The 56,202-nt window shown below is 64.7% G+C and carries 57 protein-coding genes and 1 tRNA gene (2 of these 58 running past the window's edge); 26 read left to right on the top strand and 32 right to left on the bottom strand.

Annotation, left to right across the window (positions count from 1 at the left end; translation table 11 throughout):
- The 5 genes in view from ACSBQT_RS05840 to ACSBQT_RS05820 are tightly spaced (at most 12 nt apart) and all read right to left on the bottom strand, a layout consistent with a single transcriptional unit that may run on beyond the window.
- Nucleotides 1-353, bottom strand: the start of a protein-coding gene (locus tag ACSBQT_RS05840) for a vWA domain-containing protein (protein WP_410711065.1). Its footprint begins 814 nt before the window's first position; the window shows 353 of its 1,167 coding nt (coding positions 1-353); its start codon is at nt 351-353; its stop codon lies off the left edge, out of view.
- Complete coding sequence (locus tag ACSBQT_RS05835; RefSeq protein ID WP_410711066.1) at nt 350-1,324, bottom strand: vWA domain-containing protein; 975 nt, start codon at nt 1,322-1,324, stop codon at nt 350-352. Before ACSBQT_RS05835 ends, ACSBQT_RS05840 begins: the two co-directional genes overlap by 4 nt.
- On the bottom strand, nt 1,315-1,767 hold the full coding sequence (locus tag ACSBQT_RS05830; RefSeq protein ID WP_410711067.1) for a hypothetical protein: 453 nt from the start codon (nt 1,765-1,767) through the stop codon (nt 1,315-1,317). Before ACSBQT_RS05830 ends, ACSBQT_RS05835 begins: the two co-directional genes overlap by 10 nt.
- A complete protein-coding gene (locus tag ACSBQT_RS05825; protein WP_410711068.1) occupies nt 1,754-2,638 on the bottom strand; it encodes a DUF58 domain-containing protein in 885 nt (294 codons plus the stop codon). Before ACSBQT_RS05825 ends, ACSBQT_RS05830 begins: the two co-directional genes overlap by 14 nt.
- A gap of 12 nt (nt 2,639-2,650) precedes the next feature.
- A complete protein-coding gene (locus tag ACSBQT_RS05820; protein WP_139908556.1) occupies nt 2,651-3,646 on the bottom strand; it encodes an AAA family ATPase in 996 nt (331 codons plus the stop codon).
- 685 nt (nt 3,647-4,331) lie between these two features.
- Here ACSBQT_RS05820 and nrdH point away from each other — a divergent pair.
- The 4 genes from nrdH to nrdF all read left to right on the top strand — a co-directional run bounded on the left by nrdH (nt 4,332) and on the right by nrdF (nt 8,242).
- Nucleotides 4,332-4,577, top strand: coding sequence for a glutaredoxin-like protein NrdH (gene nrdH, locus ACSBQT_RS05815; RefSeq protein WP_025778731.1), 246 nt, complete (start codon nt 4,332-4,334; stop codon nt 4,575-4,577).
- 2 nt (nt 4,578-4,579) lie between these two features.
- The gene (gene nrdI, locus ACSBQT_RS05810; RefSeq protein ID WP_410711069.1) at nt 4,580-4,993 is read left to right on the top strand and encodes a class Ib ribonucleoside-diphosphate reductase assembly flavoprotein NrdI; all 414 of its coding nucleotides are present in this window, start codon (nt 4,580-4,582) and stop codon (nt 4,991-4,993) included.
- Between the two features lie 5 nt (nt 4,994-4,998).
- Nucleotides 4,999-7,125, top strand: a complete 2,127-nt coding sequence (nrdE, locus tag ACSBQT_RS05805; protein WP_410711347.1) for a class 1b ribonucleoside-diphosphate reductase subunit alpha — start codon at nt 4,999-5,001, stop codon at nt 7,123-7,125.
- A 145-nt stretch (nt 7,126-7,270) separates the two neighbouring features.
- Nucleotides 7,271-8,242, top strand: coding sequence for a class 1b ribonucleoside-diphosphate reductase subunit beta (gene nrdF, locus ACSBQT_RS05800; protein WP_098731519.1), 972 nt, complete (start codon nt 7,271-7,273; stop codon nt 8,240-8,242).
- A gap of 229 nt (nt 8,243-8,471) precedes the next feature.
- Here the strand turns inward: nrdF and ACSBQT_RS05795 are convergent, their stop codons facing one another.
- From ACSBQT_RS05795 to sdhC, 6 genes are all read right to left on the bottom strand, one after another.
- Nucleotides 8,472-8,642, bottom strand: a complete 171-nt coding sequence (locus ACSBQT_RS05795; RefSeq protein WP_155807412.1) for a hypothetical protein — start codon at nt 8,640-8,642, stop codon at nt 8,472-8,474.
- 415 nt (nt 8,643-9,057) lie between these two features.
- A complete protein-coding gene (locus ACSBQT_RS05790) occupies nt 9,058-10,284 on the bottom strand; it encodes a D-alanyl-D-alanine carboxypeptidase family protein (protein WP_410711070.1) in 1,227 nt (408 codons plus the stop codon).
- A 320-nt stretch (nt 10,285-10,604) separates the two neighbouring features.
- Complete coding sequence (locus ACSBQT_RS05785) at nt 10,605-11,393, bottom strand: succinate dehydrogenase iron-sulfur subunit (RefSeq protein WP_101546859.1); 789 nt, start codon at nt 11,391-11,393, stop codon at nt 10,605-10,607.
- Entirely contained in the window at nt 11,393-13,153 is a 1,761-nt protein-coding gene (gene sdhA, locus ACSBQT_RS05780; protein ID WP_410711071.1) for a succinate dehydrogenase flavoprotein subunit, read from the bottom strand. Before sdhA ends, ACSBQT_RS05785 begins: the two co-directional genes overlap by 1 nt.
- Nucleotides 13,154-13,162: 9 nt before the next feature.
- The gene (locus ACSBQT_RS05775; RefSeq protein ID WP_025778711.1) at nt 13,163-13,612 is read right to left on the bottom strand and encodes a succinate dehydrogenase hydrophobic membrane anchor subunit; all 450 of its coding nucleotides are present in this window, start codon (nt 13,610-13,612) and stop codon (nt 13,163-13,165) included.
- 1 nt (nt 13,613) lies between these two features.
- Nucleotides 13,614-13,991, bottom strand: a complete 378-nt coding sequence (sdhC, locus tag ACSBQT_RS05770) for a succinate dehydrogenase, cytochrome b556 subunit (protein WP_081770431.1) — start codon at nt 13,989-13,991, stop codon at nt 13,614-13,616.
- A gap of 345 nt (nt 13,992-14,336) precedes the next feature.
- Here sdhC and ACSBQT_RS05765 point away from each other — a divergent pair, with 345 nt between their 5' ends.
- From ACSBQT_RS05765 to ACSBQT_RS05745, 5 genes are all read left to right on the top strand, one after another.
- Complete coding sequence (locus ACSBQT_RS05765) at nt 14,337-15,446, top strand: mannose-1-phosphate guanylyltransferase (protein ID WP_410711072.1); 1,110 nt, start codon at nt 14,337-14,339, stop codon at nt 15,444-15,446.
- Nucleotides 15,447-15,598: 152 nt separating this feature from the next.
- Nucleotides 15,599-16,771, top strand: coding sequence for an amidohydrolase (locus ACSBQT_RS05760; protein ID WP_410711073.1), 1,173 nt, complete (start codon nt 15,599-15,601; stop codon nt 16,769-16,771).
- 116 nt (nt 16,772-16,887) lie between these two features.
- Nucleotides 16,888-18,048, top strand: a complete 1,161-nt coding sequence (locus tag ACSBQT_RS05755; RefSeq protein ID WP_410711074.1) for a BMP family lipoprotein — start codon at nt 16,888-16,890, stop codon at nt 18,046-18,048.
- A gap of 37 nt (nt 18,049-18,085) precedes the next feature.
- Nucleotides 18,086-19,189: an adenosine deaminase gene (locus ACSBQT_RS05750; protein WP_139470381.1), complete on the top strand. Its 1,104-nt coding sequence runs from the start codon at nt 18,086-18,088 to the stop codon at nt 19,187-19,189.
- Complete coding sequence (locus ACSBQT_RS05745) at nt 19,186-19,626, top strand: hypothetical protein (RefSeq protein WP_410711075.1); 441 nt, start codon at nt 19,186-19,188, stop codon at nt 19,624-19,626. Before ACSBQT_RS05750 ends, ACSBQT_RS05745 begins: the two co-directional genes overlap by 4 nt.
- A gap of 307 nt (nt 19,627-19,933) precedes the next feature.
- On the opposite strand, the gene ACSBQT_RS05740 is transcribed toward ACSBQT_RS05745, so the two are convergent.
- The 4 genes from ACSBQT_RS05740 to ACSBQT_RS05725 all read right to left on the bottom strand — a co-directional run bounded on the left by ACSBQT_RS05740 (nt 19,934) and on the right by ACSBQT_RS05725 (nt 23,298).
- Nucleotides 19,934-21,142, bottom strand: coding sequence for an FAD-dependent monooxygenase (locus tag ACSBQT_RS05740; protein ID WP_410711076.1), 1,209 nt, complete (start codon nt 21,140-21,142; stop codon nt 19,934-19,936).
- 66 nt (nt 21,143-21,208) lie between these two features.
- Nucleotides 21,209-21,919 (bottom strand): hypothetical protein, encoded by a 711-nt coding sequence (locus tag ACSBQT_RS05735; protein ID WP_410711077.1) that lies wholly within the window; start codon nt 21,917-21,919, stop codon nt 21,209-21,211.
- 139 nt (nt 21,920-22,058) lie between these two features.
- Nucleotides 22,059-22,748 (bottom strand): GNAT family N-acetyltransferase, encoded by a 690-nt coding sequence (locus ACSBQT_RS05730; protein WP_410711078.1) that lies wholly within the window; start codon nt 22,746-22,748, stop codon nt 22,059-22,061.
- A gap of 55 nt (nt 22,749-22,803) precedes the next feature.
- The gene (locus ACSBQT_RS05725; RefSeq protein WP_101594132.1) at nt 22,804-23,298 is read right to left on the bottom strand and encodes a MarR family winged helix-turn-helix transcriptional regulator; all 495 of its coding nucleotides are present in this window, start codon (nt 23,296-23,298) and stop codon (nt 22,804-22,806) included.
- Between the two features lie 197 nt (nt 23,299-23,495).
- On the opposite strand from ACSBQT_RS05725, the gene sucC reads away from it, so the two are divergent.
- The 4 genes from sucC to ACSBQT_RS05705 all read left to right on the top strand — a co-directional run bounded on the left by sucC (nt 23,496) and on the right by ACSBQT_RS05705 (nt 27,773).
- Entirely contained in the window at nt 23,496-24,665 is a 1,170-nt protein-coding gene (gene sucC / locus ACSBQT_RS05720; protein ID WP_410711079.1) for an ADP-forming succinate--CoA ligase subunit beta, read from the top strand.
- Nucleotides 24,666-24,683: 18 nt separating this feature from the next.
- Nucleotides 24,684-25,580, top strand: coding sequence for a succinate--CoA ligase subunit alpha (sucD, locus tag ACSBQT_RS05715; protein ID WP_435001088.1), 897 nt, complete (start codon nt 24,684-24,686; stop codon nt 25,578-25,580).
- 150 nt (nt 25,581-25,730) lie between these two features.
- Complete coding sequence (locus ACSBQT_RS05710; RefSeq protein WP_435001087.1) at nt 25,731-26,873, top strand: threonine aldolase family protein; 1,143 nt, start codon at nt 25,731-25,733, stop codon at nt 26,871-26,873.
- A 111-nt stretch (nt 26,874-26,984) separates the two neighbouring features.
- Complete coding sequence (locus ACSBQT_RS05705; protein WP_410711084.1) at nt 26,985-27,773, top strand: 5'-nucleotidase, lipoprotein e(P4) family; 789 nt, start codon at nt 26,985-26,987, stop codon at nt 27,771-27,773.
- Between the two features lie 120 nt (nt 27,774-27,893).
- On the opposite strand, the gene ACSBQT_RS05700 is transcribed toward ACSBQT_RS05705, so the two are convergent.
- Nucleotides 27,894-28,301: a universal stress protein gene (locus ACSBQT_RS05700; RefSeq protein WP_410711085.1), complete on the bottom strand. Its 408-nt coding sequence runs from the start codon at nt 28,299-28,301 to the stop codon at nt 27,894-27,896.
- A 315-nt stretch (nt 28,302-28,616) separates the two neighbouring features.
- Here ACSBQT_RS05700 and ACSBQT_RS05695 point away from each other — a divergent pair, with 315 nt between their 5' ends.
- From ACSBQT_RS05695 to ACSBQT_RS05665, 7 genes are all read left to right on the top strand, one after another.
- Nucleotides 28,617-29,993 carry an MFS transporter gene (locus ACSBQT_RS05695; RefSeq protein WP_410711086.1) on the top strand — a complete coding sequence of 459 codons (1,377 nt, stop codon included), beginning with the start codon at nt 28,617-28,619 and terminating at the stop codon, nt 29,991-29,993.
- A gap of 281 nt (nt 29,994-30,274) precedes the next feature.
- Entirely contained in the window at nt 30,275-31,069 is a 795-nt protein-coding gene (locus ACSBQT_RS05690) for a DeoR/GlpR family DNA-binding transcription regulator (protein WP_410711087.1), read from the top strand.
- Entirely contained in the window at nt 31,066-32,253 is a 1,188-nt protein-coding gene (locus tag ACSBQT_RS05685; protein WP_435001085.1) for a 1-phosphofructokinase family hexose kinase, read from the top strand. Before ACSBQT_RS05690 ends, ACSBQT_RS05685 begins: the two co-directional genes overlap by 4 nt.
- Entirely contained in the window at nt 32,250-34,496 is a 2,247-nt protein-coding gene (locus tag ACSBQT_RS05680; RefSeq protein ID WP_435001083.1) for a PTS fructose transporter subunit IIABC, read from the top strand. Before ACSBQT_RS05685 ends, ACSBQT_RS05680 begins: the two co-directional genes overlap by 4 nt.
- Before the next feature lie 38 nt (nt 34,497-34,534).
- Nucleotides 34,535-36,205 (top strand): phosphoenolpyruvate--protein phosphotransferase, encoded by a 1,671-nt coding sequence (gene ptsP / locus ACSBQT_RS05675; protein ID WP_435001081.1) that lies wholly within the window; start codon nt 34,535-34,537, stop codon nt 36,203-36,205.
- 121 nt (nt 36,206-36,326) lie between these two features.
- Nucleotides 36,327-36,608, top strand: a complete 282-nt coding sequence (locus ACSBQT_RS05670) for an HPr family phosphocarrier protein (RefSeq protein WP_135808719.1) — start codon at nt 36,327-36,329, stop codon at nt 36,606-36,608.
- Nucleotides 36,609-36,661: 53 nt separating this feature from the next.
- Nucleotides 36,662-37,930 (top strand): class I SAM-dependent methyltransferase, encoded by a 1,269-nt coding sequence (locus ACSBQT_RS05665; RefSeq protein ID WP_435001079.1) that lies wholly within the window; start codon nt 36,662-36,664, stop codon nt 37,928-37,930.
- A 56-nt stretch (nt 37,931-37,986) separates the two neighbouring features.
- On the opposite strand, the gene ACSBQT_RS05660 is transcribed toward ACSBQT_RS05665, so the two are convergent.
- The 5 genes from ACSBQT_RS05660 to ACSBQT_RS05640 all read right to left on the bottom strand — a co-directional run bounded on the left by ACSBQT_RS05660 (nt 37,987) and on the right by ACSBQT_RS05640 (nt 42,864).
- Nucleotides 37,987-38,958, bottom strand: coding sequence for an HAAS signaling domain-containing protein (locus ACSBQT_RS05660; protein ID WP_435001077.1), 972 nt, complete (start codon nt 38,956-38,958; stop codon nt 37,987-37,989).
- Nucleotides 38,955-39,302, bottom strand: a complete 348-nt coding sequence (locus ACSBQT_RS05655) for a PadR family transcriptional regulator (RefSeq protein ID WP_410711093.1) — start codon at nt 39,300-39,302, stop codon at nt 38,955-38,957. Before ACSBQT_RS05655 ends, ACSBQT_RS05660 begins: the two co-directional genes overlap by 4 nt.
- Before the next feature lie 370 nt (nt 39,303-39,672).
- Entirely contained in the window at nt 39,673-39,819 is a 147-nt protein-coding gene (locus ACSBQT_RS05650) for a hypothetical protein (RefSeq protein ID WP_435001076.1), read from the bottom strand.
- Between the two features lie 21 nt (nt 39,820-39,840).
- Complete coding sequence (locus tag ACSBQT_RS05645; protein ID WP_410711094.1) at nt 39,841-41,205, bottom strand: APC family permease; 1,365 nt, start codon at nt 41,203-41,205, stop codon at nt 39,841-39,843.
- 12 nt (nt 41,206-41,217) lie between these two features.
- Nucleotides 41,218-42,864: an amidohydrolase gene (locus ACSBQT_RS05640; protein ID WP_410711095.1), complete on the bottom strand. Its 1,647-nt coding sequence runs from the start codon at nt 42,862-42,864 to the stop codon at nt 41,218-41,220.
- 134 nt (nt 42,865-42,998) lie between these two features.
- Here ACSBQT_RS05640 and ACSBQT_RS05635 point away from each other — a divergent pair, with 134 nt between their 5' ends.
- The 3 genes from ACSBQT_RS05635 (at nt 42,999) to ACSBQT_RS05625 (ending at nt 44,772) form a co-directional block, all read left to right on the top strand.
- The gene (locus ACSBQT_RS05635) at nt 42,999-43,628 is read left to right on the top strand and encodes a TetR/AcrR family transcriptional regulator C-terminal domain-containing protein (RefSeq protein WP_135808726.1); all 630 of its coding nucleotides are present in this window, start codon (nt 42,999-43,001) and stop codon (nt 43,626-43,628) included.
- An 80-nt stretch (nt 43,629-43,708) separates the two neighbouring features.
- Nucleotides 43,709-44,146 carry an ASCH domain-containing protein gene (locus ACSBQT_RS05630; protein WP_435001075.1) on the top strand — a complete coding sequence of 146 codons (438 nt, stop codon included), beginning with the start codon at nt 43,709-43,711 and terminating at the stop codon, nt 44,144-44,146.
- Nucleotides 44,143-44,772 (top strand): maleylpyruvate isomerase family mycothiol-dependent enzyme, encoded by a 630-nt coding sequence (locus ACSBQT_RS05625; protein WP_435001074.1) that lies wholly within the window; start codon nt 44,143-44,145, stop codon nt 44,770-44,772. The genes ACSBQT_RS05630 and ACSBQT_RS05625 overlap by 4 nt, the downstream gene beginning before the upstream one ends.
- A gap of 73 nt (nt 44,773-44,845) precedes the next feature.
- Here the strand turns inward: ACSBQT_RS05625 and ACSBQT_RS05620 are convergent, their stop codons facing one another.
- On the bottom strand, nt 44,846-45,286 hold the full coding sequence (locus tag ACSBQT_RS05620; protein WP_435001073.1) for an anthrone oxygenase family protein: 441 nt from the start codon (nt 45,284-45,286) through the stop codon (nt 44,846-44,848).
- Nucleotides 45,287-45,412: 126 nt separating this feature from the next.
- On the opposite strand from ACSBQT_RS05620, the gene ACSBQT_RS05615 reads away from it, so the two are divergent.
- Nucleotides 45,413-46,060 carry a MerR family transcriptional regulator gene (locus tag ACSBQT_RS05615; protein WP_435001070.1) on the top strand — a complete coding sequence of 216 codons (648 nt, stop codon included), beginning with the start codon at nt 45,413-45,415 and terminating at the stop codon, nt 46,058-46,060.
- Here ACSBQT_RS05615 and ACSBQT_RS05610 read toward each other — a convergent pair.
- The 3 genes from ACSBQT_RS05610 to ACSBQT_RS05600 all read right to left on the bottom strand — a co-directional run bounded on the left by ACSBQT_RS05610 (nt 46,038) and on the right by ACSBQT_RS05600 (nt 47,342).
- Complete coding sequence (locus ACSBQT_RS05610) at nt 46,038-46,379, bottom strand: hypothetical protein (protein ID WP_435001069.1); 342 nt, start codon at nt 46,377-46,379, stop codon at nt 46,038-46,040. The two genes, ACSBQT_RS05615 and ACSBQT_RS05610, sit on opposite strands and share 23 nt — an antisense overlap.
- Nucleotides 46,380-46,414: 35 nt before the next feature.
- On the bottom strand, nt 46,415-46,879 hold the full coding sequence (locus ACSBQT_RS05605) for a GNAT family N-acetyltransferase (protein WP_435001068.1): 465 nt from the start codon (nt 46,877-46,879) through the stop codon (nt 46,415-46,417).
- Nucleotides 46,880-46,994: 115 nt separating this feature from the next.
- The gene (locus tag ACSBQT_RS05600; protein WP_135808732.1) at nt 46,995-47,342 is read right to left on the bottom strand and encodes a MerR family transcriptional regulator; all 348 of its coding nucleotides are present in this window, start codon (nt 47,340-47,342) and stop codon (nt 46,995-46,997) included.
- Between the two features lie 63 nt (nt 47,343-47,405).
- On the opposite strand from ACSBQT_RS05600, the gene ACSBQT_RS05595 reads away from it, so the two are divergent.
- On the top strand, nt 47,406-48,611 hold the full coding sequence (locus tag ACSBQT_RS05595; protein ID WP_435001067.1) for an MFS transporter: 1,206 nt from the start codon (nt 47,406-47,408) through the stop codon (nt 48,609-48,611).
- Nucleotides 48,612-48,664: 53 nt separating this feature from the next.
- Here the strand turns inward: ACSBQT_RS05595 and ACSBQT_RS05590 are convergent.
- From ACSBQT_RS05590 to ACSBQT_RS05560, 7 genes are all read right to left on the bottom strand, one after another.
- A tRNA-Leu gene (locus ACSBQT_RS05590) sits at nt 48,665-48,746 on the bottom strand.
- A gap of 136 nt (nt 48,747-48,882) precedes the next feature.
- A complete protein-coding gene (gene bcp / locus ACSBQT_RS05585; protein ID WP_135808734.1) occupies nt 48,883-49,356 on the bottom strand; it encodes a thioredoxin-dependent thiol peroxidase in 474 nt (157 codons plus the stop codon).
- Between the two features lie 139 nt (nt 49,357-49,495).
- Complete coding sequence (locus tag ACSBQT_RS05580) at nt 49,496-51,265, bottom strand: biotin carboxylase N-terminal domain-containing protein (RefSeq protein WP_410711103.1); 1,770 nt, start codon at nt 51,263-51,265, stop codon at nt 49,496-49,498.
- 3 nt (nt 51,266-51,268) lie between these two features.
- Nucleotides 51,269-53,005: a carboxyltransferase domain-containing protein gene (locus ACSBQT_RS05575; protein WP_410711104.1), complete on the bottom strand. Its 1,737-nt coding sequence runs from the start codon at nt 53,003-53,005 to the stop codon at nt 51,269-51,271.
- A complete protein-coding gene (locus ACSBQT_RS05570; RefSeq protein WP_410711348.1) occupies nt 53,002-53,787 on the bottom strand; it encodes a putative hydro-lyase in 786 nt (261 codons plus the stop codon). The genes ACSBQT_RS05575 and ACSBQT_RS05570 overlap by 4 nt, the downstream gene beginning before the upstream one ends.
- Nucleotides 53,788-53,831: 44 nt before the next feature.
- Nucleotides 53,832-54,623, bottom strand: a complete 792-nt coding sequence (locus ACSBQT_RS05565; protein WP_435001065.1) for a LamB/YcsF family protein — start codon at nt 54,621-54,623, stop codon at nt 53,832-53,834.
- A complete protein-coding gene (locus ACSBQT_RS05560) occupies nt 54,620-55,924 on the bottom strand; it encodes an NRAMP family divalent metal transporter (protein WP_410711106.1) in 1,305 nt (434 codons plus the stop codon). Before ACSBQT_RS05560 ends, ACSBQT_RS05565 begins: the two co-directional genes overlap by 4 nt.
- 206 nt (nt 55,925-56,130) lie before the next feature.
- Between ACSBQT_RS05560 and ACSBQT_RS05555 the strand changes: the two genes are divergently transcribed.
- Nucleotides 56,131-56,202 carry the beginning of a GntR family transcriptional regulator gene (locus tag ACSBQT_RS05555; RefSeq protein WP_167197760.1) on the top strand. It continues 567 nt past the right edge of the window, so the window shows 72 of its 639 coding nt (coding positions 1-72); the start codon lies at nt 56,131-56,133; its stop codon lies off the right edge, out of view.

Below are 56,202 nucleotides of genomic sequence, written 5' to 3'. Positions count from 1 at the left end.
GCGAAGGTGATGATGCTCAGCCGGGTGCCGGGGAAGGCGTCGGCGAGTTCGAGCATGTCCTTCTTGACCCCCTCGAGGCGGGTGTCGTCCCCGTCGAAGTCCTCGGCGGCCATCGACGTCGTGACGTCGACGACGAAGTACACATCGGCACGTGCCTCGTACTCCTCGGTCGAGGATTTGATGGGGATCCCGGGGCGCGCCAGTGCGACGGCGAGCACGGCGACGACGCCCATGCGGGCAAACCATTTCCAGCGTGCTCCGTCGCCGCGGATGGCGGGGATGATGCACACGGTGAGCAGGGCGAGGACGATGAAGCCCCAACCGAACCAGGTGAAGACGGGATCGAAGATCATGATTTCGTCCTCCACGCCAGCACGAACACTCCGGCGAGGCCGAAGACGGCGAGTGCGAGCGGAACCACCGGCATGTCGTGGACGATGGTGTACGAACGGCCGGGGGTGTTCGCCGCTTCCTGGCTCTGGATCTCCTCGACGATGCGGTCGATCGTCGAGGCCGAACCCATGTCGAACTGTTCGCCGCCGGTACGGTCGGACACGGACCGCAGCTCCTTCGTCTGAGTGGTCGTCAGCACCGAGGGAGGGGAGAGGCTGTACACGCGGACTTTTGCGTCGACGGCGATATCGGCGGCTTCGTTGAGCTCGAAGAGCGGCTCACCGGCGAGCATATTGTCCGTGGCGAAGATGATCGACCGGGACCGGTCCTCGTCCTGCCGGTCGAAGTTGTCGACGCAGCTGACGAGCCCGTCGCCGATGAGTGAGGAGCCGCCGATGTTCGGCGGAGAGGTCGACCACGAGTAGTCGGTGCCCTCTGCACCCCAGGTGCGGAATCCCTCCTCGGCTTCAGCGAGGTAGTTCTGGACCATGTCGTAGTCGTCTGTGAGCGGGAATGCGGAGACCGCGGTGGCATTGAAGACGGTCAGGCCGATGCGTTCGCCGTCGAAGCGGTCGACGAGCTCCTGGTAGGACTCGAGCAGATCGGCGTCGTAGCCGAGCATCGACCCGGACACGTCGAGGCAGAGCATGACATCGCGCATCTTCCGCTCCGGGTTGACCGTCTCCACCCAGGCCGGACGCGCGATTCCCGCCAATGCGGACAGCCCGGTGAGGACGATGACTCCGAGGAGGGCGACCGTCGTCACCAGCCGTCTGCGCATGGCCCTGCGGAAACTCGGCAGGCTCGTCATCCGCCCGCTGTGGGCGACGGCCAAAGAGGACTCCGTCGTCTTCGGACGGCGGAACCAGAAGACTGCGGCTGCGGCGAGGGCCAGCAGGATGAGCGCCAGCCACCAGAACATCAGGACCATCGCGCCACCAACTTCCGGGCCTCGGCGATCTGCGGCTGCAGACCGGGCGGTTCGGCTTCGGCGAACTCCGCCTCGTAGAGGCCGAGCAGGCACTGCGCGAGGTCGTCGAGACCGGCGACTGCCGCATCGCGGTAGGTCAGGTGCTCGGCTTTGACGCCCCACGCGTCATGCGCGAATTCGCGCACGATCGTCGCCAGCTGCTGTGCCGATTCGCGCACGTCCGCCGATTCTGCGGTCAGACCCGTCTCCACGGCGCTGATGCGGGAGAGATAGGTGCTGCGCACGGGAATCGGGATGCGCGGTCCGTCCGCCGCGGTGACTCCGGCGGCGGCACGGAAGAGCGGGGCGAAGAGGTTTCCGCATGCCAGCAGCAGCACGAAGCAGGCCGCCACGTACCACGCCGGGGAGACCTCCAGGGGCCCGATGAGCTCAGCGGGGCCCACGGCGGTGCCTCAGCAGAAGAGTGTGCAGTCGGCCGAGGGCCGACTTCGGATGGTCGATTTCGATGTGGGCGATGCCCAGCTTGGCGAGAAGGTCGATGCGCTGCTGACGGCGGGCCGCCTCGGCGAGGGCGAATTCCTGTCGGACCTCGGGTTTCGTCATCACCGAGGTCGGCAGTCCATGGTCGGGTCGGGCGACGTCGAACGGCGCCGAGGCGGACGGCAGTCCTGCGAGGTCCGCGTCGGTGATCGTGATCCACAGGACCTCATGTTGGGCGCGCAGCCGACGGATCGTCGCTTCGGCCTCAGGTCCGAGCGGGGCCTGATCGGAGATGACGACCAGCAGCATCCGATGGTTGATATGGCTGGTGATCCACTGCAGCTGGGTGTTGATCGACCCGGGGGAGTCGGTGCCGGTCTCGGCGAGGATCTGCTGCAGGAGGTGCTCGAGGTGGGCCTCGCTGCCCTTCCGCGGGGAAGCGGTGGTGTGTCCGGCGTTTCCGTGGATGAGCATGACGTCGTCGGCGTGGCGGACGGCGAGGTAGCCGACCATCCCGGCCATGAGGATGGCCAGGTGGCGTTTGTCGGCTCCGGCGGAGGTGACGGCGTCGAAGTTCCGGGAGGTGTCGACGACGAGGCCGAGGATGTGCCGCCGGTGGGCGACGTAGCGTTTGACCAGGGGTTCTGTGTGCCTGGCGGTGGCTTTCCAGTCGATGTCGCGGATCTCGTCACCGGGGATGTAGTCGCGCAGATCGTCGAAGTCGAGGCTGTGGCCGTGGAAGACCGAGGAGTAGTCGCCGTCGAGGAGGCGCCGGGTCCGCCGATGGGCGTGGATGGTCATCCGCGCCTTGATTCGGTTGAGCAGGACAGTCATCGCGGCAGCCGATCAGGGAGTGGGCACTGCCATGAGGAGGGCATCGACGATCTGGGCGCTCGTGATGTTCTCGGCGGCGGCTTCGAAGTTGAGTTGGATGCGGTGGGCCAGCACTCGGTGAGCGAGGTCTTTGATGTCTTCGGGGATGACGTAGTTGCGGCCGCGGATCATCGCCAGCGCCCGGCCGGCGTTCGTGAACGCGATGGAGGCACGTGGGCTGGCTCCGTATTCGATGAACGGGGCGAATCGGCCGAGGTACTTCGTCGTATTGCGGGTGGCGTGGACGAGTTCGACGAGATAGCGGGTGATGGCCGGGTCGATGTAGACGGTGCGGGCGTAGCTCTGCATGGTCACGACATCGTCGAGCGAGCAGGCCGGATCGGGCACCGAGTCCTTGTCGAAGACCCCGGAGTCGAGGCGGGAGAGGATCTCGACCTCTTCGCCGGGGTTCGGGTGGGTGAGCAGGTCCTTGATCATGAACCGGTCGAGCTGGGCTTCGGGCAGCTGGTAGGTGCCCTCCTGCTCGATCGGGTTCTGCGTGGCCATGACGAGGAAGGGGCGGGGGAGTTCGAAGCGTTTGCCGCCGATCGTCGTCTGCTTCTCCTGCATGGCCTCGAGCATCGCCGACTGGGTCTTCGCCGACGACCGGTTGATCTCATCGAGGAGGACGATGTTCGCATGCACGGGACCGAGCACGGTGTTGAACGACCCCTCGTGTGCGTTGTAGATCTGCGAGCCGATGATGTCGGCCGGCAGCAGATCGGGGGTGCACTGGATGCGGGAGAACTTTCCGTCCACGGCATTGGCCAGAGCCGCGGCCGCCGTGGTCTTCGCCAGCCCCGGCACGCTCTCCAACAGCAGGTGGCCACTGGAGAGAAGTCCGATGAGCAGGGATTCGCGCAGCCGCTGCTGCCCGACGACGAAATGGTCGAGGTAGGACTCCAGAGCCTTGAGGATCGTCTGTGCGTGCGCGATCTCCTGCGTGTTCGCCGGTGCCGTTGCCGTCATGGTCCCTCAGTCTCTCGGTGTCACTGGTGTCTCGATGCCGCTGTGGTCGTTCAGCCACGCCGTCTGATGCGTTTCTGTGGTCTCCAGCATATTGGCTGGCACTGACACGCAACAGCCGAGAACGTTGCAGTGCTGACACACAATTCGCAGCGATATCCGAGCGGCGTCCGTCCGCCACCTGCCATTCACGGCGCGGCCACCTCGTGTCAGGACCGGGCTGTAGCGTCGATGGAACCGACGGACGGATGTGAGGAGGTGCTGTGATGGTCGCCTCCGCGCCGACGTGATCGGTGCCGCACGAAGGAGTTCGGAATCGTCGGTCGCGGACTCTGCGACATGCCCACAGGCAAAATTTTTTCCTGTGGAAAGCGGTGGAAAACGGAGGTGGAAAAAGGGTCGGAAATCGGTCCCGAAGCCGCCGATCCCAGCGTCCGCGCAGGTGATCGAACTACACGAGTGTCGTTCACAGCCTGTGGACGATTGTGGACGGTGACGACACAGGGTGTGGAACCTGCAAATGACACTGGTGTAACACTGGATATAGGGGTAAGGTCTAACCCGAACACAACATCTAGTGGTCACCCCTGAGCCTGCGCCTCGTGATATTCATCATGATCGAGCAGTTGACGGGACACGGTCACAGCCATCAGAATGCCGAACTGCACAGCAGAATGAAGGAGTCGTCATGATCACCGTGTACACCAAGCCAGCTTGCGTCCAGTGCAACGCCACCTACCGTGCTCTCGACGCTAAGGGCCTGAAGTACAAGTCGGTGGATCTCAGCGTCGACGAGAACGCCCTCGACGTCGTCAAGGCCATGGGCTACATGCAGGCTCCCGTCGTCGTCACCGACAACGATCACTGGTCAGGCTTCCGTCCGGACAAGATCGCGACCCTGACCGGCGAACAGTCTGCGTCCGTCGTGGCCTGACAATGCTGCTGGTCTACTTCTCCGCCAACTCCGAGTACACGCACCGCTTCGTCGCGAAGCTGCAGCACCCGGCAGTGCGGTTGCCGACGTTGACCAAGGAGCCGACGCTGCGAGTGGATGAGCCATTCGTTCTCGTCACCCCCACCTATGGGGCCGGTCGCAATCGCGGGGCTGTTCCCAAACAAGTCATCAAGTTCCTCAATGTCGAAGAGAACCGGCGCCATCTCGTCGGTGTCATCGGCGCCGGAAACACGAACTTCGGCAAGGACTACTGCCGCGCGGCCCTCAAGGTCGCGGCAAAGTGTCAAGTACCCCTCATGTATCGAGTCGAACTCCTGGGCACTCAGGAAGATGTCGACGCTGTCAACCTAGGATTGGACAAACTGTGCGCGAGCTCGCTGAAGACCGCAATGTAGAGGACATCATCCGCGAAGAGACGGATCTGGATTACCACGCGCTCAACGCGATGCTGAACCTGTACGACGAGGACGGCAGGATCCAGTTCGAGCGTGACAAGCAGGCTGCCCGGCAGTACTTCCTGCAGCACGTGAACAACAACACCGTCTTCTTCCACAACCTCAAGGAGAAGCTCGACTACCTCGTCGAGAAGGACTACTACGAGCCCGAGGTCCTGGAGCAGTACTCGTTCGACTTCATCGAGCAGCTCTCGGCGCGCGCCTACGATCAGAAGTTCCGCTTCCAGACCTTCCTCGGCGCGTTCAAGTTCTACACCTCCTACACGCTGAAGACCTTCGACGGAAAGCGCTACCTCGAACGCTTCGAGGACCGCGTCGTCATGGTCGCTCTCTTCCTGGCCCGCGGAGACGAGACCCTGGCCACCCGGCTCGTCGACGAGATCATCGCCGGTCGTTTCCAGCCGGCCACCCCGACGTTCCTCAACGCCGGCAAGAAGCAGCGCGGCGAGCTCGTCTCCTGCTTCCTGCTGCGCATCGAAGACAATATGGAGTCGATCGGCCGGTCCATCAACTCCGCTCTGCAGCTGTCCAAGCGCGGCGGCGGTGTGGCCTTCGCTCTGACGAACGTCCGCGAGTCCGGTGCACCGATCAAGAAGATCGAGAACCAGTCTTCGGGTGTCATCCCCGTCATGAAGCTGCTCGAGGACTCGTTCTCCTACGCCAACCAGCTCGGAGCCCGCCAGGGTGCCGGTGCCGTGTACCTGCACGCCCACCACCCCGACATCTACAAGTTCCTCGACACCAAGCGCGAGAACGCCGACGAGAAGATCCGGATCAAGACCCTGTCTCTGGGCGTCGTGATTCCGGACATCACCTTCGAACTGGCCAAGCGCAACGAGGACATGTACCTCTTCAGCCCCTATGACGTCGAGCGCGTCTACGGTGTGCCCTTCTCCGACATCAACGTCACCGAGAAGTACACCGAGCTCGTCGACAACGCGGCGATCAAGAAGAAGAAGATCAACGCCCGCGAGTTCTTCCAGACTCTGGCCGAGATCCAGTTCGAGTCCGGCTACCCGTACGTGATGTTCGAAGACACCGTCAACAAGGCGAACCCGATCGACGGCAAGATCATCATGTCCAACCTGTGCTCGGAGATCCTCCAGGTCTCCGAACCCAGCAAGTACGACGACGATCTCGGCTATGACGTCGTCGGCAAGGACATCTCCTGCAACCTCGGTTCGCTCAACATCGCTCTGACGATGGACTCGAGCAACTTCGGGCAGACCATCGAGACCGCGATCCGCGGACTCACCGCGGTCGCCGAGACCTCGAACATCCAGTCCGTGCCTTCAATCGCCCGCGGCAACGACATGTCGCATGCCATCGGCCTGGGGCAGATGAACCTCCACGGCTACCTCGCTCGTGAGCACATCTACTACGGTTCCGACGAGGGCCTGGACTTCACGAACATGTACTTCTACACCGTCGCCTACCACTGTGTGCGGGCGTCGATGGAGATCGCCAAGGAGCGCGGAGAGACCTTCGCCGGCTTCGAGCGGTCGAAGTACGCCACCGGCGAATACTTCGACAAGTACACCGATGAGGTCTGGCAACCGCGCACCGCTCGTGTGACCGAGCTGTTCTCCGAAGCAGGCGTACACATCCCGACCCAGGACGACTGGCGCGAGCTGAAGGCTCAAGTGGCCGAGCACGGCATCTACAACCAGAACCTCCAGGCCGTGCCGCCGACCGGTTCGATCTCGTACATCAACAACTCGACCTCGTCGATCCACCCGGTGGCCTCGAAGATCGAAATCCGCAAGGAGGGCAAGGTCGGCCGCGTGTACTACCCGGCTCCCTTCATGGACAACGACAACCTCGAGTACTACCAGGATGCCTACGAGATCGGCTACGAGAAGATCATCGACACGTATGCCGAGGCCACGAAGCACGTGGACCAGGGGCTGTCGCTGACACTGTTCTTCATGGACACCGCCACCACTCGTGACATCAACAAGGCGCAGATCTACGCCTGGCGCAAGGGCATCAAGACCATCTACTACATCCGGCTCCGGCAGCTCGCTCTGCAGGGCACGGAAGTCGATGGCTGCGTCTCCTGCATGCTCTGATGATGGAATCGGCGGACCGATGTGAATCGGTCCGCCGGCTTCGTGCGGGCCTCAAGCCGCCGGCTGGGCCCGCACACATGACTTTCGTCTGCCGCGCAGACAGCACGTACTTACGACGAACAGCACTTTGGGAAGAGAGAAAGCGTTGGAGAATCTGACTCTGGCATCGCATGTCGATGCCATCAACTGGAACCGCGTCGTCGATCCGATCGATGACGAGGTCTGGGACCGGCTGACCGGCAACTTCTGGCTGCCGGAGAAGGTCCCGCTGAGCAACGACATCCAGTCCTGGGCGACTCTGACCGACGATGAGAAGACGCTGACGATGCGCGTCTTCACCGGTCTGACCCTGCTCGACACGATCCAGGGCACCGTCGGTGCGATCTCGCTCATCCCGGATGCGGTCACCCCGCACGAAGAAGCGGTGCTGACGAACATCGCGTTCATGGAGAGCGTGCACGCGAAGTCGTACTCTTCGATCTTCTCGACCCTGTGCTCGACGAAGGAGATCGACGAGGCCTTCCGCTGGTCGCGTGAGAACAAGTACCTGCAGTCCAAGGCGGATATCATCCTCAGCTACTACCGGGGTGACGATCCGCTCAAGCGCAAGGTCGCCTCGACGCTGCTCGAGTCTTTCCTCTTCTACTCCGGCTTCTACCTGCCCATGTACTGGTCGGCACACGCCAAACTGACGAACACCGCTGACCTCATCCGTCTGATCATCCGCGATGAGGCCGTGCACGGCTACTACATCGGCTACAAGTACCAGAAGGGTCTGGAGTCGCAGTCCGAGGAGCGCAAGCAGGAGCTCAAGGACTACACGATGAACCTCATGTTCGAGCTCTACGAGAACGAGGTCGCCTACACCCACGACCTCTACGATTCGGTGGGACTGTCCGAGGACTGCAAGATGTTCCTCCACTACAACGCGAACAAGGCGCTGATGAACCTCGGTTACGAAGCGATGTTCCCCAAGGAGGTCACGCAGGTCAACCCGGCCATCCTCGCGGCTCTCTCGCCCGGCAGCGATGAGAACCACGACTTCTTCTCCGGTTCGGGATCGTCCTACGTTATCGGCAAGGCCGAGAACACCGAAGACGACGACTGGGACTTCTGAGTCCTCGCGCCACAGATGCGGAATCGGCCCATCCGAGCACACTCGCTCGGGTGGGTCGTTGGTTTCGGCCTTTGTGAGTTGAAGCCGGGTTCGATATGGCGGTGAACGACAGACGCCCACCTGCTGCGTAAAACCCGGCAGCAAGTGGGCGTCTACTCAATCAGTGAGGACCAGGCCGACCCGGTTGGGCCGTGCTGATCCCTGCAGATCAGGGTGACCGAGGTTCGTATCAGGCGGCGGCCATCGGCGTGATCTCACGCAGCGAGGTGCCGGTGAACAGCACAACACGGCCGGTCGCATCTTCGATCGTGATCTCACCGGGAGCCTGACGGCTGATCCGGGGATCGATCATTCCTGCGTGTGCGAGCCCGCGTTGGACCCACTGTGGGAACTCAGACATGGTTCCCTCCTTTCTTCAGTTGTGAATAGCAGGCAACGACGCGCGCTATTCTTCAGGTTCTCAATACGGCGATTGGGTGGTCGCCATGGGGATCTGCGATTCGAAGAGACACAGTGTCCGGAACATTCATCTGCAAAGTCGAACCATGATCGGGGCCTACGACTTCAAAAGCTTGTCGTCAGGAGCAACGCAACGATCAGTTCGATGAATGCGGACAACTTCGAACGCAAGTTGTAAGCGTAACGCGTCTATGTCGACGTTGTCCAATTGAGGTCAGAACCCTAGGCTCAGGTCGACCGACCTTACCTCCGGCCATCTCGCCGAGGCGGCACCGAACCTTACCGTTGATCCTCTCGCCGTGGTGGACCTGCAAATCGTTTTTGCCGGCCTCTGGCCGAGGAGGCTCTGAATGCCCCTATCGTCGGCCCTGCATCCGCGCCCGGAGCCGCAGCCACAGGATCACCGTGGCGATGAAGAGCACGACCCCACCGGCCAGGACGACGAGCGCCAGGGGATTGTCCAGTGCTGCACCGACGGTCTGGGACGCCATGGATGACTCCGACTCATCGGACTTCCGGGATTCCGTCGCTCCGCTCGAATCCGATTCGGCACCCCCTGCATCACTCGAGCTGCCAGTGGCGGTAGGGGCCGCCTCGGCGGTGGCCTGAACCCCGACGGGCACGGTCTGCAGCGATTTCGGGTCCTTCTGGGCGAAATCCCAATCGAGCAGGTCCACGGCCACCTGGCGAGAGTTGTTGTCGATGCCGAGCATCGTCGCGACCACACGGTGCCCGTCACGCTCAGCCACGGCCACGTACGAGCCCTTCGCAGCCCGAGTGAACCCATTCTTCAGGCCCAGCCCGCCGTCGACCTGGCCGACGATCTTCGTATGGTTCTGGATCTCGTAGCCCTTGAACTTCTCTTTCGTCTGCGGGTTCTTTCCGCCCGGGAATTTGAACGTCTCCGTGCCGATGACCTTCATCAGGTAGTCGTCTTCGCACACCGCCCACGCGAGCTTCATGAGATCCTCAGCGGTCGTGTACTGGCCCTTTGCATCGAGTCCCGAGGTGTTCTTCGCCTGCGTATTCGACATGCCCAGCTCAGCGGCCTTCTCGTTCATCAGCTTCACGGCCTTGTCCTGCCCGCCTGCTGCCCGGCCCAGAGCATTCGCAGCGTCATTGGCGCTCGACATGAGCATGGCGTGGAAGAGCAGATCGATGGAGTACTTGTTCGTCTGCATGAGACCGACCTTCGTCCCATCGACTTCCATGTCCTCGAACTCGGCGGTCACTTTCTTCTTCTTGTCGTCGAACTCGTCGACGAGCGCCAGTGCCGTGAGCAGTTTGATCGTCGACGCCGGAGCGTGCCGCTTCTCCACATTCTTCGCCACATGCAGCTCCCCGGAGTCGAGGTCGCCGACAAGCCAGGACGTGCCCGTCGGCTTCGGCGGCTTCGCACCGTCACCGAGGTCCTCTGGACTGACATACGCCGGTGCTGTCGACTCCGCCGGCTGCGGCACCGCGTGTGCGGGGGCGGGGGAGTGGACGAGCTGCGCGGCGACCATCAGCAGTGCGGCGGCGAAGCCGAGGATGCTCAGGGGCAGGGCGCGTAGTGAGGAAGCAGTCGAGCCGGTGAAACGCATGCGCACCATTCTACTTTCGCCGCAAGCAGCTCGTCCTCAGGATTCCCTCACTGGGACGAGCAATCACCGAGGCGGCACCCCCCCCTCGCCGAGGCGTCCCCACCGGCAGGGGTGCCCTCCCATCGGCTCGAGTGAGCTTTTGGTACAGATTCTTTTGGACTGCTCAGGTTCCTCACTGTGCATTAGAGAGAATTGTGTACCGAAATCCGGCTGGAGCACGGTCGAAGCGACGACCCCCACACCCACCGAGGCGGGACACACGAAAGCGGCCCCGCACCGTGTGGTGCGGGGCCGCTGCAGTCGGGATCGGACTGGCGCGATCAGAACGCGCGCTGCAGGATCGCCTGCTTCACCTCGGCGATGGCCTTGGTGATCTCGATGCCACGAGGGCAGGCCTCGGTGCAGTTGAAGGTGGTGCGGCAGCGCCACACGCCTTCCTTGTCGTTGAGGACCTCGAGGCGCATGTCTCCGCCTTCGTCACGCGAATCGAAGATGAAACGGTGCGCGTTGACGATCGCGGCAGGACCGAAGTACTGGCCGTCGGTCCAGAACACGGGGCACGACGAGGTGCACGCAGCGCAGAGGATGCACTTCGTGGTGTCGTCGAAAGCCGCACGCTGTTCGGCCGACTGCAGACGCTCACGTGTGGGCTCGTGTCCCGAGGTGACGAGGAACGGCATGACCTCGCGGTACGACTGGAAGAAGGGCTCCATGTCGACGATCATGTCCTTCTCGAGCGGAAGGCCCTTGATCGCCTCGACAGTGATCGGCTTGGACGTGTCGAGGTCCTTGAGCAGAGTCTTGCAGGCCAGGCGGTTGCGGCCGTTGATGCGCATCGCATCGGAACCGCAGACGCCGTGGGCGCAGGACCGGCGGAAGGACAGCGAACCGTCGATCTCCCACTTGATCTTGTGGAGAGCATCCAGCACACGGTCGGTGCCGTACATCGTGATGCTGTATTCCTCCCAGTGCGGCTCCGAATCGACCTCGGGGTCGAAGCGAGCGATCCGGAAGGTGCAGTCGAAGGACGGGATGGACCCGCCTTCGCCTGACACATGTGTCGGCAGGTCGATCTTCGACGCTGGCTCTGGGGTGGTATCGGTGCTCATCAGTACTTACGCTCCATCGGCTGGTAACGGGTGACGATGACGGGCTTCGTCTCAAGACGCATGCCCTTGATGCCGTCGGTCTCCGCTTCGGGATCGAGGTAGGTCATCGTGTGGTGCATGAATTTCTCGTCGTCACGATCCGGGAAGTCCTCGCGGAAGTGTCCTCCACGCGATTCCTTGCGGTGGATCGCGGCGACGGAGATGACCTCGGCGAGCTCGAGCAGGAAGCCGAGCTCGACGGCCTCGAGCAGATCGAGGTTGTAGCGCTTGCCGCGGTCCTGGATGCCCACGTTGTTGTAGCGCTCGCGCAGCTTGGCGATCTCGTCGAGTGCTTCACGCAGAGTCTCGTCGGTGCGGAACACCTGCACGTTGGCGTCCATGATGTCCTGCAGATCCTTGCGGATCGCTGCGATGCGTTCGGTGCCGTCCGAGGTGCGCATCTTCTCGAGCATCTCGACGACGTCGTTCGCCGGGTTCTCGGGCAGTTCGACGGACTCGGCGGTCTTCGCGTATTCCGCGGCGGCGATGCCGGCGCGCTTTCCGAAGACGTTGATGTCGAGCAGCGAGTTCGTGCCCAGACGGTTCGAACCGTGCACCGACACGCAGGCGCATTCACCGGCGGCGTAGAGGCCGGGGATGACGGTGTCGTTGTCCGCGAGGACTTCGGCTTCGATGTTCGTCGGGATGCCGCCCATCGCGTAGTGCGCGGTCGGGAAGACCGGCACCGGCTCCGTGTAGGGCTCCACACCGAGGTAGGTGCGGGCGAACTCGGTGATGTCCGGCAGCTTCTCGTCGATGTGCGAGGGCTCGAGGTGGGTGAGGTCGAGCAGGACGTAGTCCTTGTTCGGTCCGCAGCCGCGGCCCTCACGCACTTCGTTGGCCATCGAGCGGGCCACGATGTCACGCGGAGCGAGGTCCTTGATCGTGGGGGCGTAGCGCTCCATGAAGCGCTCACCCTCGGAGTTGCGGAGGATGCCGCCCTCACCACGAGCCGCCTCGGAGAGCAGGATGCCTAGGCCGGCGAGGCCCGTCGGGTGGAACTGGAAGAACTCCATGTCCTCCAGCGGAATTCCGCGGTTGTAAGTCACGGCCATGCCGTCACCGGTCAGGGTGTGTGCGTTCGAGGTGGTCTTGAAGACCTTGCCGACACCGCCGGTGGCGAAGACGACCGACTTGGCCTGGAAGACGTGGATCTCACCGGTGGCCAGTTCGTAGGACACGACGCCCGCCGGACGCTGGACCCCGTCGACCTCGGTCATGAGGAGATCGAGGACGTAGAACTCGTTGTAGAACTCCACGCCGTGCTTGACGCACTGTTGGTACAGGGTCTGGAGGATCATGTGACCGGTGCGGTCGGCGGCGTAGCAGGAGCGGCGCACTGCGGACTTGCCGTGGTCCCGGGTGTGACCGCCGAAGCGGCGCTGGTCGATCTTGCCTTCGGGGGTGCGGTTGAACGGCAGCCCCATCTTCTCGAGATCGAGGACGGCGTCGATGGCTTCCTTGGCCATCACCTCGGCGGCGTCCTGGTCGACCAGGTAGTCACCGCCCTTGACGGTGTCGAAGGTGTGCCATTCCCAGTTGTCCTCTTCCACGTTCGCCAGCGCGGCGCACATTCCGCCCTGGGCGGCACCGGTGTGCGAACGGGTGGGGTAGAGCTTGGTGAGAACGGCGGTGCGGGCACGCTGGCCCGACTCGATCGCCGCACGCATGCCGGCGCCGCCGGCACCGACGATGACGACGTCGTAATGATGTACCTGCATGTTTCTCCTTTAGGCCTTGCAGAACTCAGCCAGGACCGAGGGGTCCGCTCCGGCCGGGCAGGGATCGAACGTGAAGATGACGAGCGTGCCGAGCACGATGACGATGACCGAGGCGATGTAGAGGATCACCTGCAGGGACATGCGCGTGCCGGGCTTCTCGGAGTAGTCCATGATGATGGTGCGCAGACCGTTGGTGCCGTGCAGCATCGCCAGCCACAGCATGAGCAGATCCCAGATCTGCCAGAACGGGCTGGCCCACTTGCCTGCGACGAAGCCGAAGTCGATGGCCTGGACGCCGTCGCCGGCCCACAGATTCACGAACAGGTGGCCGAAGATGAGGATGACGAGCACGACGCCGGAGATGCGCATGAACAGCCATGCGAACATCTCGAACTTCGAACGCGTCGACTTGTGCCGGGAGTAGCCGGTCCGCGGAGCCGGAATGGATGTTGTGCTCATGTCAGCCTCCGAAGGTGTGCATCAGCTGGCGGGGAATGAAGGCGATCATGATGATGAGCCACACAACCATGACTCCCCAGAACAGCTTCTTCTGATTTTTCGGGCCACTCTTCGAGAAATCGACGAGAATGACGCGCAGACCGTTGAACGCATGGAATGCGATTGCGGCGACGAGCGCGATCTCACCGAATGCCATGACCGGTGTCTTATAGGTTCCGATCACTGCGTTGTAGGCCTCGGGCGAGACGCGGACGAGTGCAGTATCGAGCACGTGGACCAGAAGGAAGAAGAAGATTCCGACGCCTGTGACGCGATGCGCGACCCAGGACCACATTCCTTCGTTTCCTCGGTACAGAGTGCCCGTAGACGCTTTGGCCACGGAGCATCCTCCATCTTGAATATTCGGGTGTGTACGTCTAGAAACTACGCCGAAGACCGCTTCCGTGCCAGTCGAGACACGGCTGAGCGTCCCGGATCACACCGCAACCCTGGCAATTCCCTCAAAACTGGGATTTCGCGTCTCACGAAATTTCAATTACATCACAGTCGTGTGTTCTAAATTGTCTCGCTCCCGTCCTGACCTGGACGGCCCAGGTATTCAGGCAGACCATCACCGAGGCGGCCCTGAGGTGGGGAGATCCCCACCGGAGCCGTGAGGATCGGCTCATCCGACACGGCGGGCAACCTCGGGGAACGTGTGCCCGAACTCTGAGACACTGAAATCGTGAACACGCACTTCCACGCCATCATCCCCGCCGGCGGATCCGGAACGCGCCTGTGGCCGCTGTCTCGCCGGGCGACGCCGAAGTTCCTCCACGATGTCCTCGGCCTCGGCCGCAGCCTCATCCAGGCCACCTGGGACCGGGTCGCGCCGATCGTCGGCGAAGACAGGGTCTGGGTCGTCACCGGTGAGAGCCACTTCGATCAGGTCGCCGAACAGCTGCCGCATATCGCCCGCGCCCAGATCATCACCGAACCCTCCCCGAAGGACTCGGCCGCCGCCATCGGACTGGCCGCCATGATCATCGCCCGCGAAGACCCCGATGCCATCGTCGGCTCGTTCTCCGCCGACCATTCGATCACGAACGTCGACGAGTTCCGCCTCGTCATCGACCAGGCCGTGGCCGCCGCGGAGACCGGCGACATCGTCACCATCGGCATCATGCCCCGCAATCCCGCCACCGCCTACGGCTATATCGAGACCGGTGACCTGCTCGGTCTCGAGGGAGCACCGACGGCCAGGCGGGCGCTGGCATTCGCGGAGAAGCCGGAGGCGAGCACCGCCCGTCAGTATGTGAACTCCGGGCGCTACCGCTGGAACGCGGGCATGTTCATCGCCAAGGCCTCCTCTCTGCTCGACATCCTCGCCGAGGAGGACCCGCCCCTCTATTCGGGGCTGGCAAGGATCGCCGAGGCCTGGGACACCCCCGACCACGACGAGGTGCTGCGCGCCGTGTGGCCCGGACTGGAGAAGCGAGCCATCGACTATGTGGTGGCCGAACCCGCGGCTGCGGCCGGTCGGGTCATCGTCATCCCCGGTGACTTCGGCTGGGACGACGTCGGCGACTTCGACTCGGTGGCCCGACTGCGGCAGCCGGTTCCCGGGGAGCCGCGCGGAGTGATCTCGATCGGCGGGAACACCGACCTGCTCGAAGTCGATGCCTCGGGAGTCGTGATCTCCGAAGGGCCGAGGACGGTGGCGATCGTCGGACTCGAAGACCTCGTCGTCGTCGACACCGACGACGTCCTCCTCATCACCTCCCGCTCTCACGCCCAGGATGTGAAGAAGGCAGTGTCCGTCGCCGGTGAGCGCGGACTCGACGAACTGCTCTGATCCCGGCCGACCGCCTCGGCGAAGGCGGGAATCAGGACGCGAAGTATGTCGAAATTGGTCGCAATGGGCACATTTATGACATCGAGTGCCTAGCATTGCTTGAAATGTTCGACATCGCCCATCCCCGACCTCCCCGCACTGAAGGACCCGACGTGATCAGCTCGACAATCGCTGAGATCGGTGCAGAGCTCATCGATTTCCGCCGCGACATCCATGCCCATCCGGAACTGTCCTTCCAGGAGTTCGAGACCACCGACAAGATCGTTGCCCGCCTCGAAGCCGCAGGTCTGGGTCCCCAGCGCCTCGAAGGCACCGGGGTCGTCTGCGAAGTCGGCGAGGGGCCGGTGGCCGTGGGACTGCGAGCCGATATCGACGCCCTGCCGGTCGATGACCTCATCGACGAGGAATTCCGTTCCACCGTTCCCGGCGTCGCCCATGCCTGCGGCCACGACGTCCACCTGACCTCCCTCATCGGTGCGGGCATCGCCCTGCAGAAGATCCACGAATCACGGCCCGGCGGCCTCGGCGGTCGCGTGCGACTGATCTTCCAGCCCGGTGAGGAAGTCACTCCGGGTGGTGCGCTGCGCGTGATCTCCCAGGGCGTGCTCGATGATGTGCCCGAGGTCTATGCCGTCCATTGCGACCCGAACGTCGACATCGGTAAGGTCGGTTCGCGCATCGGCGCCATCACCGCCGCCGGCGACACAGTCATCATCCGCCTCTCCGGACATGGCGGGCACACCTCCCGTCCCCATCTGACCGAAGACCTCGTCTATGCGCTGGGCAAACTCGCCACCGACCTGCCCTCGACCCTGGGCCGGCTGATCGATCCGCGGCACGCGATCTCTCTGGTGTGGGGCGAGATCAGCGCCGGCCATGCCGCCAACGTCGTCCCCAGCGAGGGGATCCTGCGCGGAACCCTGCGCTGCCTCGACGTCGACGGCTGGAACCAGGTCGCCGAGGTGCTGCCCGAGCTCGTCGACCGCATCGCCGGACCGTACGGAGTCGAGGTCGACCTCGAACACCGCCGAGGCGTTCCACCGGTGGTCAACACCGAAGACCAGGTCACCCTCATCGAATCCGCTGTTCGCGGTGAGCTCGGCGAGAACTCTGTGCAGCTGACCCCGCAGTCCATGGGCGGGGAGGACTTCGCGTGGTACCTCACCCACTGTCCGGGTGCGCTCATCCGTCTGGGCACCCGCACTCCCGGAGGCATCACCTACGACATCCACCAAGGTGATCTGCTCATCGACGAACGCGCTGTGGCCATTGCCGCCCGAGTGTTCACCGCCACCGCGCTCAAGGTCCTCGAGCGCGACCGGTGACGACTCGGCAGCTGTCGGTGGCAACCTGGCTGTGACAGCTGATCGACCGTTGACTGCGGCCGGGCTCGGCCACGCTGATTACCCGGCCGGGATGCCGGGCCGATAATCTTGATGTCATGAGTCTCCGCACCCGCAGCACCTTCATCGCCGCCATCGCCGCGGCGGGTTCTCTGGTGCTGACCGGGTGCTCCGTCACGACTCCCGAAGCCCTCGAAGAGGAGACCTTGGGCTGCCTCGTCTCAGCTCCCGCCGGCTTCGACGATCACTCCGCCGGTGCCCTCACTCTCGAGGAAACGGAGCTGGCTCGCGGGGCCGGGGTCTTCTCGGGCACCTCGAGCCAGCGTGTCTCGGGTGGGGCGGCCACCTCGGCGGCATTGGATCGGATGCACGAAAACGACTGTGCACTGACCACGGTCATCGGACCCGGGGGAGCGGACGAGCTCGCGGACTTCGCCGCCGATCATCCCGATGATCTGTTCCTCGGGGTCTCCAGCGGCACCGATGACCTGCCGAAGAACGTGCTGAGCATGGACTTCGACCTCGTTCCGCCGGCATTCATCGCCGGCTACACCGCGGCTACAGCCTCGGAGACGGGGAAGGTCGGCGTCGTCGTCGCCCACGGCTTCCCACAGTCGCAGCGCCTCCTGCGTGCCTTCGACGCCGGCGTCGATCTGTACAACAAGGAGAAGGACGAGGATCTGCCGAAGGCTGAGTCCTACCGTTCCTCCTCGGGCGAGACCGCCTCGGCGAACGGTGCGCCTCGGGCGATCGAGGATACCCGCGATGCAGGGAAGGACTACTTCGAACGGTCCTTCGATGCCGATGTCGACGTGCTCGTCCCCTTCGGTTCGGCGGCCGCGATGGGCGTGATCACCGCAGCCGATGAGAAGCGGATGAAGATGAACACCGTCACCGAAGTCGACGAGGACGAGAAGGCGCCGCGGCCGAAGATCGTCTGGTACGGGACCGCGGGCGGATTCTCCGAGGCGATCGTGGCCACCGTGGAGCCGAACGTGCGCCGCGGACTGCGCACGATGTTCCCCGATTGGCCGCAGAGCAAGAACCCCGACGAGGTGGCCCCCGCTCCGAAGAAGGCGCCCGAGGAGATCGGCGGCTTCCGCGTCGCCGACCGCCACTACTGGGGCACACTCGACAACGGGGGAGTGCGCATCGTCGCCGAGGACGGATTCCTCTCCCGTGTCTCCGACGCCGGACGCGGGATCACGGACCTGCGCGAGCGGATCAAGAGCGGGGAGATCGACCCGGAGAAAGGATGAGGGGCGCGCGCGCCGCATCGGATAAGCTGAGACGGTGATGAATGTACCCGCCGGCGTCGCATCGGACGACCCCATCCTGCAGCTGCCCAAAGTCTCCCTCCACGATCATCTCGACGGCGGTCTGCGCCCGTCGACGATGCTCGAACTGGCCGACTCGATCGGTCACACCCTGCCCGCCTCCGATGCCGAATCGCTGCGCCGGTGGTTCTCCGAGTCCGCGAACTCCGGTGACCTGGTCCGCTACCTCGAGACGTTCTCGCACACCGTGGCGGTCATGCAGAGTGAGGACAACCTGCGCCGCGTGGCCAAGGAATGGGTCCTCGACCAAGTGGCCGACGGAGTCTTCTATGCCGAGGCCAGGTGGGCTCCCGAACAGCACCTCGAAGGCGGACTCGAACTCGACGCCGTCGTCGAAGCCGTCCAGGACGGTCTGGAAGCCGGTGTCTCCGAGGCCGCGGCCGAGGGCAAGTACATCCGCGTCGGACAGCTCATCACGGCCATGCGTCAGGCCGACAATTCGCTGGCGATCGCCGAACTGGCCATCCGCCATCGTGAGAAGGGCGCGGATTCCGGTGTCGTCGGCTTCGACATCGCCGGACCCGAGAACGGCTTCCCGCCGTCGGCGCACCTCTCCGCCTTCAACGCCCTGCACCAGGCCTATGTGCCGGTGACGATCCATGCCGGTGAGGCCGCCGGCAAGGAATCCATCCACGAGGCGGTCACCATCTGCCACGCTCAGCGCCTGGGCCATGGTGCGCGCATCGTCGAGGACATGGACATCGTCGACGGCCAGGGTCAGCTCGGCAGCCTCGCCGCCTGGGTCCTCGACCAGCAGATCCCGCTCGAGCTGTGCCCGAGCTCCAACCTGCAGACCGACATCGGCGGCACCATCGCCAGCCACCCGATCACGGGACTGAAAGACCTCGGCTTCGCGGTCACCATCAACCCGGACAACCGACTCATGTCCGGCACATCCGTCTCACGTGAGATGCGTCTGCTCGTCGATGAGGCCGGCTGGAACCAGACCGACCTCGAATGGGCGACGGTCAACGCCATCACCGCTGCCTTCCTGCCCCTGGATGTGCGCGAGCGCATGCTCGACGAGATCCTCATCCCCGGATTCGCCCGGGTGACCATTTGAGCTCACGCAATGACCGGGCCGCAGAGTCCGGTGCCTCACCGGAACCTGAGGGGCACGGCGTTCCGACCCCGCGGGCGATGCTGCTGCCCGTGAGCGTCCTCGGCATTCAGGCGCTGGCTCTGGTCGGGGCGGCGGTGTCGTTCGTGATCACCGCGATCACCGCCGGACCCTTGGCGACTTCGCTCATCGGTCTGGCTGTCATGTTCCTCATCTTCGCGGCCGGTGTCGGCGCCGCGGCCCGGGGCGCCTGGCGTCTGCACCGGTGGGCGCGTCCGGCGGCGATCGCCTTCGAGCTGCTCGTCATCGTCTTCGCCTTCAGCGTCATCGGCGGTTCCCTGTGGCTGGGGCTGGCGTGCCTGGTCACCGCCATCGCCGTGCTCTTGGGCTTCTTCCTGCCCGCCGTCGTCGACGCCTACAACCGCGCCCTGACTGATTGACGGGCTTGAGTGGTCGAGACGGTCACTCGCCCGGCTATAGGTCGCAATCGGATACTTTCGAGCGAGAAAAGTATCCGATTGCGACCTGAATTCTGCGCAGAGTATCCGATAGCGACCTCAGTTCTTTCGACTTCGAGCCGCTGGGTGTCGGTCAGCACGAGTTAAGTGTGGGCAGATTGCCAAAAACCGGCGTCTGATGGGCAATGTGCGCACACTTAACTCGCGTCACAGAGGTGCGACCAACAGCATCGGGCCCGCCGCACAGTCAGCGGCGGTGAGCTCGCAGCGCAGCCGGAACCTGGCCGCATCACACCGTCGGCGGTAACCATTTCTGGACGCTCGTGGCCTGAGCGGCGATGAGTCGCGACGGAATCGCTGAGAAGACGGCGTTGCGTATCCGCGCCAGCAGCGGCGATTCGAGTTGGAACACCTGCCCCATCAGCCGAGACTTCTGGGCGATCGACTGCGTCCGCGGGCGGCGCAGGGAGTCATAGCGGCCGAGTGCCGCAGCGAGGTCTGGCGGTACTGAGACGATCGGGCCCGCCTCAGATCCCGGAGACTTCCCGATCAGCGGGGCGAGCAGGACGGTGAGCGTCGCCGCGTCTTCGAGGGCCTGACCTCCGCCTTGGCCGAGGTTCGGCGTCATCGCATGCGCGGCATCCCCGAGGAGGACGACTCGGCCGCGGTGATAATGACGCAACCGGCGGGAGAGGTCGGAGATCGCGGTGCGGCGGACCTCCTCGGCGGGGGTGGCGGCGATGAGCTCGGCGATGGGGGAGTGCCAGCCCGTGAACATCTTCCCGACGGTGGCTTTCTCGTCGGCGAAGATCGCGTTCTGCGGCATATTCGCCACAGCGAACCAGTAGACGCGGCCGTCGGCCAGCGGAGCGATGCCGAAGCGGCGTCCGTGCCCGACCGACTCCCCGGCCTCGCCGGACAGATCCACCGGCACCGAGGTGATGCCCCGCCACGCGGAATACCCGGAGTACCGCGGCGCCACCGGTTCACCGTCGACGACGGTGCGGACCCGGCTGTGCAGGCCGTCGGCGCCGATGATGAGGTCGAAACGCTCTGCGTTCGATTCCGTCGTGCTCGAATCGTCGGCGGACCCGGCCCTGATGGTCAGCGTCCCGTCGGTGCCGGTCGCCGTGGCCACGGTGCCGGTGCGCACTGTCCCGGGAGCCAAAGCATCGAGCAGGATGCGGTGGAGGTCGGCCCGGTCGACGATGCGCAGGGCACCGACGGAATCATTGGGCACCTGAGCGATCCAGCGGCCGTCGGCAAGACGCTGACCTGCGGCGAAGCCTTCGACACTGGAGTCAGTCACGGCGTCGAAGGCCTCGCGCAGGCCCAGCGTCTCCAGCGCGGCAAGACCGTTGGCGAAGATCGACAGTCCCGAACCACCGGCCCTTACTTCGGGGGCACGTTCGAACACGGTGACCTCGGCTCCGGCCCTCTGCAGCCCCACGGCCGCCGAGAGTCCGCCGATTCCAGCTCCGATGACAGCGATCTTCATGAGCTCATCGTCGCACGCAGGGCGTCGGCTGGCGAGTAGCTGCGGGCGCGAAGCGGAACGGCGTGACTACTGGAGGAACTCTCCGCAGGCTTCGGTGAGGAAGTCGCCGGCGACTCCGCCCTCCTCGCCGAGGCTGATGGCGGTCTTCTGGATGCCCCACCACACGCGCGGCGAACCACCCCACTGCTGGCGGAACTCTTCGCGGCGGCCGGGATCCTCGGCGAGGTCGTCGGCGGCCAGGGCGATGCGGTCCTGAGCGTCATCGGCGGTGCAGCGCTTCTCGTCGTTCGGGCCCTTCGGGTCGAGCTCGGGGATGTCTTCGTCGTCGACGGTCTTGAGCGTGTACGCCGAGTTGCCTATCTCCTCGACGTCGAAGGTGCCGTGGATGAGCAGGAACGGGGAGGCGCCGTCATCGACGTTCTTCGCATCGACGGTGACACTGACGCTGTCCGGGCTGTCGGCGGTCACGGTCGTCTCGCCGGACTCGGGAACCTCGGGATTGCCGGTGTGCACGTAGACCTTGAGGTAGGCCTCGGTCTTCTTCTCGGCCGCCTCGGCGAGGCCCTGCCACAGCGGGTCGGTGTCCTTCGCGCCGCCGGGGGAGGAATCGACGATGGACACCTTCGGCGCATCGTCGGGGGTCTCGATCGGGGTGACCTCTTCCTTGCTCACCGAGGGGCGGGGCTGCGGGCGGGTCTCTTCGGGGGTCGACACGCAGGCCGTCGTCGTGGCAGCAATCGCAGCGGCAGACAGCAGGGCAAGGGGGCGAAGTCGCATGGTTCCTCGTGGTGTCATCAGCGTCCAGGTGGTATCGCGTCCAGCCTAATGTGCGGGATGGTCCGAGCCCGGGTGGACGCGCGGCGGGGCGGCGAAAGCGGCGGGCGCGGGCGCTCAGTTTGCGACCCAGCCCAAGGTCTCAACGCTGACGAACCTCGGCGATGAGTTCGCGCAGTCCCTTGAGCTGAGTTCCCGAGGCATCGAAGTTCGCTTCGTCAAGCCACGCTTTGTAGGCAGAGCGCAGCGCCGGCCATTCGCCGTCGATGATCGAGAACCATGCGGTGTCGCGGTTGCGGCCCTTGTACACGAGGTGCTGACGGAAGACCCCTTCGAAGGTGAAACCGAAGCGTTCGGCGGCCTTCTTCGACGGAGCATTCGCGTCATCGCATTTCCACTCGAACCGACGGAAACCGGAGGAGAAGGCGAGATCGGCGCAGAGGTACAGCGCCTCGGTGGCCGCCCGAGTCCGCGACAGTGCCGGGCCCCAGAGGATGTGCCCGATCTCCATGACGCCGTTGGCCGCATCGATGCGCATCAGCGCCTGCCGGCCCTCGGCCCGACCGGTGGATCGGTCCACGACGGCGAAGAAGAGGGGATCGGAGGAGTCGGCCGCCTCGGCGATCCAGGAATCGAAATCCCCGCGTTCGGTCTGCGGCGTCTGGGGCAGGTATCGGAACCGATCGTCGATCCCCTCTGCGGTCGACACCGCGGCGAAGAGGCTATCGCCGTGATCGGCCGCATCGAGCGGTTCGAGGTCGACATACCGACCATGGATCGTCTCTCGCCGAGGCGGCTGTGCGCCCCGGAAATTCGTGAGGTAGTCGTGCATGGCTGAGTCCTCGTCGTCGGGGTTCGTGGTGGGGCAGTTGTGACAGGAGACCGGTTCAGTCCTCGCTGCCGTCGAAGCCAGTGGACAGTTCGCGCAGCAGTCCGGCGAGTTTGCGGCTGCCGGCGGGGGTGAGACCGCTGAGGATCTCGCGCTCCTTCACGAGCAGATCCGCCAATGCGGAGTCGACGGTGGCGCGGCCGCTGTCGGTGAGGTGGACGAGCACTCCGCGGCGGTCACCCGGATCGGGGCGACGCTCGACCCACCCGCGGGCGACGAGGCGGTCGATGCGATTGGTCATGGTGCCGCTCGTGACGAGTGTCTCCTGCAGCAGGGTCGAGGGGGAGAGCTGATAGGGCTCACCGGCTCGGCGGAGGGCGGAGAGCACGTCGAAGGCCCATCCCTCGATTCCGTAATCGGAGAAGCTCGACTTCCGTGCCAGGTCCAACTGCCTGGCCAGCCGCGAGACTCGGGAGAGGATCTCCATCGGGGAGACGTCGAGATCCGGACGCTCACGTCGCCAGGCTGCGACTATTCGATCCACTTCGTCCATGAATCGATTTTACGTCCATATCAAGAATCTTGAAGGCAAAGATACTTTTTGACGAGAGATTCCTTACTCTCAGGGTCCGTTTAACGTGCAGGTTTGGATGGACGGGTGCGTTTGGGAATATGGTTGTCCTTGGTTGTTGCATCCGTCAACGAACCTGCAGGGGCCAACCACCCGGCAGCAGAAACGAAGGAAAACACGTGGATCTTTTCGAGTATCAAGCACGTGACCTGTTCGAGAAGCACGGAGTGCCCGTGCTCAAGGCCCAGGTCGCGACGACGCCAGAAGCAGCGAAGAAGGCAGCCGAAGATCTTGGCGGCGGTGTTGTCGTCGTCAAGTCTCAGGTCAAGATCGGCGGCCGTGGAAAGGCCGGCGGCGTCAAGGTCGCCAAGAACCCCGATGAGGCCGAGGCTCGCGCCAAGGACATCCTGGGACTCGACATCAAGGGCCACATCACCGAAAAGGTGATGATCGCCGAGGGTGCCGACATTGCTGAGGAGTACTACTTCTCCGTCCTCCTCGATCGGTCCAACCGCACCTATCTGGCCATGTGCTCGAAGGAAGGCGGCATGGAGATCGAGCAGCTGGCCGTGGAACGTCCGGAAGCGCTCGCCAAGATCCCCGTCTCCGCCATCGACGGCATCAATGATGCCAAGGCAGCAGAGATCGCCGAGGCGGCCGGCTTCGACGCCGAGACCGCAGCGAAGGTCGCCCCCGTGCTGACCAGCCTGTGGACCGTCTTCGAGAAGGAAGACGCCACCCTGGTCGAGGTCAACCCGCTGGTCAAGACCGGTGCCGGTGACATCATCGCCCTCGACGGCAAGGTCTCGCTCGACGACAACGCCGACTTCCGCCAGAAGGAGCACGAGGAGCTGCGCGACATCAGCGCAGAGAACCCGCTGGAGCTCAAGGCCAAGAAGCTCGACCTCAACTACGTCAAGCTCGACGGTGAGGTCGGAATCATCGGCAACGGCGCGGGCCTGGTCATGTCGACCCTCGACGTCGTCGCCTACGCAGGCGAGAACCACAACGGCGTCAAGCCCGCGAACTTCCTCGACATCGGAGGCGGCGCCTCGGCCGAGGTCATGGCCAACGGACTCGACGTCATCCTCGGTGATGATCAGGTGAAGTCCGTCTTCGTCAACGTCTTCGGCGGAATCACCGCCTGTGACGCCGTGGCCGACGGCATCGTCAAGGCCCTCGAGATCCTCGGCGATCAGGCCACCAAGCCGCTCGTCGTCCGCCTCGACGGCAACAACGTGGAAGAGGGACGCGCCATCCTGCAGAAGGCCGCGCACCCGCTCGTCACGCTCACTGACACGATGGACGGTGGAGCCGACAAGGCCGCCGAACTGGCTGCTGCCAAGTAAGGAAAGGTCTTTACAACAATGTCTATCTTCCTGAATTCCGATTCGAAGATCATCGTCCAGGGCATCACCGGCGGAGAGGGTTCGAAGCACACCGCCCGCATGCTTGCCGCCGGATCGAACGTCGTCGGCGGTGTCAACGCCCGCAAGGCCGGCACCACCGTGAAGCACAACGACCAGGCCGGCAACGAGATCGAGCTCCCCGTCTTCGGTTCCGTCGCCGAAGCGATGGAAGCCACCGGTGCCGACGTGTCGGTGGCCTTCGTGCCGCCGGCGTTCTCCAAGGACGCCGCGATCGAGGCCATCGACGCCAAGATCGGCCTGCTCGTCATCATCACCGAGGGCATCCCGGTGCAGGACTCCGCAGAGGTCTGGGCCCGTGCGCAGGCGGCCGGAAACGCCACCCGCATCATTGGACCCAACTGCCCCGGCATCATCACTCCCGGTGAGTCGCTGGCCGGCATCATCCCGGCCAACATCACGAAGAAGGGCAAGCTGGGCCTCGTCTCGAAGTCCGGCACGCTGACCTACCAGATGATGTACGAACTGCGTGACCTCGGCTTCTCGACGGCCATCGGCATCGGCGGAGACCCGGTCATCGGCACCACGCACATCGATGCGCTCGAAGCATTCGAGGCCGACCCGGAGACCGAAGCCATCGTCATGATCGGCGAGATCGGCGGAGACGCCGAAGAGCGCGCCGCCGCCTTCATCAAGGAGAACGTGACGAAGCCGGTCGTCGGCTACGTCGCAGGCTTCACCGCTCCCGAGGGCAAGACCATGGGCCACGCCGGCGCCATCGTCTCCGGCTCCTCGGGAACCGCTCAGGCCAAGAAGGAAGCCCTCGAAGCTGCAGGTGTCAAGGTCGGCAAGACCCCGACCGAGACCGCCGAGCTCATGCGCGGACTCCTCGGCTGAGTCGAGCACTCCCGCATCGGGTGAGCGCCTGACCGGCACTCATCCGAACCAGACCGCGGCCCGCCTCCACACTCGGAGGCGGGCCGCAGTGCGTTCCCGGAACGCGCGGACCGCTGTGCCAGGTTCCCGGGGAAGGTCTAGTCTGAGAATGTGAACTCCCAGACATCTCATCAGACAGCGCAGTCGACGAACCCCGCGGACATCCTCCCCGACACCGGCACCGCCGCCCCACCTGTCGACACCAGCCCCGAGGCGCACCCTCGCAACTTCGGCTCCGACAACTGGGCCGGAGTCCACCCCGAGGTCATCGCCGCCATCGCCGAGGCCAACGTCGGCCACACTCCCGGCTACGGCGGAGATCCCTGGACACAGCGCTTCCACGACATCATGGCCCACCACTTCGGGCCCGAGGCCCAGGCGTTCCCCGTCTTCAACGGCACCGGCGCCAATGTTCTTGCCCTGCAGTCGGCGCTGCCGCGCTGGGCCGCGGTGATCACAGCCGCCTCGGCGCATATCAACTACGACGAGACCGGCGCCCCGGAGAAGGTCGGCGGACTCAAGATCGTCGGCGTCGCGACCGAGAACGGCAAACTCACCCCCGAGACCATCAAGGGCGCGATCATCGGCCGCGGCCACGAACACAATGCGCAGCCGTTGGCCGTGAGCATCTCCCAGTCCACCGAATGGGGCACGACCTACACCCCGGACGAGATCGCCGCGATCGCGGCCACCGCTCATGAGCTCGACATGATCGTCCACGTCGACGGCTCCCGGCTGGGCAACGCCGCCGCCCACCTCGGCGTCGGCCTCGGCGACATCACGACCGCGGTCGGAGTCGACATCATCAGCCTGGGCGGGACGAAGAACGGCCTGCTCGGCGCAGAGGCGGTCGTCGTCCTCAACCCCGACATCGGCCACGGAATGCGCTTCCTGCGCAAGATGAATCTGCAGCTGGCCTCGAAGATGCGCTTCCTCTCCGCACAACTCAACGCCCTGTACGAAGGCGACCTGTGGCGGAACTCCGCCTCCCGCTCGAACGAGATGGCGCTGTATCTCGCGGACAGCCTCGCCGAGGCGGTCGCTCAGAGCCGTGTCCACGGCATCGAGATCGTGCAGAGAGTTGAGTCGAACGTCGTGTTCGTCCGGATGCCCGCCGAGGTGGCCGCCCGTGCCCGACAGACGTTCGCCTTCGCCGACTGGCCCTTGGAGAAGGACATCGTCCGCCTCATGTGCGCCTTCGACACGACGACCGAGGACGTCGACGCCCTCGTCGCCGCCATCGCAGGGGACTGATCCGACGCTCCCAGGCTGCGGAACCGTCGAGCGGCCGTGCCAGCCACGACGACTGATAACCGCCTGAACTGACAATTGACCGCAGAGAGGAACACTGAAGAAAGAAGATGAATGAAGAAAGCCCTCGTTCCTGCCCTGACGATTCTGCTCGTGCTCATCGTCGGGGTGATCGGATACATCCTCAATTCGGGTCCGGTATCGGGCGACGAAGCGGCGGATGACTGCGACGTCTCGGCCTACACCATGGGTGTGAAGTGGCAGCAGCAGAGCGCTGAGGCGATGGCACTGCAGGGACAGACCTATGAGATGGCTGCGCGTCAGCTCGACAAGGCCGTTTCCAAGGCCCCGGACGGGGAAGATCTGGCTATCATGACCGACCTCGACGAGACTGCCATCGACAATTCGAAGCTGCTGGCTCGTGATATCGCCAAGTGCCATGACTTCAGCGGCTGGGACACCTGGGACGACTGGGAGGAGAACGGGGAGCCGACAATGATCCCCGGTGCGTTGGAATTCTTCGAACATGCCGACCAGCTCGGAGTTGACATCTACTACGTCTCGGACCGGACGGAAGAGAATCGGGCGAAGAATGTCGAAGCCATTGCCAAGTTGGGCCTGCCCCAGGCCGATGACGAACACGTGATGCTGCTTGGCCCGCCGAAGGATGAACGGCGTGCGAATGTCGAGGCGAACCACACCCTGCTCATGCAGCTCGGTGACACCCTGCACGATTTCGATGGCGCATTCGCCGATGCGTCCGTCGACGAGCAGAGGAAACTGGTGGAGAAGAACCGTGCGAAGTTCGGCACCGAATGGATCGTCCTACCCAATCCGACCTACGGCGACTGGAGCGAATCCGACCTGGACGCATGGGACGCACCGGTTCGCGCTGATGACTGAAGTCGGTCGGCGAACCGACTGCGGGCCCGGCTGAACGCCGACCCAAGCAGCGATCCCATCGAAAATGCCCCGCACTGACGACAGTGCGGGGCATTCTCGTTCCAGCGAACCGGCGCGCGACTACTTCTTCCTCCGGTCGACCTTGACGGAGACGACGGGGACGTCGGAGTCGAGGATGATGCGCTGGGCCGTCGAGCCCATGATGAGCTTGCCCACGGGGGAGCGGCGGCGTGATCCGATGACGATCATGCGGGTGTCGGCGGTCGCCTCGGCCAGCGCCAGGAGCTCTTCGACGGGATCATTGCCGCGGAGGAACTGAAGGATCTCGTGGGAGACCTCGGAAGACTTCAGCGTCTCCTTGAGTTCCTCGATGTCTTTGCTGGTGGCGACGCCGCGCTCGTCGGGAGTCTCACCGATTCCGGCATTGAGCACGACGAGGACATCGTCGAATGCGCGGGCCTGTTCGATGCCGAATTCGACAGCGGCCTTGCCTTCGGGCGAGGGGGAATAACCGACGAGGATTGTCATGATCTCTCCTGGTGCGACATTGGACGAAGCTCTCTCAATTAGTAGCATATCCGCCCTGTTCGGACGGGCGGCAGCTCACTCTGCGACGAGGAAATCGGGGAGCTTCGGCTGAGATCTTCCTCACCTCGCCACAAGTGGGCCCGTCACCATCGAACGATTTCTGTTCTGTAACCGCGCGGAAATCGCGCGAAAACCTCGCGGAATCGGCCATCCGAGTGCAGATCTCAATTACCGACCGAATCGTCGGTTCCGTCGATGCGGCAGTAAGGTGACTTGGGCGCTTTTGCGCCGTGTACGAGCGAGAAAGAAGAAGCATTGACAGATCAGAATACGCATCTCGACCAGGCAGAAGCCGGTGAGACCCCAACGCAGAAGAAGTCGGAATGGCAGACGGTCAAGGCCATCATGGCGGCATCGTCGGGCAACCTCGTCGAGTGGTTCGACTTCTACATCTACGCCTTCTTCAGCGTGTACTTCGCCGATCAGTTCTTCGTTGCTGACAACCAGGCGCTGTCCCTCATGCAGGCCGCAGGCGTCTTCTTCGTCGGCTTCCTCATGCGTCCCATCGGCGGCTATATCTTCGGTCGCGCCGCCGACCGCCTCGGGCGCAAGAATTCGATGCTCATCTCCATTCTGCTCATGTGCGCCGGCTCGCTGATGATGGCGCTGCTGCCCACGAGCGCGGTCGTCGGCTCTTGGGCCGCGATCCTGCTGCTCATCGTGCGCATGATCCAGGGCCTGGCCGTCGGCGGCGAATACGGCGCCACCGCCACCTACATGTCCGAGGTCGCCACCGAGGGCAAGCGAGGCTTCTACTCCTCCTTCCAGTACGTCACCCTCATCGGTGGTCAGCTGCTGGCCAGCCTGCTGGCCGTCATCATGACCCACACTCTGGGCACCGATCAGATCGAAGCCGGCTGGTGGCGACTGCCCTTCGCCATCGGCGCCGCCGCCGCGATCGTCTCCCTGTGGCTGCGCCGCGGTCTTGAGGAGACCACCTCGGCGGACACCCGCAAGGACGAGAACTCCGGCAGCTTCCGCGAAGTGCTGCGCCACCCGCGCGCCTTCTTCGTCGTGCTCGGCATCACCAGCGTCGGATCGCTCGTCTTCTACGTCTTCACCACCTACATGCAGAAGTTCCTGCTGCTGCAGAACGAAGGCACCCCGGGTGAAGCCGTGTTCAACAAGGGCTCCATTGCCGACCTCATGACCATCTGCCTGCTCATCTTCGTCGTCATGCAGCCCATCGCCGGCAAGATCTCGGACAAGATCGGCCGCAAGAACAACATGCTCATCTTCGTCATCGGAATGATCGCGCTGCCCATCCCGCTGCTCGGCATGATCGGCAAGGCCGATTCCGTCCTCACCGCAGGGATCCTCATCGTCATCGCCATGGCGTTCATCAGCATGTACACCTCGATCTCCGGAATCGTGAAGGCCGAGATGTTCCCCGCCCACATCCGCGGAATCGGCGTCGGCTTCACCTATGCGGTCGGCAACTCGCTGTTCGGCGGCTCCGCCGAGTACGTCGCGCTGTGGTTCCGCAACGCGGGAATCGGCACCTGGTTCGCCGTCTACGTCGTCGTCATCGCGATCGTCGGCTTCGTTGCCGTGGCCTTCATGCACGACAACCGCAAACACTCGACGATCGACAACGCCGACTCCTCGGCGTACAAACGCATCGGCAGCTGATCGCTTTACTGCTGCCCCTATCGCCGAGGCGGCCCACCCTGACCGTGAACGACGAGTGCCCCGGAACGCTGAGTTCCGGGGCACTCGTCATTCATCGGCCTCCCCGCCTCGGGTGAGCCTCCTTGCCCGGTCGACCACAATCCGATGTGGGAATGGTTGGAAAAATGTTGGAATGTGATTGACGGTGTGTGAATAGAGTCCTAAGATCGATCAAACCAACAGATAGCCACGTGGCTATTCGTCCGAATCGACGATGCGCCGCGCGAAGGGAAAGGCCGGACGTGTTCGCTGAAGAACGGCAACGCCGCATCGCTGAGCTGGTCAGCGAAGCGGGCAGGGTCAATGTGACCGACCTGGCCGCCGATTTCGACATCACCACGGAAACCGTCCGACGCGACCTCGCCGCCCTCGAAAAGGCCGGAGTCCTCCAGCGCGTCCATGGGGGCGCGGTGCCGTGCCGTCCCCACAGCCTCGAAGAGCCGACCTTCGACGATCGTGAGATCCACAATCTCGATGCGAAGACCGCGATCGCCCGGTCCGCGCTGAGCCTGTTGGAGGAGACGATGAGCATTTCCGTGGACGGCGGCACGACCTGCGCGGCTTTCGCCCGTGCGATCGCCGACGAAGCCCATGGCCGCCTCGTCGCCGGACAGACGCCGCGACAGCTGCGTGTCATCACGAACTCCCTGTCCGCCATCGACAGTCTGGCCGGTGCGCCCGGCGTCGAGATCTTCGTCCTCCCCGGCCGGTTCCGCCCGGTCACGCGGGCCATGGTCGGACCACAGACGATCTCGGCCGTCGAAGGCCATCGAGTGGATCTCGCGGTGCTCGGCACCAATGGACTCAGCGGTGACGGCGTCTCCACGCCCGACCATGACGAGGCGGCGACGAAGTCGGCGTTTGTGTCCTCCGGACGCAGGGTCGCTGTGCTCGCCGACTCCGCAAAGTTCGATGCCGTCTCTCTGGTGCGATTCGCGGAACTCGACCAGATCGATGTCCTCATCACCGATGAGACGCCAGAAGAGCCGTTGTCGGCCGATCTGGAGACCGCGGAAGTCGAGGTCGTCACTCCGTGATCCTCACCCTCACAGCCAACCCCAGCCTCGACCGGACCATCGAATTGTCCGGACCGGTTCTCCGGGGCCAGGTACAGCGTGCCGTCTGGGCCGGACAGCAGCCCGGCGGCAAGGGAGTCAATGTCTCCCGTGCCGTGGCGGCCGCCGACCGTGACACCCTCGCGGTCCTGCCCGGAGACCTCGACGACCCGGTGCTCACCGGACTCGACGCGATCGGACTGGCCCATCGCTCCGTTCCCACCGGCACACCGCTGCGGTCCAATATCACTGTCACGGAACCTGACGGTACGACCACGAAGATCAACGAACCAGGTTCGCCCCTGAGTTCGCAGACTCAGAACGCACTGCTCGACCTCGTCGCCGAGCAGGCAGCCGGTGCGAGCTGGGTCGTCCTGGCCGGTTCGCTGCCTCCTGGAGTCGACGATGACTTCTACGCCCGCGCGATCGAGCGCATCCGCGAGTTGGACAGTCCGCCGCTGATCGCCGTCGACACCTCCGGTGCTCCTCTGACTGCGGCCCTGATGGCCTCACCGGATCTCATCAAACCGAACGCCGAAGAACTCGCCGAGCTCCTCAACGTCGCGGGGCTCCTGCACGCCGCCGGCATCCGCGATGATGCCAGAGCGCACAGCGACTGCGGTGCGTCCGATTCACGCGACGCCGCCGAGCCGTTCCAACCCGTCGAACCCCTCGGCACCGGCGAATTGCACATGATCGCCGACCGGCTGGAATCCTCACCGCAGCTCGCGGCCCGCGCCACATCGACCCTGCTCAACGCGCGCGGCTCCCGCCCGCGGTCGATCCTTGCGACCTTGGGCGCCGGCGGCGCAGTCCTCGCCCAGCCGGACACCGCCTGGCATGCCCAGCATCCGCCGATGGAGGTCGTGAGCACCGTGGGCGCGGGCGACTCCACCCTTGCCGGGTATCTGCTGGGTCTGACCGCCGGCCGTGAACCCGAGGCGGCCCTGGCCCGAGCCGTCGCCTACGGAGCTGCGGCCGCCCGTCTGCGCGGAACCGGGGTGCCGAGCCCGGCGGACGCCCGGACCGACGCGGTGACCCTGACGCCACTAGAGACACCCGCAGCACCGCTGGCAGGCAGTCCCACAGCACTTACAGACACGCATTCCGACGACACTTCCCACCGACATGAGGGCACAGCCCCCGAAGCCGAGGAGGCACGATGACTTCGCTCATCACAACAGACCTGGTGGTCCTCGACGCGGATCAGGGGACGGAGTCGTCCGCTGTCATCCGCGCCCTGGCCGCCACGATCTCCGAACAGGGCCGCGCGAACTCCGCAGACGGATTGGCGGCCGCGGCGATCGCCCGCGAAGAGAAGACCCCGACAGGCGTTCCCGGCGGTATCGCCATCCCGCACGCTCGCACCGAGGCGGTCACCGAACCCAGCCTCGCAATGGCCCGCCTGAACCCGCCGGTCGACTTCGGTGCCAAGGACGGCCCCGCCGACCTCGTGTTCATGATCGCCGCCCCGGAGGGCGCCGGGAAGGACCACCTCAAGCTCCTGTCGAAACTCGCGCGGTCGCTGGTGAAGAAGGACTTCGTCGCCTCCCTGCGCGCGGCGACGACCGAGCAGGAAGTCGTCGACCTCGTCGAAACCGCCCTCGGCCGGCGAGAGACGACCGAAGAGCAGACCGGCACCGAGGCGGCCCCCACCGGCGCATCCACCGCCGGTGCCGCCGCATCCACCGCCGGTGCCGCCGCATCCACCGCCGGTGCCGCCGCATCCACCGCCGGTGCCGCTGCTGCCCCCACCGAAACCGCCGCATCCTCGGCCGAGCGCCTCCGCCGCGTCGTCGCCGTCACGGCCTGCCCGACGGGAATCGCCCACACCTATATGGCCGCCGACGCCCTCGCCCAGGCCGGGTCCGAGATGGGCATCGACGTCGTTACCGAAACACAGGGATCGAGCGGCACGACCCCGATCGACCAGTCCGTCATCGATGCCGCCGACGCCGTCGTCTTCGCCGTCGACGTCGATGTCCGCGACAAGGCCCGCTTCGCCGGCAAACCCTATGTGCAGGTGCCGGTCAAGGCGGGAATCGATGATCCGCAGGGCCTCATCACGAAAGCCCTCGCCGAGGCGGACGCCCCCAACGGCCGCAGGCTGGCCGCCGCTCACGCCGCCGCCGACGAATCGTCCTCGGCAGGAAACTCTCGCGAAAGCATCGGCGCCCACCTCAAACGCGTGCTGCTGACCGGTGTCAGCTACATGATCCCCTTCGTCGCCGCCGGCGGACTGCTCATGGCACTGGGGTTCCTCCTCGGCGGATTCGACATCCCCGACTACGCCGAGGACATCGTCCTGGGCAACTCCCTGTGGAACCTGCCCACCGAATACGGTGACCTGGCACTCGGACCCGTCGGCGCCTACCTGGGCGCCGTGGCCTTCCAGATCGGCAACCTGTCGATGAGCTTCCTCGTCGCCGCCCTGGCCGGATACATCGCCTACGGCATCGCCGACCGCCCCGGAATCGCTCCCGGCTTCACCGTCGGCGCCGTCGCCGTGCTCATGGGCGCCGGGTTCATCGGAGGCATCATCGGCGGACTCCTCGCCGGCTATATCGCCCACTGGATCGGCTCCTTCGACGCACCGAGGTGGCTGCGCGGACTCATGCCCGTCGTCATCATCCCGCTGGTCGCCTCCCTCGTCTCCTCCGGCCTGATGTTCATGGTCCTCGGCGGACCGATCAGCGCCCTGACCAAGGGCCTCGACAGCTGGCTGAGCTCGATGACCGGAGCCGCCGCCGTTGTCCTCGGGCTCATCCTCGGCGCCATGATGGCCATCGACCTGGGCGGCCCCGTCAACAAGGTCGCGTACTCCTTCGCCGTCGCCGGCCTCGCCGCCGGCTCCGTCGACAACCCCGTGCCGTGGGAGATCATGGCCACGGTGATGGCCGCCGGCATGGTTCCGCCCCTGGCCATGGCACTGGCCACCGCCGTCCGCCCGCGCATCTTCTCTCAAGCTGAGAAGGAGAACGGAAAGGCCGCTTGGCTGCTCGGCGCCGCGTTCATCTCCGAAGGCGCGATCCCCTTCGCCGCCTCCGATCCGCTGCGCGTGATCCCCGCGTCGGTCGTCGGTGCCAGCGTCACGGGCGGGATGACGATGGCCTTCTCCGTCACCAGCCAGGCCCCACACGGCGGAGTGTTCGTCTTCTTCGCCATCGACTCGTTCCTGCTGTTCCTGCTCTCCGTCGTCGTCGGCACGCTCATCAGCGCCGTGTTGGTGCTCGCGCTCAAGATCTTCGTCCGCAAGGGCGGGAAGGCAGGCTTCGCCGAGGCGGCCGACCGGTCCGCATCGGCGACGACTGCAGCCGCGTCGACCGGTCCGACCACCGGATCCGGTTCGGCCGGTGAGGCTGAGCAGGCCGAACCGGTATCGTCGAACGCTGACGCCACACGAGTCTGACCGCTCTCACCGAAGAGGCAAGACAGGAAGGAATGGGGATGTCCGCAGAGTTCTCAGGCATCGGAGTCGTACCCGGACGGGTCATCGCCCCGGCGCTGACCATGCCCGACCCCGTGTCCGCACCCGTGGCGAAGCCGGCTCCGGCCGATCCCGAGGCGGAGGCGAACAGGATCCGTGAGGCCTCGGCCGCCGTCCACGCCGAACTGCGTGAGCGAGCCGAATCCGTCACCGGAGACGCCCGTGACGTGCTCAAAGCCACGGCACTCATGGCCAAGGACCCGACCTTGGTGAAGACGGCGATCAAACGCCTGTCCGAGACCGACGCGGAGACCGCGATCTGGACGGTGGCCGCCGAGACCGCCGCGCAGCTGGAGAAGCTCGGCGGCTATATGGCCGAACGCGCAGCCGACGTCCTCGATGTCCGTGCCCGCCTCGTCGCCCATCTGCGCGGAGTGCCCGCACCCGGGATTCCACACGCGGCCGAGCCCTTCGTGCTCATCGCCACGGATCTCGCTCCCGCCGACACCGCGACACTCGAACCGGAGCTGGTCCTCGGACTCGTCTGCGCAGAGGGCGGACCGCAGAGCCATACGGCCATCCTCGCCAGGTCGCTGGGCATTCCCGCCGTGGTGGCGGCCTCCGGCGTCCGCGACATCACCGACGGCACACCGGTCTTCCTCGATGGCGGTACCGGCGTCCTGCGCACCGAACCCGGTGCGACGGAGACCGGCCTCGTCGAGGCGTGGACGGAGACAGCCGGTCGGCTGCAGTCATTCACCGGACCCTGTCTCCTGAGCGACGGCACACGGATTCCGCTGCGTGCGAATGTCGGAGACGGCGCTCAAGCACGGGCAGCGGCGGCCGCCGGTGCCGAAGGCGTCGGTCTGCTGCGCACCGAGTTCTGCTTCCTCGATCGCGACACCGAACCCAGCGTCGAAGAACAGGCCGAAGCCTACGGGCAGGTATTCGCGGCCTTCGACGATCACAAGGTCGTCGTGCGCACCCTCGACGCCGGAGCCGACAAACCTCTGCCGTTCCTCACCGACTCCGATGAACCGAACCCGGCCCTGGGTGTACGTGGCTTCCGGACCAGCCGCAGGGCTCAGGGCGTCCTCGAACGTCAGCTCGAGGCAATCGCGCTGGCCGCTTCGAAGCATGCGGTGACCGTCCACGTCATGGCTCCGATGATCGCCACCGCAGACGAGGCCCGGCAGTTCTCCGAACTCGTCCATGCGGCAGGACTCCCCACTGCCGGTGTCATGGTCGAGGTTCCCTCAGCAGCGTTGCAGGCGGCCACGATCCTCGAGGAAGTCGAGTTCGCGTCCATCGGCACGAACGATCTCACCCAGTACGTCATGGCCTCCGACCGCATGCTCGGCGGTCTGGCCGAGCTCAGCGACTCGTGGCAGCCGGCAGTCCTGCAGCTCATCGGCATGGCCGCAGCCCAAGGTGCTGCGGCGGAGAAGTCGGTGGGCGTGTGCGGAGAGGCTGCGGCCGATCCGGCATTGGCCGTCGTGCTCGTCGGCCTCGGAGTCACCAGCCTGTCCATGGCGCCCCGAGCACTGCCTGCCGTCGCCGAGGTGCTGTCCGGTGTCACCCGGGACCAGGCGCAGCAGATCGCCCGCAGCGCACTTGCGGCACGCAGCCCGAGCGAGGCGAAGGCCGCAGTCCGAGCCGAGCTGCCGATCCTCGACGAGCTCGGCCTGTGAGTCCCGCCGTCGGGGGAGTGACCCCATGACATACTCAGCACCACCACAGACACCACCAACAGAAAATGCCGAAACACCGGGCAGGCCGAACCACGGCCGGTCTGACAAGGAAGGACAACTCATGGCAGAGACCATCGCAACAGTCGGAAGCACCGTCGGCCTGCACGCCCGTCCAGCAGCACTGCTGGCCGAGGCCGCCGCAGACTATGACCTCGAGATCACCATCGCCCTGGAGGGCGAACCGGCCGAAGACGCCCTCGATGCGGCCAGCGTGCTCTCCCTCATGGGCCTCGGCGCGGAATACGGCCAGAAGGTCGTTCTGCGCGCCGAGGGTGACGGAGCCGACGAAGCACTGGCCAACCTCAAGCAGCTCATCGAGACCGACCACGACGCCGAAGGCTGAGCGGCGCTCTGCCGAGGAGGCGGCGACCGGTCCGCTCGGTTTAGACTGATCGAATGTCCGCCTCCCTGCTGCCTCCTGACTCTGCCGCCGCCCTTCGCAGTCGGGATCTGCTGGCGGTATTCCCTCAGCTGAGCGACTTGCCCGGTCTGCCGCAGGCGCGGACGCTCATCGACTACGTCATCGGTCGCCGCTGCGGAGCCCTCGACGTCTCGGGCCGAGACAACGAAGGCACATTCGTCGCCGCCGAACTCTCAGCCGAGGTCCCCGAGAACCTCATCCTCGTCGACGATGCGCACGGTCTGCAGGCGACCCTGCTCAGCCGTCTGACGCAGGTATGCACATACAACGATCGGCTCGATGAGGCACGGACATTGGCTGAGGCGGTCGAGTCCCTGGCCGGAGACGGCGAATCCGCCGGAGAGGTCGTCACCGAGGCGGCCCCCGTGCTGGCGGTGAGCGAGCTCAGTGAGATCGCGGGACTGGCCGAACTCGGTGTGGGGGAGACGTGGGCCGTCGTCAACGCTCCGAAGGCGATGAATGCGCTCACCGAGACGATCGCGGTGCTGCAGCCATTCGTGAGCACCATCATCGTCATCGGCCGCAGCGATGCGATGAGCCGCGGCGTCAACAAAGAGCTTGCCCGCGGCTTCGGCCGAGTCGATGTCTCGCCCGGAGTCGGCAAGCACCGGATGATCATCGGCAGCCGCCCCCTGTCCTCGCCGAGCCTGCCGGAATTCCCGCGCCGCGGGGTGATCACCCATCGCGGTGTCGGTGAGCTCGAAGTCCGCGCACATGGGGCCTGCTTCTCCGGGACGAAGAGCGATGAGGGCTCGGAGCTGCTCATCGACTCACTGCTGGGACTGCTCGACGACGAAGCGCCGGAATCCGTGCTCGACCTCGGCTGCGGCAACGGCTGGCTGCTCACAGCAGCGATGCGAGCCTCGGGTGCGAATACGGGACTCGGCATCGACGTGTCGAAGGCGGCGGTCGCCTCGGCGAGGGCCACAGCGGAGGCGAACGGAGTTGGAATCGACGTCATCCTCGGCGATGCCGCGGACTCGGAGGAGCCGGCGCTCGCGGGACTGGGTGAATTCGACCTCATCCTGCTCAATCCGCCGTTCCATCAGGGGACGGCCATCGAGACCGAGACGGCCGCGGCGCTCATGGCCGCGGCCGCCGAGCATCTGGCTCCGGGCGGGCAGGTGCTCACGGTGTTCAATTCGCACCTGCGCTACCGGGATCGTCTCGAATCGATCATCGGACCGAGTCGGCAGCTGGCCCGGAACAAGAAGTTCACGGTCATCGCCAGCCGCCGCGACTGAGATCTCTCAGCAGCTGTGCGATCGGGTCGGCTGGCGGCCGTCCCGATCGCACAACCTCACCGACGATTGCGGCGATAGATCCGCCAGGTGCTCACCTGGTCCCAGACGGTGATGATCCAGATCGCGATGACCGTGATGATCTGCTGGATGTCGGCGTTCGCAGTGTTCGTGAGCTCGGGGTGGAGGACCGGCTGAGTGAGCAGCGCAATGGTGAGGAAGACAGCCATCGCGAGGTCGACGATTCCGCCGAAGAGGGCCACGGTCGGTTTCGCCGAGGCGGTCGTGAACTTGATGATCTCGACCACGGCCATGAGCGCGAGGAACGCCCAGTAGCCGACCAGCCATCCGACGCCGAGATCGGGGTTGATGAAGGTGCCGCCGCGATTGAGGTGACCGACGTAGAGCAGGGTCGTCGGGATGAGCGGGACCGTTGCCAGGGCGACGATGAAGACCAGCCCGAGCCCCGCCTCGGCGCGGATCTGCTTGCCGTGGGAATCACGTCGGTCGAGATCATCGACCGTCCACGTGCCCGGCTTCCGTTTCCGAAGCGGATCGGCTGCGCCGCCGTCCATTCCGCGGTCGCCGAGGCCGATGATGATCGTGATCGCGGCGAATGCGGTCAACAGGGCGATGACCGTGTTGCCCGCCGCCTTGCCGATGATCTCTCCGATCTGGACTCCGGGGGAGATGGCGATGGTGGTCACGACGTTTGTGAGAACGGCGAGCAGACCGACTACGGGCAGGACCCAGCGCAGCGCCCAGACGAAGACCGGGTAGGAATTCGGGCCGATGAGGTGCTGCGGCGAGTTCGAGTACTCCCGCGACAGCGCGACGGGGTCGCCGAGTTCCTCAAGGACTTCGCGTTCGACGGCGGCCGTGTGATCCGGGGACGTGTCCGCATCCTCGCCGAGGCGGGCGTCGACCATATCGTCGATCGTGGCGGTGATCTCGGCGGCGATGTCGGGCCGGGAGTCTTCGGGGAGGTGGCGGGTGACGTTGTCGACGTAGATTTCGGTGAGCGCACTCATGGTGTGCCGTCCTTCCAGAGCTGGGTGATGCTGGAGTTGAGTTCGAGCCAGTGGCTGTGCAGTGCGGCGGCGACTTCGGCGCCGCTGTCGGTGAGTGTGTAGTACTTGCGGGGGCGGGCTTGTTCGGTGTTCCAAACCGATGTGAGCAGGCCCTGTTTCTCGAGCCGTCGCAGCAGGGGGTAGAGGGTGTTGGCCTCGGTGGCGATGCCTGCTTCAGTCAGCGTCGTCAGCAGCGAGTAGCCGTACTGCGGCCGTCGACAGGCGACGAGGCTGGCGAAGACCACGGTGCCGCGTCGCAGCTCCTGTTCGTGGGTGGCCAGTGCCTTGTCTTCATCCTCGTTCATGTATCACACGATAGTGTGTGACACACACTATTACAAGAAGCGGGGTATTTTTTCTGCGGGATGGTGAGCGGCACGGCGATACACGGTGCAGCGTACGTGACGGCAGACCACCGGCGTCGACAGCCGTTTTTGTATAGGTTCCTCTCAGCTGATCAGGTCCCTCGGTGGGCATTTTGGAGCAGGGTGTACCAAACCTGAGGCCGCGCCCGGCAGAGGCTTCTGCGGTGCTGATGCTGCTTTCCAGGACTGCTGGATGTCCCCACAGCCCGGCAGGTGTGAGGAGCGTGGATGGCCGCCGGGTGAGTCATCGCCTGCGGGGTCTGGACGGTGAAGTCCCGGTCCCGCAGGCGATCAACGAAGCGCGATTGCGTCAGGCCCGTGCCATGGCATCCTGCTGTTCGGAGTCGATGGAGTCAACGGTGAATTCGGAAAACTGAGTGCGGAAGCCCTTTGTTGCCACGGCAGGGATGACCGCTCCGATGGCGAGCCGGATCGTGTCGAGGGTGATAGCGTGCACCTCGAGCTGAGCAAGTAAACGTCAGTCAGCGAGATCAAGCATCGGTGTCGGCCGACGGAAACCTCGTGTGACGAAAGCGAGGTATCCGATTCCGAGAATCAGCCAGATTGCGCCGATGAGAAGAGTTCGCGGAGACAGGCTCGTCCACAGCCACAGGGTCAGACAGAATCCGATTCCCGGTAGAACGATCGAACTGAGAACAGCACGTGAACCACGATTCTTCTCGTCGATGATGAAGTGTTTGATGACCGACAGATTCACTGCTGAGAACGCGATCAGAGCACCGAAGCTGACCATCTCCGATATGAATGCGAGGTCGACGGCGAGCGCAAGCAGAGAGACTCCGCCGACTGTGAGAGTCGCAATCGTGGGTGTGTGAAAGCGCGGTGACAAGCGGCCGAAGTAGCTTTTCGGGAGCACGCCGTCTCGACCCATCGCGAAGAGAACGCGTGAGACTGATGCCTGCGAGGTCAGAGCTGAGCCGCATGCTCCGGCGACATAGGCGGCGGTGAAGAAGGCGGTGAGGAATTCGCCGCCGGCCGCCGCCATGACGTCAAGCGCGCCTGAATCGACATCGGCGAACTGATTCGACGGATAGACCAGCTGAGCCAGGTACGACAGAACAATGTAGATGAGGCCGCCGGTGACAGTGGCGATGACGATCGCGCGGGGGACTGCTCTCTTCGCGTCCTTGGCTTCCTCGGACAAAGTCGAGACCGCATCGAAGCCGAGGAAGGACAGACACAGAATAGCTGCGCCGGCCATGACGTTGTCGAATCCGGGTGCAGAGCCGTCACCGGTGAAAGGCGCCGCTAGGTCGACAGAACCGGATCCGGTGAATGAAGCGATGCCCAGTGCTGCGAAGACAACGATGAAAATAGCTTGAGCGGCGATGATGACGATGTTGGCCCGCGCAACGGAAACGATTCCGATGACGTTGAGGACCGTGACGAGAACAATGGCAGTGACGACGAAGACCCAGGCCGGAATCATTGGGAATGCTGCGCTGAGGTAGATGCCGATGACCAGATAGTTGATCATCGGCAAGAACAGATAGTCGAGAAGCAGCGCCCAGCCGGCAACGAAGCCGATTCCAGCTCCGAAGCTCTTCTGCGTGTACGTGTATGCCGAACCGGCAAAGGGCATCGCGGCGGCCATCTTCGCATATGACCTGGCGGTGAACACCATTGCCAGCAACGTGATGACGTAGGCAGCTGGGACGCGGCCGCCGGTGACTTGAGTGACGATTCCGTAGGTCGTGAAGACTGTCAGCGGAACCATATAGACGAGACCGAAGAAGACGAGTGAAGGTACTCCGAGCGCACGCTTCAGGTGGGTCTCGGAGGTGTCTTGAGCGGTGGCGCTGTGATTGGAATGGGACATCATTGTCCTTTCGATTCAGTCCGCTGAATGGACGGCCACGCCGCGCAGGTATGTGCGGCGAACTGGGGCGGCAGAGAGTTCCTGTGGAAGCAATGTTCGAGGATCCGAATCGAGAACGATGAAGTCGGCGCTCGCGCCCGGGCGGATCACTCCCCACTCGTCGGATCTATGGTCTGCAAATGCTTGGTGGGCCACCGCAGTCGAATAAGCGTCGAGAGAGCGTTCGATGTCGAGGATCTCTTCGGGAGTCCACCCGCCGTCGGGCTCACCGTCGTCGGTCTGTCTGCTCACGGCAACGGTGAGACCCTCGAGCGGCGCCCCTGAAGTGCAGGGCCAGTCCGAACCGAACGCAAGGTGCCCGCCGCTGTCGAGGACACTGCGCATCCGATATTGCGCCACGGCGCGTTCGCTGCCGATCCGGGGGACGGTGAGTACCGTCATGAGGTCATCGAGCTGGGCCCACAGAGGCTGCATATTCGCGATGACGCCGAGTTCAGCAAAGCGGGACAGGTCGGCAGAGTCGATGATCTGGGCATGCGCGATCACCGGTCGTCGATCACGGGCACCGTTGTGCCGGATTGTGTACTCGATGGCATCCAATGCCTGTCGAACGGCCGCGTCGCCGATGGCGTGGATGTGGATCTGAAAACCTGCCGCGTCGACCTCGCAGACCGCCTCTGCCAGCGAATCTCCTTCCCAGACTCGCATGCCGTGGTTGTGAAGGGAGGAGCAGTAGGGCTCGATGAGCGCACCGGTTTCGTTCTCGATGACTCCGTCGGCGAAGAACTTCACGGTCTGAGCGGTCAGGAATGGATCCGAAAGCTCCTCGATCCTTTGGCGCGCAGAGAGCATTTCGGGCAGTTGTTGCGTGAAGCGGCGGGGATCGGCGTAGAACGCGAGGTTGAATCGCAGTTTGAGCAGTTTCTGCTGAGAGGCGGACACATAGGTCTCGACATCGGCTGGCTCCACCCAGGCGTCCTGGACCCAAGTGACGCCTCGAGCCAGGTAATAATCGGCTGCCCGATCGAGAGCGCGGAGTCGGACGGAATCGTGGCGTGGCGGACGAACGGCGTCGATCAGATCAACTGCACCCCATTCACGCAGAGTGCCCAGCGGCGAGCCGTCGTCTCGGCGAGGAATCTCGCCTATCTGCGGCTCCGGGGTTGCGGCGGTGATTCCCGCGAGTTCCAATGCTCGAGAATTGCACCACACGGTGTGGTAGTCCCAAGCACGAAGGACGACCGGTCGGTCGGACACGGCTCTGTCGAGCCATTCGGCCTCGAAGAGTCCGTCGCGTACGAGGCTGCCGTCATATGAGGCGCCAGTGATCCAGTCGTCGTCGGGATGAGCCTCCGCGTACCGTTTCACTTCGGCGATGATCTCTTCGACGCTCGTGCACGATCTCACCTGTGGGCCCTCTGCTTCCATGCCACCGAAGATCGGATGAGCATGGCCGTCGCCGAAGGACGGCATGAGGAACCCGCCGTCGAGATCGATGGACTCAAACTCTGCGCCGTCGTGGCACGAGACGCGATCGAGGACGGGAGCCACCGCGTGTGAACCAGTGGCAACGACGATGCCGTCTCGGGTCACCAGGGAGTCTGCAGGTTCGGCACCGGCACCTAGCCAGACCGTGCCGTTGTGGAAGTGCTGTGTCGTCAAGGCCGCCGTCCTCCTGCTCCATTGCGTATGGCCGGTCGCACCGGCGTTTACACGAACAGTGTTCGTGTGTGACTGGGAACACGATACACTGCTCGAAAGATGGAGGGAAGTGCGAAATTGAGAGCGAGCATTCTGTGAGATTGAATCAGGATCGGCTGGTTGATGCCGCGCTCGCGCTTGTCGACGACCTCGGAGAAGAGTCATTGTCTATGCGAACTCTGGCGGCTCGCGTCGACAGGCAGGTGTCCTCTCTGTACAACCATGTCTCCGGCCGAGGTGAACTCATCGAATTGATGCGCGCACGTATCGTGGCCGGAATCGACGTTCAAGTATTTTCTGGGATCGAGGAATCGTCGGAGAGCGTGCCGTGGGACAGAGCTCTGGAGCTGTGGGCCCGGTCGTATCTTAGGGCCTTTGCCGACCATCCGAACCTCATTCGATTGTTGGCCACGACCTCGATTCGAGACCTCTCAACGTATGAAATGTATGACTCAGTGATCGGTGGACTTCGTCGAGGGGGGTGGCCGCAGGGTCGGACTGTGGCGGTGATGCGGTCCGTTGAGGCCTATGTCCTCGGTTCCGCTCTGGACATCGTCGCTCCGGTCGACCTCATCACTCAAGAATCGGCCGGAGACAGATTTGCGGAGATTCGAGGTGCGCTGGATCCTCGATTCGGCGAGAACTCGTCAGCGGTGGCGTCCTTCGAGTTTGGGCTGACTAGCTTGATCCAAGGTCTGAAGCATCGGCTTGAGGCCTTGTCGTGAGTCATTCGGCAAGGCTCGATGTCACACTCGACTCGTTCTGGGTGCGGGTCCGCACCCGGAATCCAGACCTTCCGGAGAGGATGCCTGAAGCATGGGCCTTCGGCGCGACTCCCGAGCATGCGGACGACCTCCTCGCTCTCGTGCTGGCTGGGACCAAGACGGGCACCGCCTCGGCGCTGTGGGACATCGAAGCCGACGACGAATCCGTCCCCGAGGTGGGCGAACTGAGCATCATCCTCGACGGCCGAGACCGGCCGAGAGCCCTCATTGAAACCACGGCGATCGACATCGTTCCGTTCTGCGAGGTGACCGCCGAGCATGCCCATTCGGAAGGGGAGGGCGACCGAACCCTGGCCGCCTGGCGCGAGATCCATGAGCGCTTTTGGCAAGAGCATGGCCGGCGCGGGTTCTCGTTCGAGATGCCGGTCGTGTGCGAACGCTTCCGGTTGCTGTTCGACGGAGAAGAGGAGGGGTGCGTCAGCGTCTCCGGCGACGAATCACAGGGGACGAGCAGATGAACGAAGCCGAATACTGGGACCTCCTCCACGCGGAACGCGCGCGCCTGGCCGATCTGCTCTCCACGCTCGAAACGGAGCAGTGGGCGCTCGCCACTCTGTGTGCAGACTGGACGGTCGAGCAGGTCGTCGCCCACCTGACAGCCGCAGCTAACACCGGGAAGTGGGCCTGGATCCGCAGCATCGTTCGGGCGGGATTCGACCCGGCAAAGCACAACGCGCGACTGCTCGAGCGCCGCCTCGGTGGCTCACCTGAGGAGACCTTTGCGAAGTTCCGCGACTCGACCGCTCTGACGATCGCCCCGACCAAAGACTTCCCAGCCTTCCTCGGCGAAGTCATCGTCCACGGACAGGACATCGCACGACCACTGGAACTCGACCTGACCCCTGGCGGCGAGGCGACCGTCGAGGTGGCCCGATACTTCGCCGCAAAAGACTTCGCAGTGAACTCGAAAACCCTGGTCAAAGGGCTGAAGCTCAGCGCTGCCGACGCCGACTTCGAATCCGGAAGCGGGCCGGAGGTGACCGGTCGTGTCCTCGACCTCGTCATGGCCATGGCCGGCCGACCGGAATCACTGACAGAGCTGACGGGCGGCGGAGTCGCCGAGCTCCGGCGACGCATGGACTGAAACCTCAGAGGTCGGAGCGCCGCGACGCTTTTACCGGGCCATCCCTGACGGCGAGATGAACGTCGACGGGTGCTTAGGTGAGTCCGACGGCTCCGACCGCGACCAGGACGAATCCGAGAAGCTGCAGTGAAGCGCGCACGATCTGGAAGGCGTCCCACCGTCTGCGCATGGCGATGAATCCCTCGGGGGCGGTCTCCTCGGTGATCCGTCCCGTCCGGGTGTTGATTGGGACGTTCCCGATGATCGTCACGACCAGAGCGACGCTGAGGCTGATTGCTGCCGAAACCAACCATGGGTTGGGCTCATCGATGGCAATGATGATGGCCAGCGCTGTCGCCGCGGTCATCCCCACCGGCATCACCCGGCCGAACGTCTTCAGCAGGCCCCTCTCCATGATCAGCTGATCGTCCGTCCTCAGCTGACGGATCACCGGATGAACCAAGGCGGCCGACCCGAATTCCGCTGAGCCGACGAAGCCGGTGGCGAGGACCGCAGCCAAAGTCAAGGCATCCATGACCTCTCCTCTTAATAGGTAGTTGCACTATCCATATTAGATAGTAGAGGTATCTGCTAGGGTCGAGCAAGGAAGAATGAACACAGGCGCGCGGTTACGGCGGCCGTAACGAGAAAAGGAGCTGGGTTGTCGGAGTCCGCGGAGAAGTCGGAGATGAGGATGGCGGAGCTCTCGCGCCGTTCGGAGCTCAGCGTGCCGACCATCAAGTACTACCTGCGCGAAGGACTGCTCAAGCCAGGACGGCGGACAAGCGTGAATCAAGCCGTCTATGATCGCACTCATCTCGAGCGGCTGCGCCTCATCAGGGCGCTGACGTCGGTGGCCGGACTGCCGTTGGCGAAGGCGCGAGCCGTCGTCGACGCGGTGAACGAGCCGTCCTCGGAAGTCGAAGCGATGGGCGTCACCCAGGACGCGCTCATCGGCGAGGCCGAGACGGACGATACAGCCGCCTCGGCGATACTCGACCGCGCGATCACCGCGCGAGGATGGCGCTGTGCGACCTCATCACCGGCCTATCGGGCGGCTGTGAAGGCGGTTGCCATGTTGACTGCGGAGAACCTGACTCCGATCCTCGACCGGCTCGACGCCTATGTCGAGGCCGCTGAAGACGTCGGTCGCACCGACCTCGACGCGATCAGCGACGCAGTCAGTCTGGAGGAGCGGATCCGCGGAGTCGTCCTCGGCAGCGTGCTGCGCCGACCGCTGCTCGAGGCGCTGGTCCTGCTCGCACAGCAGCACTTCGCGCAGGACCTCACTCGGTCGGAAGAAAGCTGACCGGGAACAGCTCCGTCCTGGCGATGACGCGATTGCGTTCGGCGGCCCGCGCCTGACGTCGCTGATCTGCGAGGTAGGAATCGAGCGCTTCCGTGGATTCGAACCGATAGAACTGCACCTCGTTGGGACGCCCCTGAGCCCCGTCGCTCTTGGCATGATTGACGACGCGCCCTCCGTGCTCGGAGATGAGCGCGAGAACACCGTTCTCGTAGGCTGTCAGTGCCTCGGCCTGTCCTTCGCGCGCCCACAGCAGGCAGCACAACAGCACCTCGCGGTCAGCAACGGCGTTCGCTGAGCTTGCCTGTTCTTCCGGCTTCACCGAGCTCGGCCTCTCCTCACTCGGCAACTCCGTGCTCACGACTCCGTCGGCTTCGCGTCGTAGGTGAGCCAGTTCGTCTTCGCTGCGACATCGTCATAGAGCACCTGAGCCTGAGCGTTGTCGTCGGCGGTGATCCACCGGACCACCGAACAGCCTTCGGCCGCGGCGATCATCTGCAGCCGGGAGATCAAGGCACGGCCGACACCTCGGCCGCGCGCCTCGGGATCGGTGAAGAGATCGTCGAGCCAGATGCCGACGCTGCCTGTCGAGGGACGCGAGAAACGACGATAGTCGGCGATTCCGACGATCGATCCGTCCGCCTCGGCGACGAGTCCCTGGCACTCATGGGCGGAGTCGGTCAGCCACGACCACACGCGGGAGACGATCTCCTCGGACGGCTCCAGTCGGTAGAACTCGCGGTAGGCGCGGAAGAGTTCCTTCCACCGGGCCTCATCGGCGGGCGCTGTGGGGCGGACGGAGAGTGACTGGAAATCTGTCATGCGCGTATGACCTCTCTGTTTGCTGGCTGCTGCCCAAGGACGGAGTCTGCATTTCACAGTATGCCCATCAGGTGGCCCTGCAACACTCTTCGGGCGAAATCCTTATTCGATCTTGTCAGCCCGCGCTGATGACTCGGCTGATGGCATCACGCGACTGAGTGAGAGACTCGATTGATGCTTCTATCCGCGCCCGTTCGCGTTCGAGATCGGCGACGGTGACCGAGCAGGTCGGTGCAAGCTGACCGGCCTTGTCCCTCAGGCAGGGGAGGACAGTGCGAATTGCGGCGGTGCTCATTCCGGCATCGAGCAGCTGGCGGATGTGTGTCGCGATTGCGACGTCCTGTTCGCTGTATTCGCGGTATCCCGAGGAATTGCGGGAGGGGACCAGAAGGTCCCTTTCTTCGTAATAGCGCAGCAATCGGGATGGAATGCCTGTTCGTTCGGCGACGTCAGAGATCCTCATCGTTTCGGCCTTTCTGCTTCAGCCACTTGCCTTCACATCGATGTGAAGGATCAGCCTATCAGTATGAATGTCGAACAAACAGCAAATGCATACCTCCTCAAACGGCCGATTCTCATCCTGGCGGGATTCGTCCTGTTGGTATTCTGCACCGGAACTGCTGAATACCTCGTTGCCGGTATCCTGCCGCAACTGGCCGCCGATCTGGACGTGAGCATCGCGACCGCCGGACAGACCGTTACCGCCTATGCGCTCGGAGTTGCGATCGGCGGCCCCATAGTGACCGTCTTGACAGCACGGTTCCCCCGCAAAGGACTCGCTCTCTGCCTGGGACTTCTATTCGTTGTCGGCACGTTGGTGACAGTCCTGGCGCCGACTTACCTTGTGGTGATCATCGGTCGAGTGCTGTCCGCGTGCAGTCAGGCCACACTGTTCGCGATCGGGCTCACCGCGTCCGCAGAGATCATGGGACCCGGCCGGCAGGGTCAGGCGATTGCCATCGTCGGTACCGGACTGACCGTCGCAACCGTGCTCGGCGTGCCGCTCGGGGCCCTGCTGGGCGGCAACACGAACTGGCGGATTCCGTTCGTCTTCGTGGCCGTCGCCGCAATCATCGGTGTGGGGCTGCTGGCAGCGGCGATGCCGCGTACTCCGGCCCCTGCGACCGGGGTCAGAGACGAGATTCGAACCCTCCTGCGAGGGCCGGTTCTGCTGGCCGTGGCGACGACGGTCATCGGTTTCGCCGGGGTGAGCATCGTCTTCACCTATCTGGTGCCGCTCCTCTCGGACATCAGCGGCATCACCGACGCCGCAATTCCCGGACTACTGTTGGCCTATGGGGTCGGAGGCTTCGTCGGTAACCTCATTGCCGGGCGTCTCGCCGATCTCTCACTCGGCAGAACCTTGGTGGGAGTGTTCTGCGCACTCATCATCACATTGTCCGCGTTCCCCCTGTTTGCAAGGCTCCCGGTGCCGATGATCGCCCTCGTTCTCCTCTTGGGCCTTTTGTCGACGGCGACCATTGCACCATTGCAATCGCTGGTGATGCGTCACACCGGTGCTGCGCCGACGCTGTCGCTGGCGGTCAACGTCGGAGCCTTCAACCTGGCGAATGCCATCGGCTCCACCCTCGGCGGCTTCACCGTTGCTGCAGGTCTTCTGCAGTGGGGCGGGTTCGGTGGCGCCGCATTCGCACTGTTCGGCCTCGTCCTCACTGCTCTGGCGCTGCGGGCTACCCCGCAATCAGAGTCTGAGCCGGCGGTCTCGGCATGAGGAAGGCCCCTGATCGGAGCTGAGGAGCTCACGGTCAGGGGCCAGTCGTGTCGTACGCGAGAGGGGACTTGAACCCCTACGTCCGAAGACACTGGAACCTAAATCCAGCGCGTCTACCAATTCCGCCACTCGCGCCGAAGCTGCCACAGACGCGGCCACAACGTCCTCAAGATTAGCAGGGGCGGCCCGAGTTGTTGAAAACTCGAACCGCCCCGGTGCTTACGTTGAGCACGGGCAGTTCAGACCGCCCGACGCCCACACGGCAGCCGACTCAGGCAGCGTCGATGCCGAGCTCCTTGCGCACGCGGGCGACGTGCCCGGTGGCCTTGACGTTGTACTGGGCGAGTTCGACCTTGCCCTCGGCATCGACGACGACGGTCGAGCGGATGACGCCCTGGACGACCTTGCCGTAGTTCTTCTTCTCGCCGAACGCGCCCCACTCGGTCATCATCGTCTTGTCCTCATCGGAGAGGAGGTCGAAGTTGAGACCCTCCTTCTCGATGAACTGCTGCAGCTTCTCCGGCTTGTCCGGGGAGATGCCGACGACGGCGATTCCGGCGGCCTTGAGTGCCGACAGCGAGTCCCGGAAATCGCAGGCCTCGGTCGTGCAGCCCGGGGTCATAGCGGCGGGGTAGAAGTACACGACGACCCGCTGACCTCGGAAATCGCTGAGGCTGACGGACTTCCCGTCCTGGTTGACGAGGGTGAAATCCGGGGCGGTGTCGCCGACCGACAGACGTGACATGGATGCTCCTCCTGATTGGGGTGGTCTCCGTGATGGACAACCATTGCTGACCACCACTCTATTCCGTTGCCGAGCCCGATGCTCAGGCCGATGCAGACAGCCGCCTCGACCGATCCTTTCGCCGAGGCGGCTCGCCGTCTCAGTCGACCCGTGCGATGGCCTGCCCGACCGCTACGACGTCGCCGACCGCCGCGACCTGGCGCAGCGTTCCCGCGACCGGTGCTTCGACCCGGGTCTCCATCTTCATCGCAGAGAGCACCGCGACCTCGTCACCGGCCGCCACCTGTGCGCCATCCTCGACGAGGAAGTCCACAAGACTGCCCGGCACAGGTGCGGTGACATCTCCGGCACTCGCCGAGGCGGCTCCACCGTTTCCGGCGCCACCGGCCTCGCCGCCTTGACCCGTGCCGCCCTGACCGGTCCCACCGACCGAGCCGAGGGCAGCGACCAGTCCGGCGGGCAGTCCAATCGTGGTGAGCTTCCCATCGATCTCGATCGACATCCGCTGCATCTCGCCATCGGCGACCGGGGCCGGGCGGTCCTGAGTCTCGAAGCGCGGCAGCAGCTCGGCCTCGATCCACTGCGTGTGGATGCCGTCGACACCGTCGACGCCGAGACCGGTGAACGCCTCATCGGTGAGGATCGCCAGGGAGCACGGCACCACCGTGGCCGGACCCTCGACATGGAGTTCCTTCGCCGCTGTCACGGTGCGTGCGATCGCCTGCTCACGGTCGGGACCGTGGACGATGAGCTTCGCGAAGAGGGAATCGAAGGCCGGCTGCACGGTGTCACCGGCACGCACACCGGAATCCCAGCGCACGCCGAGGCCCCCGGGCACGTCGAGGACATCGATGCGTCCCGGAGTCGGCAGGAACCCGCGGCCGGGATCCTCGGCGTTGATGCGCAGCTCGATCGCATGACCGACCGGCTGCGGGGTCGACTCCAGCGACAGTCCCTGTCCGAAGGCGATGCGGAACTGTTCGGCGACGAGATCGACCCCTGAGGTCACCTCGGTGACGGGATGTTCGACCTGCAGTCGGGTGTTGACCTCGAGGAACGTCATGGTCCCATCGGCAGCGAGCAGGAACTCGACGGTGCCGGCACCGCGGTAGTCCACCTCGGCGCAGATGGCTTCGGCCGAACGGTGCAGGCGCTCACGCTGCTCATCCGTCAGTCCCGGGGCGGGTGCTTCCTCGATGAGCTTCTGATTGCGCCGCTGAGCGGAGCAGTCGCGGTCACCGACGGCCACGACCCGACCCTGACCGTCGCCGACGATCTGGACCTCGACATGGCGGGGACGCTCGAGGAACTTCTCGACGAAGCACTCGGGCCGACCGAAAGCCTCGACGGCCTCACGGGTCGCCGATTCGAAGGCACCGGCCACCTCGGTCAGCTCGTGGACGATCTTCATTCCGCGTCCGCCGCCACCGTGGGCGGCTTTGATGATGATCGGCAGTCCCGCCTCGGCGGCGAAGGACTCGACCTCGGCCGCGTTCTCCAGGGGACGGTCGATGCCCGGTGCCAGGGGAGCGCCGACCTTCTGCGCGAGCTGACGGGCCGTGACCTTGTCGCCGAGGGCCGTGATCGTGTCCGCGGTCGGACCGATCCAGATGAGGCCGGCGTCCTCGACGGCAGACGCGAAGTCGGCGTTCTCGGACAGGAATCCGTAACCGGGGTGGACGGCATCGGCACCGGCGGACTTCGCTGCGGAGAGGATCGCATCGATGTTGAGGTACGTGTCACCCGCTGTCGTCCCAGGCAGAGCGAACGCTTCGTCGGCGAACCGGGCATGCATGGCGTCGGCGTCCTGATCAGCGTAGACAGCCACCGAAGTGTGCCCGTGCTGGGCGCAGGCACGGATGATGCGGACGGCGATCTCGCCGCGGTTGGCGATGAGGATTCTCGACATTGTTCAGCCTTCGTTCTCGTTGGTGCGGGATCCTGCTGCGGTGCGGGACGCCTCGGCCGGGAGGGCGTTCGACGTCGGTCGGGCAGAGGTGGTGAAGCGCAGCTTCACGCCGGGAGGCAGCTGCGCGGCGAGGTCGACATCATCGACGCTGGCGATGATCGGATAGCCGCCGGTGAGCGGGTGGTCGGGTCCGAAGAGCACCGGCTGACCGTTCGGCGGAACCTGCAGGGCACCGGTGACCGCGCCTTCGCTGGGCAGCTCTCCGGTTCGGGCACGTTCGAGTGGAACCTCACCGTTCAGGCGCAGCCCGACCCGGTCGGATTCGTGGGTGACCGTCCACTCCTGTGACAGCAGAGTCTTGATCCCGGCTTCGGTGAACCAGTCCTCACGCGGTCCCAGCGTCACGCTCAGGGTCACGGTCTCACCCGCCTGCGGCAGGTCCCTTGGCTGCGTGGGATTGGGATCGACGAGGTGGGGCGCCGTCCGCGGATCGTGCACTTCCACCGTGGTGCCTTTGTCGACAGCAGCCGGACCGAGCCCGGCCAGGGTGTCGGCGGAGCTGCTGTCGAGAGCCGTCTCGACAGCGATTCCACCGCGCACGGCGAGGTAGCGGCGGACTCCGCGCTCGGTTGGTCCGAGCTCGAGTTCGTCCCCGTCGGCCAGGGCAAAGGCCTCGCCGAGGCGGGGCGTGAGCACCGTGCCATCGGCAGCGGTCACGGTGATCGCTCCGGTGGCCCCGGTGACAGCGGCGACGCCGTCACCCGTGGAGCGCAGGAGCACTGCGCCCCCGAAGCTCTCCAGGCCGGCAGCAGACTCGGCATTGCCGACGAGACGGTTGGCAGTCGTCAAGGCGGTGCGATCGGCGGCACCGGCGGCGGAGACTCCCATCGAAGCGAAACCGGGGCGACCGAGATCCTGGATGAGCAGCTGCAGCCCGGGACGCAGCACCTCGAGGGAGTGGGTGGCAGCAGCCGCCGAATCGGACGCCGAATCCGCTGCTGAATCCACCGCAGAATCCGACGCCGAACTTGCCGCACCTGGCGAACCTGCCGCACCTGACGAACCTGACCCCGCACTCGAGCCCGCGACCTCGACGGTCTCGCGCCCCGCCTCGGCGAATTTGACGATCGTGCCGGGGACGAACAGGGCCGGTGGTTCCCGTTCGAGATCCCACAGCTTCGCATCGGTGCGTCCGATGAGCTGCCAGCCGCCGGGGGAGGAGCGGGGGTAGACGCCGGTGAACTCGCCGGCCAATGCCACCGATCCCACGGGCACTCGCGTGCGTGGGGACGAGCGGCGGGGAACGTTGAAGAGCTCGTCGTCGCCGGCGAGGTAGCCGAAGCCGGGCGCGAACCCGGCGAACGCGACCTGCCAGGTCGCGACCTGGTGGCGTTTGATCACCTCGGTGGGGGAGACGGAGAGGAGGTCGGCCACCTCGGCGAGGTCGTCCCCGTCGTAGTGGACATCGATCGTCACCTCACGGGTCGCATCCGAGGCCGACTCGGTGCGCCCGAGTCCGCGCACCGCCTCGGCGAGGAACTCGGCGTCCGTGCGTGCGGGATCAAAACTGATCAGCACTGTTCGGGCGGCGGGGATGAGTTCGGTGACGCCGGGCAGATCGGCGGCTTCGAGGCTGTGGTGCAGCGCCATCGTCGCGCCCAGGTCCGCGCATTCGGCGAGGAGGTGGCGCCTGGATGCGGTATGGAAGGTCAGGGAGTCAGCCGGCGGTGTCGAGGTCATTGGCGGTAGGTGTCTTCCGGTTCGTCGGTGATGAACATCTTCCCCGGTGAGTGGGTGATCGCGAAAGGAATTCCCGAGGCCTGGATGGCTGCCTGCGGAGTGACTCCGCAGGCCCAGAAGACGGGAATGTCGCCGTCTTCGATGACCGGGGCGTCACCGAAATCCGGGGCATCGAGGTCCTCGATGCCGATCTGGGAGGGTTCGCCGATGTGGATCGGTGCACCGTGGACGGCGGGGAAGCGGTCGGTGATGCGCACAGCCTCGGCGACCTGGAAGGCCGGGATCGGGCGCATGGACACGACCATGTCGCCGCTGACCCGACCGGCCGGAAGGCAGGCCGTCGACGTGCGGTACATCGGCACGTTGCGACCGGCCCCCTGGTGGCGGATCGGGATGCCCGCCTCGGTCAGGCCGTTCTCGAAGGTGAACGAACAGCCGATGAGGAAGGACACGAGGTCCGGATGCTGCTCCCACACCTCGGTGGCATCGGTGACCTCGCCGGTCAGCGCGCCGTTCTCCCAGATCCGGTAGCCGGGAATGTCGGTGCGGATATCGCTGCCCGGAGCCAGTGCGGACGACAGCTGCCCGGGTTCGAGGACGTCGACGACCGGGCACGGCTTCGGGTTGCGTTGGGTGAACAGGAGGACGTCGAAAGCCCAGTCCGCGGGCACGGAGATGAGGTTGGCCTGGACGAGTCCCGGCGCCATCCCCGAGGTGGGGCCGTCGAATCCTTCCCGGATGCGGGCGCGGGCTTCCGCGCCGGCAGCCCGCATCGTGTCCATGGCGGTGGCGCCGGTGGTGGCAGTGGCGGTCGTGGTTGCAGCGCTCATTTGCCGACTCCGGCGAAGGCGGCGATCGTGACGCCTTCGGATTCGAGGAGATCACGGGCGGCCCGGGCCATGTCGATGGATCCCTGGCTGTCGCCGTGGAAGCAGATGGACTGCGCATCGACGTCGACGTGGCTGCCGTCGATGGCTTCGACCTGCCCGGTCTGGACGAGGCGCAGGACGCGGGAGGCTACGGCCTCTGGGTCGTGGAGGACCGCGTTCGGCTCCGACCGGGAGACCAGGGAACCGTCGGGGTTGTAGGACCGATCGGCGAAGGCCTCGGCGGCAACGGTCAGTCCCGCCTCGGCGGCGACGCGGTTGGCCACACTGCCCGCGAGTCCGAGGAAGACCAGCGAGTCATCGACGGCTTTGACGGCGTCGACGACGACCTTCGCCTGCGCCTCATCATGGACGATCGCGTTGTAGAGACCGCCGTGGGGTTTGACGTAGGAGACGGTTCCGCCGACGGCAGTGGTCAGGCCGATGAGCGCGCCGATCTGGTATTCGACCTGGGCCTGCAGGGTGGCAGCGGGAACGTCGAGGGCGCGGCGGCCGAAGCCCTCGTAGTCGTCGTATCCGGGATGGGCCCCGATGACGACTCCGCCCTTCGTGGCGGCCCCGACGGTGGCGCGGATGCCTTCCGGATTGCCCGCATGGAACCCGCAGGAGACGTTGGCGCTGGTGACGAGGCCGAGCATGGCGGCATCGTCGCTGACGACACGGTCGGGGACGTTCTCCCCGAGGTCAGAGTTGAGGTCGATTCTCAGTTCGCTGTTGACAGACAATGTCACCCTCCGATTCCGATCATGGCGAAGATGGGGCCGATGGACTGTGTGGCTGTGTACCACGTGACCAGTGTTGCCGCGGTGCCGATGATGAGCAACCACTTCGGGTACGAGTCAGTGCGCAGCAGGCGCGGCCTGAACCAGCCGATGTACATGAAGATCGTCAGACCGATCGGCAGGATGAGCCCGTTGAAGCCGCCGACGAAGACGAGCAGTGTGGCAGGTGCCGTGCCGAGGACGAGGTAGACGACGAGCGAGACGACGATGAAGGACACGGTCGCCAGCTGCAGCGGCCAACCGCCTTCGAGACGCTTGGAGAACGCCGAGAGGAACGTCGCCGAGGTATAGGCGGCGCCGATGACCGAGCTCAGTGCCGCGGCCCAGAAGATCGCTCCGAAGATGCGCATTCCCGCATCGCCGAGGACTGCGGCGAAGGCCTGGCCGGCGGGGTTGGCCACGCTCGAGTCGAGGTCGAGTGCGACGCCGGAGGCGACGACGCCGAGGATGGCGAGGAAGAGGACGTAGCGCATGATTCCGGTGACGAGGATCCCCGACAGAGCCGAGCGCATGACAGAACCGGCGTTCTCCGGTCCGGTCTTGCCCGAGTCGAGGTAGCGGTGGGCGCCGGAATAGGTGATGTAGCCGCCGACGGTGCCGCCGACGATCGTGGTCACGGTGGCGAAGTTGATGGTGTCGGGCGCGATCGACTGTCTGAGCGCCTCACCGACCGGCGGGTTCGAGACGATGGCGACGACACAGGTGAGGATGATCATTCCGACGCCGAGGACGAGGACGACGGCGTCGACGACCTTTCCGGCGCGTTTGAACAGGAAGATGCCGATCGCCAGGACGCCGGTGAGCAGTCCGCCGAGCTTCGGGTCGATGCCCAGCAGCGCATTGAGGCCAAGGCCGCCACCGGCGATGTTGCCGATGTTGAAGGCCAGTCCGCCGACGACGATGAGGACGGACAGGAGGATGCCCGAACCCGGCACGGCCGAGGAAGCCAGCTGTGCTGCGCGTTTGCCCGAGGAGGTCACCATCCGCCAGATATTGAGCTGGATGGCGATGTCGATGAGGATCGACGCGAAGATCGCGAAGGCGAAGGCCGCACCCATCTGAGCCGTGAATGTGGCTGTCTGGGTGATGAAGCCCGGACCGATCGCCGAGGTGGCCATGAGGAAGATGGCGCCGATGATCGCGCTGCGGCTGATCTTGGATCCGATTTCGCTCTTGGCATTGTCAAGGCCCGAGGCGCCCCCATCCGTAGAAGAGGATTCCGGCGGTTGGGATTCCGGTGCTTGTGACATGGGAGTCTCCGACTGTCTGGTGGTCAGTTGTTCCTTCGTGTGCGCCGATGGGGTGAGGACAGCGATGTCTGTGTCCTGGCGCACGTGAAGTGGTAAACAATCTAGCACTCATTGTTCAACAAACATAGACGGGAGTCACACTTTTCTTCGTCGCTTTGTCGACGGACGGATGGGAGTTCGGGGTGCTGTTTCAGTAGGATGGAGAGGTGAATCACGATTCGTCCCTGGTCAACAGGCTCACTGACCGCCTCATCGCTGGAGAGCTGCGCCCAGGTGAG

This window comes from Brevibacterium sp. H602 (assembly GCF_051172395.1).
In the GTDB taxonomy this organism is placed as follows: Bacteria; Actinomycetota; Actinomycetes; order Actinomycetales; family Brevibacteriaceae; genus Brevibacterium.
Note: the sequence above shows the minus strand (reverse complement) of the source record. Positions and strands in the feature narration are given on the sequence as shown.

Excerpts from the sequence above, each read along its gene's own strand:
- ACSBQT_RS05835 (WP_410711066.1), bottom strand. The coding sequence starts at position 1,324 with ATGGTCCTGATGTTCTGGTGGCTGGCGCTCATCCTGCTGGCCCTCGCC.
- ACSBQT_RS05825 (WP_410711068.1), bottom strand. The coding sequence starts at position 2,638 with ATGACTGTCCTGCTCAACCGAATCAAGGCGCGGATGACCATCCACGCC.
- ACSBQT_RS05820 (WP_139908556.1), bottom strand. The coding sequence starts at position 3,646 with ATGACGGCAACGGCACCGGCGAACACGCAGGAGATCGCGCACGCACAG.
- nrdH (WP_025778731.1), top strand. The coding sequence starts at position 4,332 with ATGATCACCGTGTACACCAAGCCAGCTTGCGTCCAGTGCAACGCCACC.
- nrdI (WP_410711069.1), top strand. The coding sequence starts at position 4,580 with ATGCTGCTGGTCTACTTCTCCGCCAACTCCGAGTACACGCACCGCTTC.
- ACSBQT_RS05795 (WP_155807412.1), bottom strand. The coding sequence starts at position 8,642 with ATGTCTGAGTTCCCACAGTGGGTCCAACGCGGGCTCGCACACGCAGGA.
- ACSBQT_RS05790 (WP_410711070.1), bottom strand. The coding sequence starts at position 10,284 with ATGCGTTTCACCGGCTCGACTGCTTCCTCACTACGCGCCCTGCCCCTG.
- ACSBQT_RS05785 (WP_101546859.1), bottom strand. The coding sequence starts at position 11,393 with ATGAGCACCGATACCACCCCAGAGCCAGCGTCGAAGATCGACCTGCCG.
- sdhA (WP_410711071.1), bottom strand. The coding sequence starts at position 13,153 with ATGCAGGTACATCATTACGACGTCGTCATCGTCGGTGCCGGCGGCGCC.
- ACSBQT_RS05775 (WP_025778711.1), bottom strand. The coding sequence starts at position 13,612 with ATGAGCACAACATCCATTCCGGCTCCGCGGACCGGCTACTCCCGGCAC.
- ACSBQT_RS05755 (WP_410711074.1), top strand. The coding sequence starts at position 16,888 with ATGAGTCTCCGCACCCGCAGCACCTTCATCGCCGCCATCGCCGCGGCG.
- ACSBQT_RS05750 (WP_139470381.1), top strand. The coding sequence starts at position 18,086 with ATGAATGTACCCGCCGGCGTCGCATCGGACGACCCCATCCTGCAGCTG.
- ACSBQT_RS05740 (WP_410711076.1), bottom strand. The coding sequence starts at position 21,142 with ATGAAGATCGCTGTCATCGGAGCTGGAATCGGCGGACTCTCGGCGGCC.
- ACSBQT_RS05735 (WP_410711077.1), bottom strand. The coding sequence starts at position 21,919 with ATGCGACTTCGCCCCCTTGCCCTGCTGTCTGCCGCTGCGATTGCTGCC.
- ACSBQT_RS05730 (WP_410711078.1), bottom strand. The coding sequence starts at position 22,748 with ATGCACGACTACCTCACGAATTTCCGGGGCGCACAGCCGCCTCGGCGA.
- ACSBQT_RS05725 (WP_101594132.1), bottom strand. The coding sequence starts at position 23,298 with ATGGACGAAGTGGATCGAATAGTCGCAGCCTGGCGACGTGAGCGTCCG.
- sucD (WP_435001088.1), top strand. The coding sequence starts at position 24,684 with ATGTCTATCTTCCTGAATTCCGATTCGAAGATCATCGTCCAGGGCATC.
- ACSBQT_RS05705 (WP_410711084.1), top strand. The coding sequence starts at position 26,985 with ATGAAGAAAGCCCTCGTTCCTGCCCTGACGATTCTGCTCGTGCTCATC.
- ACSBQT_RS05700 (WP_410711085.1), bottom strand. The coding sequence starts at position 28,301 with ATGACAATCCTCGTCGGTTATTCCCCCTCGCCCGAAGGCAAGGCCGCT.
- ACSBQT_RS05680 (WP_435001083.1), top strand. The coding sequence starts at position 32,250 with ATGACTTCGCTCATCACAACAGACCTGGTGGTCCTCGACGCGGATCAG.
- ptsP (WP_435001081.1), top strand. The coding sequence starts at position 34,535 with ATGTCCGCAGAGTTCTCAGGCATCGGAGTCGTACCCGGACGGGTCATC.
- ACSBQT_RS05670 (WP_135808719.1), top strand. The coding sequence starts at position 36,327 with ATGGCAGAGACCATCGCAACAGTCGGAAGCACCGTCGGCCTGCACGCC.
- ACSBQT_RS05665 (WP_435001079.1), top strand. The coding sequence starts at position 36,662 with ATGTCCGCCTCCCTGCTGCCTCCTGACTCTGCCGCCGCCCTTCGCAGT.
- ACSBQT_RS05660 (WP_435001077.1), bottom strand. The coding sequence starts at position 38,958 with ATGAGTGCGCTCACCGAAATCTACGTCGACAACGTCACCCGCCACCTC.
- ACSBQT_RS05655 (WP_410711093.1), bottom strand. The coding sequence starts at position 39,302 with ATGAACGAGGATGAAGACAAGGCACTGGCCACCCACGAACAGGAGCTG.
- ACSBQT_RS05645 (WP_410711094.1), bottom strand. The coding sequence starts at position 41,205 with ATGATGTCCCATTCCAATCACAGCGCCACCGCTCAAGACACCTCCGAG.
- ACSBQT_RS05630 (WP_435001075.1), top strand. The coding sequence starts at position 43,709 with ATGCCTGAAGCATGGGCCTTCGGCGCGACTCCCGAGCATGCGGACGAC.
- ACSBQT_RS05625 (WP_435001074.1), top strand. The coding sequence starts at position 44,143 with ATGAACGAAGCCGAATACTGGGACCTCCTCCACGCGGAACGCGCGCGC.
- ACSBQT_RS05620 (WP_435001073.1), bottom strand. The coding sequence starts at position 45,286 with ATGGATGCCTTGACTTTGGCTGCGGTCCTCGCCACCGGCTTCGTCGGC.
- ACSBQT_RS05605 (WP_435001068.1), bottom strand. The coding sequence starts at position 46,879 with ATGACAGATTTCCAGTCACTCTCCGTCCGCCCCACAGCGCCCGCCGAT.
- ACSBQT_RS05600 (WP_135808732.1), bottom strand. The coding sequence starts at position 47,342 with ATGAGGATCTCTGACGTCGCCGAACGAACAGGCATTCCATCCCGATTG.
- ACSBQT_RS05595 (WP_435001067.1), top strand. The coding sequence starts at position 47,406 with ATGAATGTCGAACAAACAGCAAATGCATACCTCCTCAAACGGCCGATT.
- bcp (WP_135808734.1), bottom strand. The coding sequence starts at position 49,356 with ATGTCACGTCTGTCGGTCGGCGACACCGCCCCGGATTTCACCCTCGTC.
- ACSBQT_RS05580 (WP_410711103.1), bottom strand. The coding sequence starts at position 51,265 with ATGTCGAGAATCCTCATCGCCAACCGCGGCGAGATCGCCGTCCGCATC.
- ACSBQT_RS05575 (WP_410711104.1), bottom strand. The coding sequence starts at position 53,005 with ATGACCTCGACACCGCCGGCTGACTCCCTGACCTTCCATACCGCATCC.
- ACSBQT_RS05570 (WP_410711348.1), bottom strand. The coding sequence starts at position 53,787 with ATGGACACGATGCGGGCTGCCGGCGCGGAAGCCCGCGCCCGCATCCGG.
- ACSBQT_RS05560 (WP_410711106.1), bottom strand. The coding sequence starts at position 55,924 with ATGTCACAAGCACCGGAATCCCAACCGCCGGAATCCTCTTCTACGGAT.